Annotated in this window: 48 protein-coding genes, 1 tRNA gene and 1 pseudogene (1 of these 50 running past the window's edge); 30 read left to right on the top strand and 20 right to left on the bottom strand. The window is 75.5% G+C overall.

Going from position 1 to position 57,101, the window contains the following annotated elements; all coding sequences use genetic code 11:
- Positions 1-138 precede the first annotated feature (138 nt).
- On the top strand, positions 139-285 hold the full coding sequence (locus ACFVXN_RS10465; RefSeq protein WP_389231418.1) for a hypothetical protein: 147 nt from the start codon (positions 139-141) through the stop codon (positions 283-285).
- A complete protein-coding gene (locus tag ACFVXN_RS10460; RefSeq protein ID WP_389231415.1) occupies positions 282-653 on the top strand; it encodes a hypothetical protein in 372 nt (123 codons plus the stop codon). The genes ACFVXN_RS10465 and ACFVXN_RS10460 overlap by 4 nt, the downstream gene beginning before the upstream one ends.
- A 70-nt stretch (positions 654-723) precedes the next feature.
- Here ACFVXN_RS10460 and ACFVXN_RS10455 read toward each other — a convergent pair whose 3' ends face one another.
- On the bottom strand, positions 724-2,961 hold the full coding sequence (locus tag ACFVXN_RS10455) for a DEAD/DEAH box helicase (protein WP_389231412.1): 2,238 nt from the start codon (positions 2,959-2,961) through the stop codon (positions 724-726).
- Positions 2,962-3,049: 88 nt separating this feature from the next.
- Here ACFVXN_RS10455 and ACFVXN_RS10450 point away from each other — a divergent pair, with 88 nt between their 5' ends.
- The 6 genes from ACFVXN_RS10450 to ACFVXN_RS10425 all read left to right on the top strand — a co-directional run bounded on the left by ACFVXN_RS10450 (position 3,050) and on the right by ACFVXN_RS10425 (position 15,138).
- Positions 3,050-4,198, top strand: a complete 1,149-nt coding sequence (locus tag ACFVXN_RS10450; protein ID WP_389231409.1) for a zinc-dependent alcohol dehydrogenase — start codon at positions 3,050-3,052, stop codon at positions 4,196-4,198.
- 13 nt (positions 4,199-4,211) lie between these two features.
- A complete protein-coding gene (locus ACFVXN_RS10445; RefSeq protein WP_389231406.1) occupies positions 4,212-4,772 on the top strand; it encodes a hypothetical protein in 561 nt (186 codons plus the stop codon).
- An 81-nt stretch (positions 4,773-4,853) separates the two neighbouring features.
- Positions 4,854-6,068, top strand: coding sequence for a Fic family protein (locus tag ACFVXN_RS10440; RefSeq protein WP_389231403.1), 1,215 nt, complete (start codon positions 4,854-4,856; stop codon positions 6,066-6,068).
- A gap of 91 nt (positions 6,069-6,159) precedes the next feature.
- The gene (locus ACFVXN_RS10435) at positions 6,160-7,149 is read left to right on the top strand and encodes a pirin family protein (protein WP_389231400.1); all 990 of its coding nucleotides are present in this window, start codon (positions 6,160-6,162) and stop codon (positions 7,147-7,149) included.
- A 217-nt stretch (positions 7,150-7,366) separates the two neighbouring features.
- Positions 7,367-9,892: a LuxR C-terminal-related transcriptional regulator gene (locus tag ACFVXN_RS10430; protein ID WP_389231397.1), complete on the top strand. Its 2,526-nt coding sequence runs from the start codon at positions 7,367-7,369 to the stop codon at positions 9,890-9,892.
- 527 nt (positions 9,893-10,419) lie between these two features.
- Positions 10,420-15,138 carry a hypothetical protein gene (locus ACFVXN_RS10425; RefSeq protein ID WP_389231394.1) on the top strand — a complete coding sequence of 1,573 codons (4,719 nt, stop codon included), beginning with the start codon at positions 10,420-10,422 and terminating at the stop codon, positions 15,136-15,138.
- A gap of 459 nt (positions 15,139-15,597) precedes the next feature.
- Here ACFVXN_RS10425 and ACFVXN_RS10420 read toward each other — a convergent pair whose 3' ends face one another.
- Genes ACFVXN_RS10420 through ACFVXN_RS10410 form a run of 3 tightly spaced genes read right to left on the bottom strand, consistent with a single transcriptional unit; the run spans position 15,598 to position 17,117 of the window.
- On the bottom strand, positions 15,598-15,786 hold the full coding sequence (locus ACFVXN_RS10420) for a hypothetical protein (protein WP_389231391.1): 189 nt from the start codon (positions 15,784-15,786) through the stop codon (positions 15,598-15,600).
- Between the two features lie 46 nt (positions 15,787-15,832).
- On the bottom strand, positions 15,833-16,375 hold the full coding sequence (gene mscL, locus ACFVXN_RS10415; RefSeq protein ID WP_389231388.1) for a large conductance mechanosensitive channel protein MscL: 543 nt from the start codon (positions 16,373-16,375) through the stop codon (positions 15,833-15,835).
- 37 nt (positions 16,376-16,412) lie between these two features.
- Positions 16,413-17,117 carry an SAF domain-containing protein gene (locus ACFVXN_RS10410; RefSeq protein WP_389231385.1) on the bottom strand — a complete coding sequence of 235 codons (705 nt, stop codon included), beginning with the start codon at positions 17,115-17,117 and terminating at the stop codon, positions 16,413-16,415.
- A 99-nt stretch (positions 17,118-17,216) separates the two neighbouring features.
- Here ACFVXN_RS10410 and ACFVXN_RS10405 point away from each other — a divergent pair, with 99 nt between their 5' ends.
- Positions 17,217-17,435 carry a hypothetical protein gene (locus ACFVXN_RS10405; RefSeq protein WP_389232637.1) on the top strand — a complete coding sequence of 73 codons (219 nt, stop codon included), beginning with the start codon at positions 17,217-17,219 and terminating at the stop codon, positions 17,433-17,435.
- Between the two features lie 62 nt (positions 17,436-17,497).
- Here ACFVXN_RS10405 and ACFVXN_RS10400 read toward each other — a convergent pair.
- Positions 17,498-17,590 (bottom strand): annotated as a pseudogene (locus ACFVXN_RS10400) (FmdB family zinc ribbon protein); the annotation flags it as partial.
- A 145-nt stretch (positions 17,591-17,735) separates the two neighbouring features.
- The gene (locus tag ACFVXN_RS10395; RefSeq protein WP_389231382.1) at positions 17,736-18,374 is read right to left on the bottom strand and encodes a 5-formyltetrahydrofolate cyclo-ligase; all 639 of its coding nucleotides are present in this window, start codon (positions 18,372-18,374) and stop codon (positions 17,736-17,738) included.
- Positions 18,375-18,524: 150 nt separating this feature from the next.
- On the opposite strand from ACFVXN_RS10395, the gene glp reads away from it, so the two are divergent.
- From glp to ACFVXN_RS10360, 7 genes are all read left to right on the top strand, one after another.
- Entirely contained in the window at positions 18,525-19,748 is a 1,224-nt protein-coding gene (glp, locus tag ACFVXN_RS10390; RefSeq protein WP_389231379.1) for a gephyrin-like molybdotransferase Glp, read from the top strand.
- Positions 19,748-20,353, top strand: a complete 606-nt coding sequence (locus tag ACFVXN_RS10385; protein WP_389231376.1) for a GNAT family N-acetyltransferase — start codon at positions 19,748-19,750, stop codon at positions 20,351-20,353. The genes glp and ACFVXN_RS10385 overlap by 1 nt, the downstream gene beginning before the upstream one ends.
- 169 nt (positions 20,354-20,522) lie before the next feature.
- Complete coding sequence (locus ACFVXN_RS10380) at positions 20,523-21,653, top strand: hypothetical protein (protein WP_389231372.1); 1,131 nt, start codon at positions 20,523-20,525, stop codon at positions 21,651-21,653.
- A gap of 60 nt (positions 21,654-21,713) precedes the next feature.
- Positions 21,714-21,786 (top strand) — tRNA-Ala (locus ACFVXN_RS10375).
- A 102-nt stretch (positions 21,787-21,888) separates the two neighbouring features.
- Complete coding sequence (locus tag ACFVXN_RS10370) at positions 21,889-22,446, top strand: dihydrofolate reductase family protein (RefSeq protein WP_389232586.1); 558 nt, start codon at positions 21,889-21,891, stop codon at positions 22,444-22,446.
- Positions 22,447-22,488: 42 nt separating this feature from the next.
- Entirely contained in the window at positions 22,489-23,517 is a 1,029-nt protein-coding gene (locus ACFVXN_RS10365) for a bile acid:sodium symporter family protein (RefSeq protein WP_389231369.1), read from the top strand.
- 167 nt (positions 23,518-23,684) lie between these two features.
- The gene (locus ACFVXN_RS10360) at positions 23,685-25,169 is read left to right on the top strand and encodes a family 20 glycosylhydrolase (protein ID WP_389231366.1); all 1,485 of its coding nucleotides are present in this window, start codon (positions 23,685-23,687) and stop codon (positions 25,167-25,169) included.
- Positions 25,170-25,185: 16 nt separating this feature from the next.
- On the opposite strand, the gene ACFVXN_RS10355 is transcribed toward ACFVXN_RS10360, so the two are convergent.
- Positions 25,186-26,922, bottom strand: coding sequence for a dolichyl-phosphate-mannose--protein mannosyltransferase (locus ACFVXN_RS10355; protein WP_389231363.1), 1,737 nt, complete (start codon positions 26,920-26,922; stop codon positions 25,186-25,188).
- Positions 26,923-27,101: 179 nt separating this feature from the next.
- On the opposite strand from ACFVXN_RS10355, the gene rsmI reads away from it, so the two are divergent.
- Entirely contained in the window at positions 27,102-27,962 is an 861-nt protein-coding gene (gene rsmI / locus ACFVXN_RS10350) for a 16S rRNA (cytidine(1402)-2'-O)-methyltransferase (protein ID WP_389231360.1), read from the top strand.
- Positions 27,963-28,026: 64 nt separating this feature from the next.
- On the opposite strand, the gene aroD is transcribed toward rsmI, so the two are convergent.
- From aroD to ACFVXN_RS10335, 3 genes are all read right to left on the bottom strand, one after another.
- Positions 28,027-28,809 carry a type I 3-dehydroquinate dehydratase gene (aroD, locus tag ACFVXN_RS10345; protein WP_389231357.1) on the bottom strand — a complete coding sequence of 261 codons (783 nt, stop codon included), beginning with the start codon at positions 28,807-28,809 and terminating at the stop codon, positions 28,027-28,029.
- A gap of 14 nt (positions 28,810-28,823) precedes the next feature.
- Positions 28,824-29,633, bottom strand: coding sequence for an MFS transporter (locus ACFVXN_RS10340; RefSeq protein ID WP_389231354.1), 810 nt, complete (start codon positions 29,631-29,633; stop codon positions 28,824-28,826).
- A gap of 123 nt (positions 29,634-29,756) precedes the next feature.
- A complete protein-coding gene (locus ACFVXN_RS10335; RefSeq protein WP_389231351.1) occupies positions 29,757-30,437 on the bottom strand; it encodes a TetR/AcrR family transcriptional regulator in 681 nt (226 codons plus the stop codon).
- Between the two features lie 158 nt (positions 30,438-30,595).
- Here ACFVXN_RS10335 and ACFVXN_RS10330 point away from each other — a divergent pair, with 158 nt between their 5' ends.
- The 3 genes from ACFVXN_RS10330 to ACFVXN_RS10320 all read left to right on the top strand — a co-directional run bounded on the left by ACFVXN_RS10330 (position 30,596) and on the right by ACFVXN_RS10320 (position 33,273).
- On the top strand, positions 30,596-31,213 hold the full coding sequence (locus ACFVXN_RS10330; protein ID WP_389231348.1) for a shikimate kinase: 618 nt from the start codon (positions 30,596-30,598) through the stop codon (positions 31,211-31,213).
- Positions 31,214-31,222: 9 nt separating this feature from the next.
- A complete protein-coding gene (locus ACFVXN_RS10325) occupies positions 31,223-32,407 on the top strand; it encodes an aminotransferase class I/II-fold pyridoxal phosphate-dependent enzyme (protein ID WP_389231345.1) in 1,185 nt (394 codons plus the stop codon).
- 140 nt (positions 32,408-32,547) lie between these two features.
- Positions 32,548-33,273, top strand: coding sequence for a head GIN domain-containing protein (locus ACFVXN_RS10320; protein WP_389231342.1), 726 nt, complete (start codon positions 32,548-32,550; stop codon positions 33,271-33,273).
- A gap of 4 nt (positions 33,274-33,277) precedes the next feature.
- Here ACFVXN_RS10320 and ACFVXN_RS10315 read toward each other — a convergent pair whose 3' ends face one another.
- The 9 genes from ACFVXN_RS10315 to ACFVXN_RS10275 all read right to left on the bottom strand — a co-directional run bounded on the left by ACFVXN_RS10315 (position 33,278) and on the right by ACFVXN_RS10275 (position 45,175).
- A complete protein-coding gene (locus tag ACFVXN_RS10315; protein WP_389231338.1) occupies positions 33,278-34,222 on the bottom strand; it encodes a 4-(cytidine 5'-diphospho)-2-C-methyl-D-erythritol kinase in 945 nt (314 codons plus the stop codon).
- 100 nt (positions 34,223-34,322) lie between these two features.
- On the bottom strand, positions 34,323-35,273 hold the full coding sequence (gene rsmA, locus ACFVXN_RS10310; protein WP_389231336.1) for a 16S rRNA (adenine(1518)-N(6)/adenine(1519)-N(6))-dimethyltransferase RsmA: 951 nt from the start codon (positions 35,271-35,273) through the stop codon (positions 34,323-34,325).
- A 39-nt stretch (positions 35,274-35,312) separates the two neighbouring features.
- Positions 35,313-36,587 carry a ubiquitin-like domain-containing protein gene (locus ACFVXN_RS10305; RefSeq protein ID WP_389231333.1) on the bottom strand — a complete coding sequence of 425 codons (1,275 nt, stop codon included), beginning with the start codon at positions 36,585-36,587 and terminating at the stop codon, positions 35,313-35,315.
- A gap of 259 nt (positions 36,588-36,846) precedes the next feature.
- Entirely contained in the window at positions 36,847-38,064 is a 1,218-nt protein-coding gene (locus ACFVXN_RS10300; RefSeq protein ID WP_389231330.1) for a ubiquitin-like domain-containing protein, read from the bottom strand.
- A 208-nt stretch (positions 38,065-38,272) separates the two neighbouring features.
- On the bottom strand, positions 38,273-39,259 hold the full coding sequence (locus tag ACFVXN_RS10295) for a TatD family hydrolase (RefSeq protein WP_389231326.1): 987 nt from the start codon (positions 39,257-39,259) through the stop codon (positions 38,273-38,275).
- Positions 39,260-41,053, bottom strand: coding sequence for a methionine--tRNA ligase (metG, locus tag ACFVXN_RS10290; protein WP_389231323.1), 1,794 nt, complete (start codon positions 41,051-41,053; stop codon positions 39,260-39,262). It lies immediately after the preceding gene.
- Positions 41,054-41,074: 21 nt separating this feature from the next.
- Complete coding sequence (locus ACFVXN_RS10285) at positions 41,075-41,266, bottom strand: hypothetical protein (protein ID WP_389231319.1); 192 nt, start codon at positions 41,264-41,266, stop codon at positions 41,075-41,077.
- 461 nt (positions 41,267-41,727) lie between these two features.
- Entirely contained in the window at positions 41,728-43,221 is a 1,494-nt protein-coding gene (cycA, locus tag ACFVXN_RS10280) for a D-serine/D-alanine/glycine transporter (RefSeq protein WP_389231316.1), read from the bottom strand.
- A gap of 145 nt (positions 43,222-43,366) precedes the next feature.
- Positions 43,367-45,175, bottom strand: a complete 1,809-nt coding sequence (locus ACFVXN_RS10275) for an ABC-F family ATP-binding cassette domain-containing protein (protein ID WP_389231313.1) — start codon at positions 45,173-45,175, stop codon at positions 43,367-43,369.
- A 152-nt stretch (positions 45,176-45,327) separates the two neighbouring features.
- Between ACFVXN_RS10275 and ACFVXN_RS10270 the strand changes: the two genes are divergently transcribed.
- From ACFVXN_RS10270 to ACFVXN_RS10225, 10 genes are all read left to right on the top strand, one after another.
- A complete protein-coding gene (locus ACFVXN_RS10270; protein WP_389231310.1) occupies positions 45,328-46,371 on the top strand; it encodes a LacI family DNA-binding transcriptional regulator in 1,044 nt (347 codons plus the stop codon).
- 18 nt (positions 46,372-46,389) lie between these two features.
- Positions 46,390-47,685 (top strand): extracellular solute-binding protein, encoded by a 1,296-nt coding sequence (locus ACFVXN_RS10265; protein ID WP_389231307.1) that lies wholly within the window; start codon positions 46,390-46,392, stop codon positions 47,683-47,685.
- A gap of 10 nt (positions 47,686-47,695) precedes the next feature.
- On the top strand, positions 47,696-48,625 hold the full coding sequence (locus ACFVXN_RS10260) for a carbohydrate ABC transporter permease (protein ID WP_389232583.1): 930 nt from the start codon (positions 47,696-47,698) through the stop codon (positions 48,623-48,625).
- A gap of 29 nt (positions 48,626-48,654) precedes the next feature.
- Entirely contained in the window at positions 48,655-49,464 is an 810-nt protein-coding gene (locus tag ACFVXN_RS10255; RefSeq protein WP_389232580.1) for a carbohydrate ABC transporter permease, read from the top strand.
- Positions 49,465-49,468: 4 nt separating this feature from the next.
- On the top strand, positions 49,469-50,455 hold the full coding sequence (locus ACFVXN_RS10250; protein WP_389231304.1) for a glycoside hydrolase family 130 protein: 987 nt from the start codon (positions 49,469-49,471) through the stop codon (positions 50,453-50,455).
- 68 nt (positions 50,456-50,523) lie between these two features.
- A complete protein-coding gene (locus ACFVXN_RS10245) occupies positions 50,524-52,548 on the top strand; it encodes a hypothetical protein (protein ID WP_389231301.1) in 2,025 nt (674 codons plus the stop codon).
- A gap of 51 nt (positions 52,549-52,599) precedes the next feature.
- On the top strand, positions 52,600-53,961 hold the full coding sequence (locus ACFVXN_RS10240; protein ID WP_389231298.1) for a sensor histidine kinase: 1,362 nt from the start codon (positions 52,600-52,602) through the stop codon (positions 53,959-53,961).
- A complete protein-coding gene (locus tag ACFVXN_RS10235) occupies positions 53,958-54,698 on the top strand; it encodes a response regulator (RefSeq protein ID WP_389231295.1) in 741 nt (246 codons plus the stop codon). The genes ACFVXN_RS10240 and ACFVXN_RS10235 overlap by 4 nt, the downstream gene beginning before the upstream one ends.
- A gap of 137 nt (positions 54,699-54,835) precedes the next feature.
- The gene (locus ACFVXN_RS10230) at positions 54,836-55,774 is read left to right on the top strand and encodes an ABC transporter ATP-binding protein (RefSeq protein WP_389231292.1); all 939 of its coding nucleotides are present in this window, start codon (positions 54,836-54,838) and stop codon (positions 55,772-55,774) included.
- Positions 55,771-56,898, top strand: a complete 1,128-nt coding sequence (locus ACFVXN_RS10225; RefSeq protein WP_389231289.1) for an ABC transporter permease — start codon at positions 55,771-55,773, stop codon at positions 56,896-56,898. The genes ACFVXN_RS10230 and ACFVXN_RS10225 overlap by 4 nt, the downstream gene beginning before the upstream one ends.
- Before the next feature lie 109 nt (positions 56,899-57,007).
- On the opposite strand, the gene ACFVXN_RS10220 is transcribed toward ACFVXN_RS10225, so the two are convergent.
- Positions 57,008-57,101, bottom strand: partial view of a MarR family winged helix-turn-helix transcriptional regulator gene (locus ACFVXN_RS10220; protein WP_389231286.1) — the final stretch only. It continues 437 nt past the right edge of the window; only the last 94 of its 531 coding nucleotides appear in the window; the start codon falls outside the window, past its right edge; the stop codon is at positions 57,008-57,010.

Genomic DNA, 57,101 nt, shown 5'->3' with positions numbered 1-57,101 from the left:
TTAGCATTACTCGGGCCAGCGGGCAACCCTCACATGAGGAGCGTGCTGTGCAGGGCCCTCAGGGCGGTGGGGTCTGTGCGCCCTGGGTACGCTGGCCCGCGGCTGAGGGACGGCCGGGAGCAGAGCAGAGGTGACGTCGTGACGGAGACCGGTCGACCGGACGAGGACGAGCGGGAGCAGGGCGCGGCCTGGCAGGTCGAGGGTCCCTCGGGGTCGCCGCACCTGCTCGGGGCGGCGCTCGCCCGGCTGGTCCGGCGCCTGCGGGGGCGGTCGGTCCGCGGGTGAGGAGGGCGACCGGACTCGCCGTGGTGGCGCTGCTCGCGGCGGGGTGCGCACCCGTCGGGGTCGAGGTCCGAGGAGAGCTGCCGCCGTGCCCCGAGGTGCGGCAGATCGCGGTCGAGGAGCTCGCGGCGCACACGGACTGCTCCCTCACGGGGTCGACGCTCGTGTTCCCGGACGGTCGCAGGTTCGAGGTCGGGCCGGCCAACGGATCCAGCAGCACCACGGACGAACCCGGGCTGGAGTGGGGGGCGACCAGCTGGGGTCGTGACGGGACGGCCGCCTGGCGGCGCACCGACGAGGGTGTGACGTTCTGGGGACCGCGGGCCGCCGTGGACCAGGAGATCCTGCTGTGGTCGCGTGACCTCGACTGAGCGGTCGCCGAACGCGCGGCGTCCGGGTCGGTGACGCCGGCCTCGCGGCGCCGCGCCGGTCGACGCCGGGTCACGGCTGCGGCGGCGTGACCCCGGCCTCGTCGGCCAGCTCGTCCCACACCGGCCCGTAGCCGAGCCGCGCCTGCTCCATCGCGACGACCTCGCGCGCCAGCCCCGCCTCGGTGACGTCCACCGCCTCGACGGCCGCCGCGGCCACCGACGACTCCCGCACGTACGCGTCGAACACCCGCTGCTTGCCGGACAGCAGCTCGACGATCCGCTCGTCCACACCGTCCTCGGCGAGCAGCCGGTGCGCGACGACGGTGCGGACCTGGCCCATCCGGTGCAGCCGCGCGACCGCCTGCGCCTCCGCCGACGGCACCAGCTGCGGCTCGCAGAGCACGACGACGGACGCGGCCTGGAGGTTCAGCCCGACCCCGCCCACGCTGATCTGCGCGACCAGCACCCCGTCCCGCGGCCCGGCGCCGAACGCGTCGATCGCCGCCTGCCGGTCGTCCGGCGCGACGTCCCCGGTGAGCGGCCCGACCACCGGGGCCCCCGCCGCCACGAGCGCGCGCGTCACCACGTCCAGGACGTCCCGGAAGTAGGAGAACACGACGGTCCGGTGCCCGTTCGCGCCCGCGTCCGCGACGATCTCCACCAGGCGCGCGAGCTTCGTGGAGTCCGCCGGGTCGGGGGTCAGGTACGCCGCGCGGCGCATCGCCATGAAGCTCCCCGACGCGACCGCCGCGCGGTAGACGGCCTCCCCGGCGGGCGACAGGTCCTCCCACTCGTCCACGGCGATCAGGTCGGGCAGCTCGACGAGGACGTCCCGCTGGTTGCGCCGCAGGTACACCGGCGCGACCTCCCGGCGGAACGCGTCCGCGCCCACGAGGCCCAGGTGCCGGGGCAGCCCGGCGGCCAGGTCCGCGTCGAGCAGCCGGACCAGGGCGACGAAGTCCTCCAGCCGGTTGTCCATCGGCGTGCCGGTGAGCAGCAGCACCCGCCAGACCGCGGACGTCCACGCGGCGACCGCGCGCGTCCGGCGGGCCGCCGGGTTCTTGACGTAGTGCGCCTCGTCGACCACGAGCAGCCCGACACCGTCGCCGTCGACGGGGACGTGCCCCAGGCCCTCGAACGTCGTGACGCCGATCCCGCCCTCCGCCCGCCAGCGCGCGATCGCCGCGTCCCGGTCCGGGCCGTGCAGGCGGTGGCCGGTCAGGGTCGTGCGCGCGTCGACCTCCCGCAGCCATCCGGCGAGCACGCCCGCGGGGCACACGACCAGGAACCGGCGTTCGCCCGCGCCGGCCAGGTCGGACATCACCGCGAGCGACTGCATCGTCTTGCCCAGGCCCATCTCGTCGCCGAGGAGCACCCGGCCCTGGTGCAGGGCGAACCGCGCCCCGAACTCCTGGTACCCGCGCAGCGGCACCCGCATCCGCGACAGGTCCAGCGGCCGGGCGGCGACGCGCTCCGCGAGCTCGGCGGTGAGCATCCCGCGGGCCGCGAGGACGTCGCGGGCGAGCGGGACGATGCTCCCGAGCACGGTGTAGAACTCGGCGCTGCGCCGCTCGAACGCGTCCCACAGCGCGCCGGAGCCGGCGTCGGGCCGGGCGCACGCCGCCGCCAGGTCGTCGATCGTCGCTCCCAGACCGGTCGTCGCCAGGGTGGCGTCCCAGGTGTCGAGCGCCGCGAGGGCCCGACGCGCACGATCCCTCGTCGCGCGGCGGGACAGGGCGAGCCGCAGCCGGTTCGTGGCCGGTGCCGCCGCGACCGCGTGCACCGCGACCGACGTCGCGTAGTCGGTCAGGGCCTCGCGGTGCGGCTCGACGAGCGGGCGCAGCCGCAGCAGCCGGTCGAGCAGCCGCAGCAGCGTGACCGTGGCGGTCGAGTCGGGTCGCCCGGAGCGGTCGATCTCCAGCCGCAGCGGCACGCCGTCCCGCACGGCCCCGGCCAGCTGCTCGACCGCGGCGACGACGCTGCGCGCGGTCTGCTCCCCGACGCCGGGCACCGCGTCCAGGGTCGCGGCGGGCACCCCCAGCAGGTCCGCGGCGGTGGCGTACCCGGCGTCCACGAGCGCCCGCAGCCGCAGGTTCCGGTCGGTCATCGCCCCGAGCTGCTCGACGGGCACGACGCCGAGCTCCGCCCGGACCCGGGTCTCGCGGTCCTGCTCGACGACCGCGGCGACCTCGACGGTCGTGGCGTCCACCCGGTCGAGGACGGCGCGGGCGGCGGCGGCGAGCGCACGGTGCCGGTCCAGCAGGGCGCGCGCGCCGGCCCCGGGCTCGGTCGCGGGGGTGGTGCTCATCGCCCGCGATGCTACGGGTGCCGCCCCGGGATGCGGGATCGCCCCGAGGTCCCCACGCTGGAGGGACCGACAGGGACGAGGGAGTCGCATGCGCGCGATGGTGTACCGCGGGCCGTACAAGGTCCGCGTCGAGGAGAAGGACATCCCCCGGATCGAGCACCCGAACGACGCCGTGGTGCGGGTGGTGCGCGCCGCGATCTGCGGCTCCGACCTGCATCTCTACCACGGGATGATGCCGGACACCCGGGTCGGGCACACGTTCGGGCACGAGTTCATCGGCGTCGTCGAGCAGGTCGGCTCGTCGGTGCAGAACCTGCGGGTCGGCGACCGCGTGATGGTGCCGTTCAACATCTTCTGCGGCACGTGCTTCTTCTGCGCGCGCGGCCTGTACTCCAACTGCCACAACGTCAACCCGAACGCCACCGCGGTCGGCGGCATCTACGGGTACTCGCACACCACCGGTGGCTACGACGGCGGGCAGGCCGAGTACGTGCGGGTGCCGTTCGCCGACGTCGGCCCTTCGGTCATCCCGGACTGGCTGGACGACGACGACGCCGTGCTGATGACCGACGCGCTCGCGACCGGGTACTTCGGCGCGCAGCTCGCGGACATCGCCGAGGGGGACACGGTCGCGGTCCTCGGTGCGGGGCCCGTCGGGCAGTTCGCCGCCCGGTCGGCGTGGCTGATGGGCGCCGGACGCGTCGTGGTGATCGACCAGCTCGAGTACCGGCTCGAGAAGGCACGCACCTTCGCGCTCGCCGAGACCCGGAACTACACCGAGCACGACGACATCGTCGTCGAGATGAAGAAGGCCACCGACGGGCTCGGGTTCGACCGCGTGATCGAGGCGGTCGGCGCCGAGGCCGACGGCAACCTGGTCCAGCACGTCACCGCCGCGAAGCTCAAGCTCCAGGGCGGCTCACCCGTCGCGCTGAACTGGGCGATCGACGGTGTCCGCAAGGGCGGCACCGTCTCCGTGATGGGTGCCTACGGGCCGATGTTCTCCGCGGTGAAGTTCGGCGACGCCATGAACAAGGGCCTCACCCTGCGGATGAACCAGGCACCCGTGAAGCGCCAGTGGCCCCGGCTGCTCGAGCACCTGCGGGCCGGCTACTTCACGCCCAGCGACGTGATCACGCACCGCATCCCGCTGGAGCACATCGCCGAGGGGTACCACATGATGTCCGCCAAGCTCGACGGCATCATCAAGCCGCTGATCGTCCCGGACGAGGCCTGAGGAGGAGCCGGACATGCCGTACACCGCCCAGAAGCCGCCGCTGCCGGAGACGCCCGACCAGCTCCGCGCCCGCATCCCCGGGTGGGGTGCCGACCTCGACCCCGCCGACCGCCCGTCGACCCCGCGCGAGCGCGACGACCTCCCACCGACCGGCGCGCACTGGGTGCTGCCGGAGCGCCAGGAGGAGACCGTCCCGCGCGAGCGGTCCGTGGAGCACACGATGCTGCCGCCCGTGTTCGGCACGGCGCAGCCGCTGCACGGGCCCGCGGGGGCGATCCGTCGCTACGCCTACGAACGGTTCAGCGAGGGTCGCGCGGCGCACTGGCTGCTGCTCATCGCCGCGGACCGGGTCGACGCGACGACCGCGCACCTGCGCTCCTTCGCGACCCTGCGGCCCGACAACCCGGTCACCGAGACGGGGATCAGCGCGGAGCTGCACGCCCACCCGGTCGCGTCCCGCCGTGGACGGGTCGACGTCCGGCACCAGCCGCTCGACGTGCTGCTCGTCGCGGGTCCGTGGGTGCTCGGCGGGGTGGCGGTGGCGGCGGTGCTGCGCCGGGCGCTGCGGCGCTGAGCCGGCGGGGAGACGCGGGGATCTGTCGGGACGCGAGGGCGTTACTTACAGTTTGGGCGAAACTGTAAGTAAGGTGGTCCGATGGTGGACGCCCTCCCGATCGCCCCGCTCACGCGGACGGAGCACGTCTGGCTCGCGGAGACGGACGGGATGTCGACCCGCGCCCAGGTCGCGGCGGGCTCCGGCCCGTACCTGTCGAGCGTCCCGGCGACGATCGCGGACTACCGGCCGTCCGTGCCGGCGGACCTCGCGGCGGACGTCGAAGAGGCCGCGACCGCACTGGCCGGGCTCGACAGCTACGCCGCGGCGACCCTGGGTCTCGATGACGCCGTGCTCGGCCCGATGTCCTCGATCCTGCTGCGGACCGAGTCGACGTCGTCCTCGCAGATCGAGAGCCTCACGGTGGGTGCGCGCCAGCTCGCGCTCGCGGAGCTCGAGCAGTCGACCAGCACGAACGCCACGGTCGTGGTGGGCAACGTCCGGGCGATGGAGGCCGCGCTCGACCTCGCCGACCGGCTGGACGAGCGAGCCGTGCTCACGATGCAGGGTGTGCTGCTGTCGGCGCAGCCCGGGTGGGACGCCCACGCGGGTCGGTACCGGGAGGGCCTGGTCTGGGTCGGCACGAGCGGCATCAGCCCGCGCGGCGCCGCCTACGTCGCGCCGCAGGCCGCGCTCGTGCCAGCGGCGATGGCGGACCTGGTGCAGTTCATCGCCCGGGACGACCTCCCGGTGCTGCTCCAGTCGGCCGTGGCGCACGCGCAGTTCGAGACCATCCACCCGTTCGCCGACGGCAACGGACGCACGGGACGGGCGCTCGTCCACGCCATCCTGCGGGCGAAGCGCGTGATGACGCGGACCACCGCGCCCGTGTCCGCCGGGCTGCTCACCGACACCGAGGCCTACGTCGGTGCCCTCACCGCGTACCGCGCGGGCGACGCGCGTCCGATCGTGGAGCAGTTCACGCGTGCCAGCCGGTACGCCGCCGCGACGGGGCGGCGGCTCGTGGACGACCTGGCGGCGCAGGTCGACGCGGCGCGCGAGGCGCTCGGAGCGCTGCGACCGCAGGCCGCGGCGTGGCGGGTGCTGCCGCAGCTGGTCGCGCAGCCGGTCGTGACGTCGCGGTTCCTGGGGGAGCGCCTCGGGATGAACGCGGTCACGGCGCAGCGGGCCCTGCAGCAGCTCGCCGACGCCGGCATCCTCGTGGAGCGCAGCGGGCGGCAGCGGGACCGGGTGTGGGTGCACGAGGGCGTGCTCGACGTGCTCGACGCGTACGCCGCGAGCATCCGACGCCACTGATCGGGCCCGGGGTCGGAGCTGCCCGCGGTGGGTACCCTGGCCGCCACGCCGGCGCACGCCGGTGCGGTCGCGCACCACCCGGGGAGACGCCATGACCAATCTGGAAGCGGTCGCGACCGAGCACGACTGCCGCCCCACCGCGCCGCCCGCCGCCGCGCCCGACGGCACCGAGCTGCTCGAGCCCCGCGACGTCCCGCTCGGCGGGATCCGGGCGATGTCGGTCCGCCGCACGCTGCCGCAGCGCGCCCGGTCGTTCGTCGGGGCGTGGTGCTTCCTCGACCACTACGGTCCCGACGACGTCGCGCTCACGGGCGGGATGCGGGTCCCGCCGCACCCGCACACCGGGCTGCAGACCGTCTCCTGGTTGTTCTCGGGGGAGATCGAGCACCGCGACAGCCTCGGCACGCACTGCCTGGTCCGCCCGGGCGAGCTCAACCTGATGACCGCGGGGCACGGGATCAGCCACTCCGAGGACTCCACGCCCACCACGACCGTCCTGCACGGCGTGCAGCTGTGGACGGTGCTGCCCGAGCGCGACCGGGACGCGGACCCGGCGTTCGACCACTACGTCCCGCCGGTGACGGCGCTCGACGGCGGCGAGGCGCGGGTGTTCCTCGGGTCGCTGGCCGGGTCGACGTCGCCGGTGCCGACGTTCTCCCCGCTGGTCGGCGCGGAGGTGCGGCTGCGGCCGGGTGCGGCGCACACGTTCGCGGTCGACCCGGCGTTCGAGCACGCGGTCCTGGTCGACGCGGGGGCGGTCGCGGTCGACGGGACGCCGGCGCCGGTGCACCACCTGCTCTACCGGGCGCCGGGTGCGACGACGCTGACGCTGACCGCCACGGGCGACGGCGAGGTGCGGGTGCTGCTCATCGGCGGGCTGCCGCTCGGCGAGCGCATCGTGATGTGGTGGAACTTCATCGGGCGCGACCACGAGGAGGTCGTCGCGGCCCGCACGCAGTGGCAGGCCGAGATCGCCGACGTCACCGGCCCGGCCCCGCGGTTCGGCCGGGTCACGGGGCACGCGGACGCGCCGCTGCCCGCGCCGGTGATCCCGGGGCTGCGGCTGACGCCCCGCGCGTAGCCGTCGAGCCGGCCCCGTCCGGGGCGACGGCGCGCGCGTCGAGGCCCGCCCGCTGCTGGGTAGGTGCCGGTAGGGGTGCGCCGGCGCCCCTCAATCGGCCGATCCACGGCGCGGCTCCGCGCGGGGGTGCGCCTGGGTAGGTGGTCGGCTGGCGCTCGGTGAGTGGTGCAGAACCCGCAGTGTGCGTGGGTTCGGACACCGACGAGAGGGCGCCGACATGGAGGCCGAAGGATTCGCGGCTGCGGCCGGTGCGGTGCAGCGCTGGGTGCCGCTGGGCCGGGACGTGCTGCTGCGGGGGGACCGCGGCTCGGGGAAGACGACCGTCCTCGAGTCCCTGCTCGCCGACGCGTCGCGCCGCGGGCTGCAGGGGATGCTGCTGCGGGCCGGCGGCACGGGGCCGCTGTCCGCGCTGCTCGACCACGCGTCGGCGCCGCCGCGTACCGCGGACGAGACCGTGCTCACCGCGTGGCTCGCCCAGGAGCTGGTCGGGCGGCGCGCGCTGCTGCTCGTCGACGACGTCGACCGGATGGACGCCCGCAGCCTCGCGGTGCTGCGCCGGGTCCTCGGCCGCACCAGCTGCGTCATGGTCGCGAGCTGCACGCTCGACCCGCTGCGCACCCCGACCGCGGCGATGCGCGAGGTGCTCGCCGAACGGGCGCCCGCCGAGGTCCGCCTCCCGCCGTTCGGGTTCCGCGCGGTGGCGGGTCTGCTGGCCTCCCTGCTCGGCGCGCCCGCGGACGCCGGGCTCACCTCGTCGGTGATGGCCCAGACCGGCGGCAACCCGCGCGCGGTCGTGGCGCTCGCCGACGCGGCCCGCGCGGCCGGTGCCCTGCGCCGGGTCGACGGGCTGTGGGCCGAGGACGGCACCCTGGTCGAGGTCCCGGCGGACCCGGTGGCGTACGTGTTCCTCTCCGACGCCCGCCCCGAGCTGGTCGAGTCGCTCGAGCTGCTGTCCGGCATCGGCCCGGTGCCGGCCTCGGTGGCCGAGCAGCTGGTCGACCCGGCGGTGCTCGCGGAGCTGCTCGAGTCCGGCCGGGTCGTCAGCCACGACGTGGCGGACTCCGGGGAGATGTACGGGGTGGCGCCGCCGGTGCTCGCCCGGGCGCTGCGCGAGCGCACGAGCCCGTACCGGCGCCGCCGGCTCGCCGACCGGGTCGGCGCGCGGACCGGCCCCGGCTTCGTCCCGCACCGACCGCACCAGGACGACCTGACCGCCGTCCTGCTCGGCGACGTGACCGCCGAGAGCGACGCGTACTGGCGGTGGACCGCCGAGCTCGCGGGTCTGGTCCACGAGCGAGCGACCGTCGAGGAGGCCGCCCGCCGCTCCGCCTGGCTGCTCGCGCCGTCGCTGCGCACCGCGAACGCGTACCTGGCCCAGCTGATGCGGCGACCGGCGACCGAACAGCTGCAGGCGGTGTTCGACGGCACCCGTCCGACGGACCGCGACGGCGAGGCCGAGCGCCTGACGTTCGCCTACTACCGCGCCCGGTGGCAGGGCTGGCGCGGCGACACCACCGAGGAGGTCGACGCCGCGCTGGAGGACTGCGCCCCCGACCCCGGGCCGCTGCTGCGGCTCCGGGACATGAAGAGGCAGGTGCTGCGCGAGCTGGGCGAGGGCCGCAGGGCCGACGAGATCGCCGACGAGCCCCACGCCGACGTGCCGGTCCGCCTGTTCCGCGGCTGGCCCGTCGTCGTGCGCGCCGCCGCGCTGCTGGAGGGCGGGTGGCCCGAGCAGGCGGTCCGGGTGTGCGTGACCGCGGACGTCGCCGACGCGGAGCCGGAGGTCCGGCACTACCTCGCCGCGCTGCGCGGGGAGGCGCTCGCGATGTGCGGGCGGCTCGCGGAGGCCGAGCGGTGGCAGCGGCGGATGCTCGACACCGCCTACGCGGAGGTCGACGCGCTCGGGATCCGGGTGCACGCGTGCGTCCTGGCGGAGGCGCTCTACCTGTCGGGTCAGCCGGCCGCCGCGTGGCGGGTCGTGAGCACCGCGCTGCGCCTGGGCCCCGCGGGCCCGATCGAGACGACGTTCCACCGGCGCGGGATGACCGTCGCGGCCGTGCTCCAGGCCCACGCCGGCAACGCCACGCTCGCCCGCGTCATGCTCCGTGAGCTCGACGCCACCCCGCGGACCTACCACCCGCTGGTCCGGTCGCTGCGCGTCCTGGCCCGGGTCGCGACCTCCGCGGCCGCGGGGGACCACGAGGACGCCGCCGAGACCGCCTGGGAGGCGGGGCTGCGCTACGCCGAGGCCGGGCTGCTGCAGCCGGCGCTGCTCACCTGGGTGGGCGGTCCCGCGTCCCTGCCGCCGTCGCGGGCCGCGGTCGTCCGGGACGTGCTCGACCGGTCGGACGTGCCGCTGCTCGAGCCGTACGTCCGGCTGATGCTCGGCATCGCCGCGTGCGACCGCGCCGCCGTCCTCGAGGCGGTGCCGCGCACGCACGCGCTCGTCGCGCCCGGGCTGGCGCAGCAGGCGGAGATGATCCTGGGCCTGGACGACGCGGCGCTCGCGGCCCGGGCCCGTCGGATCCCGGAGCCGACCGGCCGACGCGGGTCGCTCCGCGAGGAGCCGCTGTCCACCCGGGAGCGCGAGGTCGCGGTGCTCGCCCGGGACGGGCTCAGCAACCGGCAGATCGCGGACCGTCTCGGCCTCAGCGTGCGGACGGTGGAGAACCACATGAGCCGCGCGCTGCGGAAGCTGGGGCTCGGGAGCCGCGGCGCGCTGGGCGGCTGGCCCGAGGTGTGACCACTCAGCCGGACGCCGCCGGTCGTCCACCTAGTCCGCTGGCCGCGCCACCCAATCCGGGCCTGGGCCACTCAGTCCGGCCCGGCCTGAGCACTCAGGTGGACGACCGGTCCCGGGCGGCGTCTAGACAGGGTGCTGCCGGCGGGGCCTGCAGCGGCTGACAGGTCCCGCCAGGCCAGCACGGCCGGGCCGCCGCGGGTGATCTCGCCCACACCTCCGGACGCGCGACCTGGGGCGACGTCCTGGGCCTGTGACCAGTCTGTGTGAGCGTTCACCCGGGAGGACGCCAGGTTGTTGACCGCTGCACCACCCCGGGGCCATAGTTCATCCCGACGGTGCGCATCGCCTGCCCCCTGCGCGGTGCGCACCGTCGACTACGTCCCGGCCGAGCAGCACCGACGGCCGCCCCGACCGCCCGTCGAGCACCGCTCCGGCCGGTCGCCCGACACGGCAGGTTCCGCGTGATCACCCCGCTCGGCGGCGCGTCACGACGCACGCCCGGCCCCCGGGCGGTTAGCGTTCTACGGGTGAAGGTCCCCGCGCGCCGCCCCGCCCTCGGCAAGCCGGCCGCCTCCGCGGCGGCGGCCCCGGTCGCCCCGTCGACCCCGTCGACCACCCCGGTCCCGCCCGGGCCGGTCGACCCCGCGTCGAGCAGGCCGGACTCCGCCGCCGTGACCCCGGGCACCGGGACGGACGGGGCACGCCCTGACGCCGACCGGCGCCCCGGCCCGCAGGCCGACGACCCCGGTGCGGGGCAGGCCTCCGGCCCCGTGCTCGTCGAGCCGCCGTCCGCCGCCGAGCTCGTCGCCGGCGCCACCAGCACCTGGCGCGCCGCGCTGGTCGAGGCCGCCGGCGGGTCCACGCTCGCCGACGTCGAGCTGCTCGGGGACGCCGCCCTCGACCTGTCCGCCGCGCACCCGTCCGGGACCGCGCAGCTGTTCGCCGGCCGCGAGACCCGGCTGTCCAACCTCGTGCGCGAGGGCGCCGCGCTCGGCACCGCACGCCGCCGGGCCCGCGCCGTCGCCGCCCGCGCCGGGACCTACGCGCAGCAGTACGGCATCGCGCCGACCTACCTCGCGATCGGGGTGGCGTCCTGGACCGAGCCGAGCACCCCCGACGTCGCCACCGACGACGTCGCCGCCATCGCCACCGCCACCAGCGAGCACGCCGCCGGTGCAGGAGACGACGACCGGTCCGCGGAGGCCCCCGCGAGCACGCCGCGCCGCGTGCGCGCCCCCGTCCTGCTCCGACCGGTGTCGCTGCGCGCCCGCGGCACCGCCGAGAGCGACTACGAGCTCACCCTCGAGCCGTCCCTCGAGGTCAACCCGGTGCTCGCGCGGGCGCTGCGGGCGCGCGGTGCGCTGCTCGACCCGGGTGCCGTCGCCCGGAGCGCCTTCACCGGCTCGGGTTTCGACCCGCGGGACGCGATCACCCGGCTCACCTCGCTCGGCGCCGCCGTGCTCGACGACTTCCAGCTGGTCGACCGCATCGTCGTCGGCACGTTCGTGCACCCGGGGCAGGTGCTGGTCGACGACCTCGACCGGCTCGCCCCGGCGCTCGAGCGCCACGAGGTCGCCGCCGCGCTCGCCGGGGTCCCCGAGGCCGCCGAGCAGCTCGCCGTGACCCTGCCCGAGCCGGCCCGCGGCGACCGCGACCCCGGCACCGAGCGGGGCGTCGGCGACCTCGACCCCGCCCAGCAGCACGTCCTCGACGTGGTGGCCGGCGGGACGCACGTCTTCGTCGACGCCCCCGCGGACAGCGACGTCACCGGCACGCTCGCCGCGCTGGTCGCGGACGCCGCCGCCGCCGGCCGCACCGTGCTGTACGTCCCGGGCCACCGCCGTGCCGCCGTCGCGCTGCGCGAGCGGCTCGAGCAGCTCGGCGTCGACGAGGTGCTGCTGGACGTGGCGCCCGACGCCGCGTGGCGCCAGGCCTCCGCCCGGCGGCTGATGGGCGCGATGACGCTCGACGTCGACGCGGGCGACCCCGTCGCCGCGGGCGAGCTGCGCCGGTCCCTCGTCGAGCGGCGCGAGCGCCTGCGCGGCTACGTCGACGGCCTGCACCTCGTCCGGCAGCCCTGGGGCGCCTCCGCGTACGACGCGTTCCAGGCGCTCGCCACCCTCACCGCCCAGCGCCCCGCGCCCCGCACGACCGTCCGCCTGCCCGGCGAGGTCGCCCGGTCGCTCGACGCCGCCCGCCGCGCGACCGTGGGCGCCGAGCTCACCGAGGCCGCCCGCGCCGGCGCGTTCACGCTGCGCCCCGTCGACACCCCCTGGTACGGCGCCGCGCTGCTGTCCGACGCCGAGGCCGCCGACGCGCTGCGCCGGGCCGAGCGGCTCGCGGGGGAGTCCGGTCTGGCCGCGCTGGAGCGCCGCGTGGCCGAGGTCGCCGAGGTCACCGGGTTCACGCCCGCGACGACCCTCGCCGCCTGGGCCGAGCAGCTCGACGTCCTGCACGGCGTCCGCGGCGTCCTCGACGTGTTCCAGCCGCTGGTCTTCGAGCGCAACCCCGCCGACATGGTCGCCGCGACCGCGAGCAAGGCCTGGCGCACCGAGCACGGCACCCCGATGGGCTACTGGCTGCGGCGCCGGCTGCGCAAGCAGGCCAAGGACCTGCTGCGCCCCGGCCGCCCCGTCGCCGACCTGCACGCCGCGCTGCTCGACGTGCAGCGGCAGCGCGGGATCTGGCAGGCGCACTGCCCCGCCGGCGGCTGGCCGCGGCTCCCCGAGGGGCTCGCCGAGATCGAGGCGGAGCACCACGAGGTCCGCGCCGACGTCGACGCGCTCGCGGCGGTCCTCGCCGGCACCCCCGAGGGCGGCGACCTGCTCGGCCGTCCCCTCGCGGAGGTCCGCGAGCGCGCCGGCCGCCTGGTCGCCGCGCGCGAGTCGCTGGCGGTGCTGCCCGAGCGCACCCGGCTCGTCCGGTCGCTGGTGGCCGCGGGCCTGGGCGACCTGCTCGACGACCTCGCCGACCGCCGGGTCGCCCCGGACCTGGTCGGCGCGGAGCTCGAGCTCGCCTGGTGGAGCACGGTCTTCGAGCAGATCCTCACCGCCGACCCCGCGCTCGCCGGGTACGACGGTCGCACCCTCGGCCGGCTGGCCGCGGAGTACCGCGAGCTCGACGTCGCCCACACCGCCGCCCTCGCCGGCCCGGTGCGCGCCCGTGCCGCCGCGCACGTCCGCAGCACGATGGCGCTGCACACCGAGCAGACCGAGGCGCTGTTCGCGGAGCTGGTCGAGGACCGCACCACCGGCCTGCGCGAGACCTTCGAGCGGTACCCCGACGTCGCCCGGCGGCTCCGGCCCGTGCTCGCCGCCGCGCCGATGCTCGTGCCGCAGGTGCTGCCCGCCGCCCGGACCGTGGACCTCGTCGTGATCGACGCCGCCGCGCACCTGCCGGTCGAGGTCGCGCTGCCCGCGCTGGCCCGCGGCCGGCAGGTCGTCGTCGTCGGCGACCGCCGGTGCGCGTCCGGCACCGCCGTGCGCGAGCTCGCCGACGTCCTGCCGACGGTCCACCTGCGCGCCGACGCGTCCCGCCGCGACCCGTACCTGACGGCGTTCCTCGCCGCGCACGGCTACGCCGACGTCCTGTCGCCGACACCGCTGCCGACCAGCGCCGCCGCCGTGGGCCACCACCTCGTGCCCGACGGGACCGGGATGCCCGACGGGACCGGGGCCGTGCAGAGCACCCGCGCCGACGTCGACCGCGTCGTCGAGCTCGTCATCGAGCACGCCCTGACCCACCCCGAGGAGTCGCTGGCGGTCGTCACCGCGTCGGCCCTGCACACCGCACAGGTCCGGGAGGCCGTCCTCGCGCAGGTCCGCGACTCGCCGTCGCTGGCCGCGGCGCTCGACGGCACCCGTCCGGAGCCGTTCGTCGTCACCGACCTCACCAACGTCGCCGGGCTGCGCCGGGACGCGCTGATCCTGTCGCTCGGGTTCGGCCGGACCCCGCACGGGCGGGTGCTGCACCGGTTCGGCCCGATCAGCGGACCCGGCGGCGACGCGCTGCTGCTCGCCGCGCTCGGCGTCACCCGGCACCGCCTGGACGTCGTGTCCTGCTTCGCGACCGCCGACATCGACCCCGAGCGGCTGCGCGGCCCCGGGCCCCGGCTGCTCGCCGACCTGCTGCGGTTCGCCGAGCGCCGCGCGGTGGGTGAGACCGACCGCGCCGTGGCCCCGTTCGTCGAGGACCCGGCGCCCGCGCCCGACCCGGCCCGCGAGCTCACCGACGACACCCACGAGGCCGAGCCCGTCACGGCGCCCCTCGCCGAGGAGCGGCCCGCGGACCACGCGCCCGACCGGCTCGTCGTCGACCTCGCGGAGCGCCTGTGGCGGCACGGCCTCGTCGTCGAGCTCGACCACGGTCTGCCCGGTGGGCTGCACCTCCCGCTCGCCGTCGGCCACCCCGAGCTGCCCGGCGAGCTCCTGGTCGCGGTCCTCACCGACGACGACGCGTACCTCACCGAGCCGTCGGTCCGCGTCCGCGACCGCCAGGTCGCCGAGCGCCTCGAGCGCCTCGGGTGGAGCGTGCTGCGGGTCTGGTCCGCCGCCGCGTTCCTCGACCCCGAGGCCGAGGTCGACCGCATCCGCCGCGCCCTGCACGCGGTCGCCGACGAGCGTCTGGCCCGCACGGCCGAGCAGCGTCGCCGCGGCCGCCTGCTGCTGCCCGAGGGGGCGCACCTCGACGGGGTCCTGCTCGACGACGACGGCACCGGGCCCGCGCCGACCCTCACCGGGTTCGCGGTGGTCCCCGGCGCCGACCTGCCCGCGGGTGGCGGCACCGGACCCGGGGAGCGCCGGGTGTCCGACGCTCCGGCGACCGGTGCGGTGCCCGTGGCCGGGGTCGAGCCGACGACCGGAGCCGTGCCGACGACCGGGGTCGTCCCGGGGGCGGCGGGGGCACCGGCCACCGGGGCCGTCCCGGTGACGGGTGCCGCGCCGGCGACCGCCGCGGACATCCCCGGCGTGATGGAGGCCGCGGCGCCGATGACCGGCGCGGTGCGCGTCGTCCAGCCGACGCTCGCCGTCCCGGGCGGGCCGCGTCCGGACGTGCGGCCCGGCCTGCCGGTCAGCGCGTACTCCGACGACCAGCTCGACGACCTCGTCGCGTGGCTCGTGTCCGACGGCACCGAGCGGACTCCCGACGAGCTCGCCGCCGCGCTGCGCCTCGAGCTCGGCATCACCCGCCGGGGCGCTCGCGTCGACTCGGTGGTCGGTGCCGCGGTCCAGCGCGCCACCCGCTGACCCCCTCCGGCCCGAGGCACGACGCCCCACGCCGCCCGACGACGCCGCGACAGGACCGCCGAGCCGAGCGGGGACGCCCCGCGGCGACCGACAGCGCCGAGACAGGACCGTCGCGCCGCAGTCGGACGCCCCGCGGCGACCGATGACGCCGAGATAGGACCGTCGCGCCGCGGTCGGACGCCCCGCGGCGACCGATGACGTCGAGATAGGACCGTCGCGCCGAGGTAGGGCGCCCCGCGGACCTGTCTCGGCGCAACGGTCCTATCTCGGCGTCCGTGGGGCGGGCAGGCGCGAGCGGCGCGGCGGGCAGACGAGGGCGGCGCGGGGCGGGCAGGCGAGGGCGGCGCGGGGTGGGCAGGCGGCGGCGCGGGGCGGGTCCGAGGGGCCGGCGGGGGGCCGGTGGGCGGGGTGGTCGGCGGCGGTCGACGCGGGGGTGGCCCGCGGCGCTCGGCGCCGGGGTCACCAGTGCGGGGGCACGTCCCGGAGCAGGCGGTCGTCGTTGGAGTCCGACCGGTCGTCGCCCCAGCCGGCGTCCGAGTCGTCCGCGCTGCGGCCGGGGATCAGCGGGGTGTCGTCCACCGGACGCGCGGCCGGGGCCGGTGCCGGGGCGGCGTCGCGGGGCTGCGGGGCGGGGGAGGGCGTGCTCACGGGCCCCATCCTCCCACCGTCCCCGCAGCCGAGGCGGGTGCGCGCGTCAGACGGCCGGCGGCGGCACGTCCGGGGTGCCGCCCGCACCGTGCCGGCCCGTGGTGGGCGTCTGTCCGGTGTCCTGGCGCAGCGCGGGGCTGGACTGGGAGGCGAGCAGGTCGCGGATCTCCTGGAGCAGCAGGATGTCCTCGGAGGGCCGCGCGGGCTCGGCCTCGATGCCGCGCTTGCGCCGCTCGGCCAGCTTGTTGAGCGGCAGGACGATGAAGAAGTAGACCGCCGCCGCGGTGATGAGGAACTGCAGCAGGGCGTTGAGGATGAGCCCGACGCTGATCTGCGCCTCGCCGGCGGGGCCGATCTGCCAGATCGTGCTGATGTCCGGCTTGCCGAAGATCATCGCGATCAGCGGGGCGATGAAGCCCGTCTGCAGGGCGGTGACGACGCCGGTGAACGCGGCGCCGATGACCACACCGACCGCCAGCTCGATCGCGTTCCCGCGCGAGATGAAGTCCTTGAACCCCTGGAACACCCCGGCGAGCCCGCGAGCCCGGTCGGTGGCGCCCCGCAGGCCCTTGTTCAGTGCGTCACTCATGTCCATGCCCCCGGTCTCGAGCTCCGAAATGTCCGCATCATCCCACGATGACCGGACCGAGCGCGCGGGAGGACGCCGACCCGCCGAGGAGGACGGCCTCGTCGGGCGTCACCGCCAGCAGCACGGGACCGGCGTCGGCCGTCGCCCCGGTGCCCAGCAGCCCGCCGCCGGACCCGGGTCCGCCGTCCGCTCCGCCGCCGCCCGCGCCGCCGTCGGCCGTCGGTGTCGGGAGGACGAGGGCGCCCCGGGCCAGCCGTTCCGGCGCGCCGCCGTCGACCAGCGCGGCGGCGACGACGTCGACGCGCGTCCCGGGCCGCAGGACCGCGGCGACCCCGGCGTCCGCGAACCGCACGGGGACCACGACGGTGCCGGCCGGCGGCGCCGAGCTGTCGTCCACCAGCAGCTCGGCCGCGAGGACCAGGCCCGCCGGGACGGCGACCACGAGCCGCCGCCCCTCGAGGTCCGTCGGGTCGAGCGGCGGGCCGGTGCCCGGGACGAGGGCGACGGGAACGGTCCGCACGGCGACGTCGGCGGCCGTCAGCGGCGTCCCGGGTGCGAGGTCGCGCGCGGCGACGGTCACCGTGCCCGACGGCGGGTCGGGCGGTCGCAGCCGCTCGGTCGCGAGGACGACCGCGAGCCCGGCGCAGACCGCGGCGAGCGGGTAGCGGGCGCGCCAGGCCAGGACCCGCAGCCGGCGCCGGGCCGGGCCTGCTGGTCGGGGACCGTGAGCGGGAAGGGGCATGGCCGCGACGCTAGGCCGACCGCGACGTCCGTGCCGCCGGCCGCCGTCCGTCCTGGGGACGACGCGCGGGCGTGGTGCCTGTGGAGGGCTCGCCGCCGCGTGATCGAGCGGCGGGCGGGGGGTCAGCCCGCGGCGGGCTTCGCTGCCGTGCTGCTCGGCGCGGCCGCGGGGGTCGAGGGCGTGCTGCTGCTCGACGTCGTGGCGGAGGAGCCGGACGAGGACGACCCGGTCGAGGAGGTCGTGCTCGAGCCCGCGCCGCTGGACGCCGGGGTGGCGCCGGTGGACGAGGTGGTCGTCGACCGGGAGTCGTTGCGGTAGAAGCCCGAGCCCTTGAAGACGACCCCGACGGAGGAGAACACCTTGCGCAGCCGGCCGCCGCAGGCGGGGCACTCGGTGAGCGCCGCGTCGCTGAACGACTGGTGGATGTCGAAGGCGTGGCCGCACTCGGTGCAGGTGTAGGCGTAGGTGGGCACTGCTGTCTCCCGCGGTGACGTGAGCTGCTGGTGGGTGGCGAGCCGGGCACCGCGGGGGCTCCGCGTCCCTGGCACTCTCCTCGTCCGAGTGCCAAGGATACGCGGCCTCCGGCTATTCCCGTCGCGCGCGTCCGCCGGGCGGGCGTCAGGACCCGAGGCGCAGCCACCGCTCGGGGGTCGCCACCAGGTCGACCGTGCGGTCGTGCGCCTCGCGCGGCAGCGGGTGCACGGCGGCGTCGTAGAGCTCCTCGGCGAACACCAGGGCGATCACCGGCGTCCCCGGCCGGGCGAAGCCGAGCGCGCGGTCGTACCAGCCGCCGCCCTGGCCGAGCCGCGTGCCGGCGGTGTCGACGGCGAGCGCGGGGGCGAGGATCACGTCGGCCTCGGCGAGCGCGTCGGCGCCGAGCGCGGGGGTGGACGGCTCGGGCGGCCGGCCGGGCGCGCGCTGCCGGAGGTCGTCCCGACCGGCGTACCGGGCCCACTCGCGCTGCAGCCCGGCGCCGAGCACCGGGAGCAGCACCTCGACCCCGCGCGCGGCGAGTGCGTCGAGCAGCGGTCCGGTGTCCGGCTCGGTGGGGCGCGCGCAGTAGGCGGCGACGCACGTCGCGCCGTCGAGCGCGGGGATCGTCCCCACCACGTCGACCAGGGCGGCCGCGGCCTCGGCGCGCCGGCGCGGGGAGCGGGCCTGGCGGGCGGCCCGCAGCAGCGCCCGGAACTCGTCCTTCACCTCGGTCGACTCGCTGCCGTCGGACACGTGCGGGTACGGCTGGGCAGCGGCGCTCATGACCCCCATCCTCCCCGATCCGCGCGGCCCCGGGTAGGACCACCGGTCCACGTCACACCTCCGGCGGTACCGCGGGCCCCGGACCTGCTGCGCGACCGACGCGCGGCGCTGCGTGCGCGCCGCTGAGCCGCCCGCGGGCAGAATGCCGCCATGAGATCCGTCCAGGACCAGCTCGCGGCGGTGCTGTCCGCGGTCGGCCCCGTCGCCCCGCTCGACGTCGTCCTCTCGGACGCCCCGGGCTGCATCCTCGCCGAGGACGTGACCGCACCGGTCGACGTGCCCCCGGCGCCGGTCGCGGCCCGGGACGGGTACGCGGTGGCGACCGGCGACCTGCGCGGCGGCGACCCGGCGCGGGCCCTGGTGCTGCCGGTGGCGCACGACGTGCAGGCGGGCGACCCGGTCGCGATCCGGCTCGCGCCCGGCCAGGCGGTGCGCATCGCCTCGGGCGGCCCGCTGCCGGCGGGTGCGGACGCGGTGGTCCCGGCCGAGGACACGGACCGGGGTGCCGTGCGTGTCGCGCTCCATCGGGTGCCGGCCCCGGGCGAGCACGTGCGGGCCGCCGGGTCCGACTCCCGGGCGGGGTCGGTGGTGCTGGCGGCGGGGACCCGGCTCGGGGCGCGGCAGCTCGCGGTGGCGGCGGCGACCGGCCGCGGTCGGCTGCGGGTGCACCCGGCGCCGCGGGTGGTGATCGTCTCGATCGGGTCGGAGCTCGCGGAGCCGGGCGCTCCCCGGCGCGACGGCGGGGTCTACGAGTCGGCGGGCCACGCGCTCGAGGCGGCCGTGCGGGACGCGGGCGCGACGGCGGTGCGGGTCGGCGTGGTCACCGACGACCGCGCGGTGCTGAGCGAGGCGCTCGAGGACCAGCTGGTCCGTGCGGACGTCGTCGTGACCACCGGCGGGCTGTCGGAGTCCCAGCACGACACGCTGTCCGACGTGCTCGCGCCGCTGGGCACGGTCCGGTTCGACCAGGTCGCGATGGCGCCCGGGTTCCGGCACGGGTTCGGCACGGTCGGCGGTGGCTCCGGGGCGGTGCCGTTCTTCGCGCTGCCCGGGCACCCGGTGGCGGCGCAGGTGGCGTTCGAGGTGTTCGTGCGGCCGGCCCTGCGGGCGATGGCCGGGCACACGGACCTCTTCCGGCCGTCGGTGGCCGCGCGCGCGGACGTCGGCTGGCCGTCCCCGGAGGGGGTGCGGCAGTTCGTGCCCGCGGCGGTCGTCGGCTCGCCGAGCGAGGGCTACCGGGTCACCCCGGTCGGCGACCCGTCCGCCTCGTCGATCGCGGGGCTCGCGCACGCGAACGCGCTGGCCGTGGTCGGCGAGCAGGACGGCGCGGTCGTGGCGGGGCAGGTCGTCCACTGCCTCGTGCTGGAGCGCTGATGCCGCGCGGGTGGCCGGTGACGCTGGTCGACGCGCCGGTGCGGCTGCGGCCGCTGCGGCGCGCGGACGAGGTCGCGTGGATGCGGCTGCGTGCGGTGAACGCCGCGTGGCTGGAGCCGTGGGACGCGACGGCGCCGGAGGCGGTGACGGGACGGCGGCCGACGTTCGGGCAGTTCGTGCGCACGCTGGACCGGCAGGCGCGGACGGGCACGTCGCTGCCGTTCGCGATCGAGGTCGACGGCGAGCTCGTCGGCCAGCTCACGGTCTCGGGCATCACGTACGGCTCGTTGTACTCGGCGTCGATCGGCTACTGGGTGTCCGAGCACGTCGCCGGCCGGGGGGTCACGCCCACCGCCGTGGCGCTGGCGACGGACCACTGCTTCGGGACCCTCGGGCTGCACCGGGTGGAGGTCAACATCCGGCCGGAGAACGGGCCGTCGCTGCGCGTCGTCGAGAAGCTCGGGTTCCGCGACGAGGGCCTGCGGGAGCGCTACCTGCACATCCAGGGCCGGTGGTGCGACCACCGCACGTTCGCGCTGACCGCCGAGGAGGTCCGCGGCGGGCTGCTGGACCGCTGGCACGCGGCGCGCTCCCGGGGCGTCTGAGGCGCTGTCGCGCAGGTCGAAGGGCTGCCTCGGTCCCGGCGCGCGGCGCCGTGTGGCACCCTGGGCGCGGCGCACCTGAATCACAACCGTGTGATTTCACTCCGGTGTGCCGCTCGACACGCCGCGACGGGTCCGGGAGCACCGGCCGCACCGCACCTACCGTCGTGGAGTGTACGAATTCGCCGGCCCGGCCACCCTCGTGGTGGTCGGCCTGTGGATCGCGTACCTGGTGCCGCACAAGCTGCGGCACCGGCAGCAGCTGCTCGAGTCGCGGACCGACGACAGGTTCTCCGACGCGTTGCGCGTGCTCGCCGTGACCGGCCCGGACGGGTCGCGACGGCGGAGGCGGGTCGACGTGAACCGGGGGATCCGGACGGACTGCGGCCCGGTGGACAAGCGGGTCGGGCTGCTCACCCCGGGAACCGGGAACCGGATCGCTCGAACGGACAGGGGGGCCACGGACGTGGACCGACCGCACGGGACCCAGGACAGGGTCGGCGCCGACGCCACCCGCCGCGCCGCGCAGCTGCACGCCGCGCACGCCGCCGCCTCGGCACGTCGCGGGGCCGCCGCGCGTCGCCGGGGCGCGCTCGCCGCCGGCCTCGCGGTGCTCTCCGTCGTCGGCTGGGTCGTCGTCGGCGTGACCGCGCTCGGGATCGTCGCCGGCGTCGTGCCGACCGTGCTGCTCGCGGGCGTGCTCGGCCTGGGCCGTCGCGCCGTGCTGCAGGGCCAGGCCGCCGAGGTCGAGTGGGAGCGCCGGATCGCCGAGGCGACCGCGCCGCTGCGCGAGCGGGCCGCGCGTCCGGGACGCCAGGGCGCCGCGGGTCGCGCCGTCCGGCCCTCGATCGACGACACGCAGGCGATCACGCGCGTCCGCGCGGACCTCCCGGCGCGCACGTCCGCCCGCCTGCGGGACGGTGGCCGCGAGGGCGACACCTGGTCGCCGGTCGCGGTGCCGGCCCCCACCTACACGACCAAGGCGCCCGCGCCCCGGCGCGACCCCGTGCCGCTCGGCGAGGTCGAGGGGTCGACGCTGGGCGCGCCCGCCCGGCGCTCCGTCGCGGACCGTGACGAGGCCGCCGCGACGACGGCCCCCGCGGCGTCGTCCGCGATCCCCGAGGACGCCCGGCCCACGACCGCCTCGGCTCCGACCCCGGCCGCCCCCGAGGCGGCCCCGGCGCCCGTCGCCGAGGCCACCGCGACCGCGACCGCGACCGCGACCGCGCCCGTCGCGCCGGAGACGACGGGGTCGATCGACCTCGACGCGGTGCTCGCCCGCCGTCGTGCCGCCGGCGAGTAGGGCCGCGCGGGCGGTGTCGTGACCACCCCTCGACGGGTGCTAGGCTGATCACCGCTTCAAGGGGCTGTGGCGCAGTTGGTAGCGCGTCTCGTTCGCAATGAGAAGGTCAGGGGTTCGATTCCCCTCAGCTCCACCCCGCACGTCGAAGGCCCGGGACCGGACGGTCCCGGGCCTTCGTCATGCACGCCGGAGGGCGTCCCGGGGCGGTGTCGGTGGTCGGGTGCACGATGACGTCATGCGGATGATCTACAACACGGCGACGTCGCTCAGCGGGTACATCGCGGACGAGGACAGCTCGCTCGCCTGGTTGTTCGCGGTCGACGCGCAGCAGGTGCCCGACCACGACGCCTTCCTCGCCGGCATCGGGGTGCTGATCTCCGGGTCGACGACCTACGAGTGGGTGCTGCGGGAGGAGGACCTCGTCGCGCACCCGGAGAAGTGGCCCGCGTACTACGGCGACCGCCCCTACTACGTCTTCACCACCCGGGACCTGCCGGTGCCCGCGGGCGCCGACGTGCGGTTCGTGCGGGGCGACGTCCGGGACGCGCTGCCGACCATCCGGGAGGCCGCGGGAGATCGCGACGCGTGGGTCGTCGGGGGCGGGGACCTCGCGGGGCAGCTGCTCGACGTGGGCGCCCTCGACGAGGTGCAGCTCAGCGTGGCGCCCGCTGCGCTGACCGGCGGGGCGCCCGTGCTGCCGCGCCGCGTCGGCCCCGACCGGCTGCGGCTCCGGGACGTGCAGCGCTACGGGCAGTTCGCGCACCTGGTGTACGACGTGCTGCCCGTGGGCTGAGCACCGGACGGGCCGCGCCGGCCCCGGTGGCAGAATGACCCGGTGCCTGACGCGTCCGCCTCCCGACCCGGCGGGTGGACCCGGGCCCGCACCGCCGTGACCACCTGGGTCGACCCGCTGGTCGTGATGATCGTCGCGGTGTTCGTGCTGGGGCTGCTCGTGCCGGCCGGTGGCGGGTTCGCCGCGGCGCTGGACCACGTGACCACCGCCGCGGTCGTCCTGCTGTTCTTCCTCTACGGGGCGCGGATGGCGACCCGGGAGATCTGGGACGGCCTGCGCAACCTCCGCCTCCAGGGCGGGATGCTCGCCTCCACGTACCTGGTGTTCCCCGTGCTCGGGCTCGCGGTGCAGCTGCTGCCCGGTTCGGTGCTGCCGGAGGACCTGCAGACCGGCCTGCTCTACCTGTCCCTGCTGCCCTCGACCATCCAGTCGTCGGTGGTCTTCACCTCGATCGCGCGCGGCAACGTCGCCGGGGCGATCACCGGGGCGACGGTGTCGAACGTGCTCGGCATCGTGCTCACCCCGCTGCTGGTCGGCGTGCTGATGTCCCGCGCGGGCGGGCCGGTGGGAGGCTCCGCCGGGGCGACGCTGCTGCAGCTGCTGCTGCCGTTCGTGCTCGGGCAGGTCGCCCAGCCGTTCATCGGCGACTGGGTCCGCTCCCGGAAGTGGCTCACCCGGACCACCGACCGCAGCACGATCCTGCTGGTCGCGTACACGTCCGTCTCCGAGGCGGCGCGCTCGGGGGTCTGGGACGGGTTGACCGTCGGCGTGCTCGCGGTGCTCGTCGGGGTCTGCGTGGTGCTGCTCGCCGCGATGCTGTCCCTCACCTGGTCCGGGGGGCGCCTGCTCCGGCTCAGCCGCGGCGACCGGATCGCGCTGCTGATGTGCGGGTCGAAGAAGAGCCTCGCCACGGGTCTGCCGATGGCGTCGGTGCTGTTCGGCCCCGTCGCGGCGGCCGGTGTCGCGCTGCCCGTGATCGTGTTCCACCAGCTGCAGCTCGCCGCGTGCGCGGTGCTCGCCCGCCGCCTCGCGGCCACCGACCCGGACGCCGTTCCCGCCCCGGTGCGCTGAGCACCGGCGGCTCCGGTCGGGCCGCCGCGGATCACGCCGGTCTCCGCCGAACCGGACGAATCGGATCCGCGAGTCGCTGCCACAGGCGCTGGTGACAGGGCACACTGAGCAGCGGGGGGCCGGAGCGTGCTGCGCCCCGGACGTGCCCCGCTGCCGGAAGGACCGTCGTGCCCGCTCCGTCCACCCCCCTGCGTCTCGTGCCGGCACCGCGGCTGGTCGAGGAGCGCGCGGGGGCCCCGTTCGTCGTCACGGCGTCCACCACGGTGACCGTGGGCACCAGCCCGGCGGAGGTCTCGCTCGGCGTGCTCGCCGCCGAGGCGCTCAGCCGGGTGTCCGGCACGACGGTGGAGGTCCGGTACCGCGACGTCGCCGAGCCGACGCAGCCCGGGGACGTCGCCCTGCGCGTCGACGGGTCGATGGCCGCGGAGGCGTACCGCCTGGACGTGGTGACCGACCTGGTCGAGGTCGTCGCCGGGTCGCCGGACGGGCTGATGTGCGGGCTGGCGACGCTGCACCAGGTGCTGCGCCCGCACGAGGGCACGTTCGCGGCGTGGCCGGTGCACGTGGACGACGAGCCCGTGCACGCGTGGCGGGGGCTGTCGGTCGACGTGGCGCGGCACTTCTTCGGGCCCGACGACCTGCGGGTGGTCGTGCAGCTGATGTCCGCGTACAAGATGAACGTGCTGCACCTGCACCTCTCGGACGACCAGGGCTGGCGCCTCGACCTGCCGTCGCGGCCCGAGCTGGCGGCGCGGTCCGGCGGCACCGCGGTCGACGGGGACCCGGGTGGCTGGTTCACGACCGAGGAGTTCTCGGCGCTGGTCGCGTACGCGCAGGCCCGCGGGGTGCGGGTGGTCCCCGAGATCGACGTGCCGGGCCACGTCAACGCGGCGCTGCACGCGTACGGCGAGCTCACCCCGTCGGGGGAGCCCACCGAGGCCTACACCGGCATCGAGGTCGGGTTCAGCCGGCTGCACGCGGACCTGCCGGCGACCGAGCCGTTCCTGCGCGACGTGTTCGGCGACGTGGCCGCGGTGACGCCCGGGGAGTACGTGCACATCGGCGGCGACGAGGTCCTGACGATGGAGCGCGAGGAGTATGCGCGCCTGGTCGCGATGGCGAGCGACGCGGTGCGGGCGGCCGGCAAGCAGGTCGTCGGCTGGCAGGAGATCGCCACGACCCCGCTCGAGCCCGGCACGGTCGTGCAGTACTGGGACACCCGGATGGACCCGGCGCCGCTGGTCGCGGCGGCGAAGGCGGGCGCCCGGCTGCTGATGTCCCCGGGCTCGCGGGCGTACCTCGACATGAAGTACGACGCGGACACCGCGCTCGGCCTCGAGTGGGCCGGGCACATCGAGCTGCGGGACGCCTACGAGTGGGAGCCCACGACGCTGGTGCCCGGGCTGCCGGAGGGCTCGGTGATCGGGGTCGAGGCGACCGTGTGGACCGAGACCCTGCGCAGCATCGACGACCTGATGACGATGCTGCTGCCGCGCCTCGCGGCGGTCGCCGAGGTCGCGTGGACCCCGAAGGAGCGGCGGGACTGGGACGACTTCGCCGCGCGCGTCGCGGGGCACGGGCCCTACTGGGACGCCGAGGGCCTCGCCTGGTACCCCAGCCCGCAGGTCGACTGGCACGTCGACCTCGGCTGACGCCCCCGTCCGGGGGTCAGATCCAGGACGGCGACCACATGTGCAGGTGCCAGACGTCGTAGGGCACGACCCACGCGGTCCAGATCGGGTAGAAGAACGCGCTCACGGCCACGACGACCACCACGACCGCGGTCGCGACGACGATGCCCCGGCGGCGCTGCACCGGGTCGCGGCTCTGCACGAGGAGCGCGAGCACCAGCACCAGCGCGAGCACGACCCACGGCGTGAACGCGATCGAGTAGAACGTGAAGATCGTCCGGTGGGCGTACGCGAACCAGGGCAGCCAGCCGGCGACGACGCCCGACAGCACCGCCCCCGCGCGCCAGTCGCGCCGCACCAGGAGCCACACCACCGCGAACAGCAGCGACGCGGCCCCGAGCCACCACAGCACCGGGTTGCCGAGCGAGGTGATCGCCTGGGAGCAGGCGTCCGACCCGCACGCCTGCTGGGCGGCCTCGCCGGTCAGCGTCGAGACCGACTTCGGGTAGTAGAACGACGTGGGCCGCCACTGCACGATCCAGCCGAGCGGGTGCGCCTGGTAGGCGTGCTCGGAGGTGAGCGTCGTGTGGAAGTGCCACATCTGCTGGTGGTAGTGCCACAGCGACCGCAGGGCCGGCGGCAGCCACCCGACGCCCTCGCCCGGGTGCTCGACCGCCCACTGACGCTGGTACGCCCCCGGGTGCGTGAACCACGACCACCACGACGCGAGGTAGGTGAGCGCGGCCGTCCCGACGACGACGACGCCCGCCGGGACCGCGTCCTTCACCAGCGCGGCCAGCGCCCAGGACCGCACGCCGACGGACCGTCGGGCCGTCGCGTCCCAGGCCACGGACAGCAGCCCGAACACCGCGATGAAGTACAGCCCCGACCACTTGGTCCCGACGCACAGCCCGAGCAGCACCGCCGCCGCGAACCGCCACCACCGCCAGCCCAGTCCGGGCCCGAGGTCGAGCGCCGCTCCGGAGTCCAGCACCGCGGCGGTCCGGGACGCCAGGCGTCGACGCGCCTGGTCGCGGTCCAGCAGCAGGGCGCCGAACGCGGCGAGGGCGAACACCATGACGAAGTTGTCCAGCAGGCCCGTGCGCGAGTGCACGATCGCCTCGCCGTCGACGGCCATCAGCAGGCCAGCGACCGTGCCCAGCGCCGTCGAGGCGAACAGCCGCCGCCCGATCCGCGCCACCATCAGCACCGCGAGCGTGCCCGCGACCGCCGAGGCGAGCCGCCAGGCCGTCGACGACTCGAACCCCCCGCCGAGCTGCATGCCCAGCGCGATCAGCAGCTTCCCGACCGGCGGGTGCACCACGTACTCGGGGGCCAGGCGCAGCGCGGAGTCGTCGCCGGCGACGAACAGGTCGTTCGCGCCCTCGGCCCACTGGCCCTCGTACCCCTGCACGAGCAGCGAGTACGCCTGCTTGACGTAGTAGGTCTCGTCGAACACGAGCTCGTGGGGGCGGCCGAGCTGCCAGAACCGCAGCACGCCGCCCAGCAGCGTCACGGCGAGCGGCCACAGCCAGCCCGTGACCCGCGCACGGCGGGTGGCGCCGAGCAGCAGGGTGCGCGCACCGAGGAGGTGGACCAGCAGGCGGTCGTGGGTGGACAGGCCGGGGTCGTCCGCGCGGTCCGGGTCGGGGGAGTCGGGGACGGTCAGCGCGGCAGCCTCGGCCGGGGCGTGCGCCGCGTGCGCGCCGCTGCCGGTGCCGACGTCGCGCGCCTCGGGCTCGGCGGTCGGATCGGGCTGCGGCACGCCCGCCATCGTAGGCGCGCCGCCTGCGCTTCCCCTCCCACCCGCCCCTCCCGGAGCACGAGGGGTCACGACACGCTGGACGCGAGAGGCGCGCGCTCGCGTGTCGTGACCGCTCGTCGGCGCGGGGCAGGTGGGACGGGGGAGGGGGTTGCGCGGGGCAGGGGGCGGGGAGGTGGCAGGGTGGGCGCGTGAACTCCTCCTCTCCTTCCGGCAGCGGGCGGCTCGTCCTGGCGGCGACCCCGATCGGCGACGTCGAGGACGCCTCGCCGCGGCTGCGGCGGCTGATCGCCGAGGCGGACGTGGTCGCGGCGGAGGACACGCGGCGGCTGCGGGCGCTGGCGGCCCGGATGGGCGTCACGATCGGCGGGCGCGTCATCAGCCACCACGAGCACAACGAGGCGGCGAGCACGCCGGAGCTGCTGGCGGTCGTCGCGGGCGGCGGCACGGTGCTGGTCGTGACGGACGCGGGGATGCCCGCGGTGTCCGACCCGGGGTTCCGGGTGGTGTCCGCGGCGGTCGAGGCGGGGCTGGACGTCACCGCGGCCCCCGGTCCGAGCGCGGTGCTGACCGCGCTCGCCCTGTCCGGGCTGCCGACGGACCGGTTCTGCTTCGAGGGCTTCCCGCCCCGCAAGCCCGGCGAGCGGCTGCGCAGCCTGACCGCGCTGGACCGCGAGCCCCGGACGATGGTGTTCTTCGAGGCGCCGCACCGGCTGGCGCAGACGCTCGCGGACATGGCGACCGCGTTCGGCGCGGACCGGCCGGCGGCGGTCTGCCGCGAGCTCACGAAGACCTACGAGGAGGTCGTGCGCGACGGCCTCGGGGCGCTCGCCGCGTGGGCCGCGGCGGGGGAGGTCCGCGGGGAGATCGCCGTGGTGGTCGCCGGGGCGCCCGCGCGGGAGGTCGCGTCGACGGCCGAGCTGGTCGCCGAGGTGCTGGCCCGGGTCGACGCCGGGGAGCGGCTCAAGGAGGCTGTCGCGGAGATCGCGCAGGTCGCGGGGGTCCCGAAGCGGGAGCTCTACGCCGCGGCGCTGGCGGCCCGCGCCCGCTGAGCAGCCGGCGGCGCGGCGGGCCCGCCCCCGCGGACCCGCCGCACCTCGTGGGGGTGCGGCGCGCTCAGGCCCCGTGCACCAGGTCCAGCGCCGCGCGCAGCGCCTCGACCTCGACCTGCCCGGGGGCGGACGCGCGCCCGACCATGCCGAACGTCGCCGCCGACCCGAACACCCCGCCGGCGATCCGCGAGGCCACGCCCGTGCCGGCCATCGACATGGTGATGAGCGGGCGACCGGTGCGCTGCGACGTCTCCCAGGTGGCGGCGAGCAGGGTGAGCACGTCGCCCGGGTCCTGCGGCATGACGGCGATCTTCAGCACGTCCGCGCCGCGGTCGGCCATGAGCAGCAGCCGGCGGACGATCTCCTCGCGCGCGGGGGTCGCGTCGAAGTCGTGGTTCGACGCGACGACCGCGACGCCGGCCTCGTGCGCGAGGTCGACCAGCGCGCGCACGCACGCCTCGCCGCGCATCACCTCGACGTCCAGCAGGTCCACGGCACCCGTCGCCAGGACGGCGCGGTACCCGGCCGCATAGGCGTCGTCGGTGACGTCGGCGAGCCCGCCCTCGGCGGTGGTGCGGGTGGTGGCGAGCAGCGGCAGGTCGCCGAGCGCGGTGCGCAGGGCCCGCGCGGCGGTCGCGGCGGCCTCGGGTGTCGCCGAGCCGGCGTCCAGGTGGTCGATCCGCCACTCGACGACGTCGGGGCCGGCCGCGACGACCGCCGCGGCCTGGGTGCGGAGCTCGTCGACGGTCGCGCCCGTGAGCGGGACGATCACCTTGGGTCGGCCGGAGCCGATCGTGGTGCCGCGGACGACGACGGGCTGCGGCGCGGGTGCGGTGGTGCTGGTCATGGGGGTGGTCCTCCTCAGCCGAACAGCTCGGCGCGCACGTGGTCGACGGGCATGGGCTGCCCCGTCCAGAGCTCGAACGCGGCCGCGCCCTGGTGGAGCATCATGCCCAGTCCGTTCATGGTGCGGCAGCCCGCGGCCTCCGCCTGCTCGAGGAACGCGGTGCGCGCGGGGCTGTACACGACGTCCGAGACGAACAGGTCGGGTCCGTCCGCCGACGGCACCGCCGCGGACGCGCGCGGCGGGCCGTCCCGGTCCGGGACCGGGCGGTCCGGGAACCGCGCCCGCAGCTGCACGGCGACCAGCACCGCGACGACCGCCAGCAGCACCGCGAACGGCGTGCCCCACGCCAGACCCGCCGCGGCGGTGGCCGTCACCGCGAGCGGCAGCACCAGCTGGCCGACGGCGATCGCCGCCTTCGCCAGGACGTTCGCGGTCCCGGCCCGCGCCGGGAACGCCTCCATCAGCGTCGGGTAGCTGCCGGTGTCCCCCACGGCGTTGGCGAGCCCGAACAGCACCGCGAGGGCGAACCCGGCCTGCCACGTCGGGCTGACCAGCAGCGCGCCGAGGAACGCGCCCACCAGCACCAGGCCCGTCACCACCGAGGGCCGACGGCCGAACCGGTCGGACAGGAACCCGGCGAACAGGGGCCCGACGACCTTGCCGACGCCCACGCCCGCGACGGCCTGCAGGACCTGGCCCTCGGTCGCGCCCCACTGCTGCTGGAGGTGGGCGGAGCTCTGCGAGATCGCGATGACGGCCGAGCCGTAGACGGCGAAGTACACGTAGATCGCGCCGGTGGTGGCCAGGTGCGGGCTGCGCTTCACGGGGGCCTCTTCCGGGGCGGCGCGGGGACGGCGGCGGCGGGCTCACCGGCCGCACCCATCGTCCCGTCCGCCCGGGGGCGTCCCCGGGGACCAAGGGCCCCGCGTCGGTCCGGCGGCCCCGCGTCAGTCCGGCGGCGCCGCCAGCACGAACCGCAGCACCACGTCCTCGATCATCCGCCGCACGTGCGGGGACTCCTGCTCGCCGAGCATGTCCCGACCGAAGAGCTCCCGGAACGTCGCCCGGTTCGACACCCGCTGGAACGCCAGACCCGAGACGACCTCCTGCACGTCGAGCGCCGTCGGGGCGTCCGGCCCCGCGCGGAACACCCCCTGCTCCCGCCCGCGCCGCAGGATGTCGTCGATGATGTCCAGCGCGGACCGGTTCGCGGCCCGCACCTCGGCGGACATCAGGTGCACGGCGCCCGCGGGCAGCAGGTTCTCGAACACGACCAGCCGCACGAACGCCGGGTTCTGCTCGTGGTGCGCCACGTTGGACCGGACCAGCAGGCGCAGCGCCGTCTCGGGGTCGTGCTCGTCCAGGTGCAGCGCGGACTCGGTGTCCCGGATGCGCCGGTAGGACTCGACGAGCGCCGCGGCGTAGAGCTCCTCCTTGCTGCGGAAGTAGTAGTAGATCATCCGCTTGGTGGTGCGGGTCCGCTCCGCGATCGCGTCGACGCGGCCGCCCGCCAGCCCGTGGGCGGAGAACTCGTCGACCGCGGCCTCGAGGATGCTGCGGCGGGTCCCCTCGGGGTCGCGGCGGGTGCCGGGGCGGGTCCGGTCGTCGGCGGTGGGCGGCTGCGGCATGGCGGGCCTTCTGGTCGGGCCGCGCGGGCGCGCGGGCGTCGGGGTGCCCGGGCGGTGGCCGTCCGCGGTGCGGTGCGCGGGCCCGGACAGTATGAACCACTTGGTACGCTCCGGCGCGGAACCGCGTCCGCCCGCCCGCCCCGCCCTGGAGGACCCCGATGTCGACCCGCCCCGCACCCGCCTCCTCCGGCGCACCCGGACGTCCGCCCGCGCCGGAGCGCGGCCCGCTCGCCGTCCTGTGCGGCCCGATGGGCGCGGGCAAGACCTCGGTGGGGCACGCGCTCGGCCGGCGCTGGGGCGTCGAGCTGCGGGACACCGACCAGGACGTGGAGCAGCGCGCGGGCGCCCCGATCCCCGACATCTTCCGGAACCAGGGCGAGGACGCGTTCCGCCGGCTGGAGCACGAGGCCGTCGCCGCGGCGCTCGCCGAGCACCGCGGGGTCCTCGCGCTCGGCGGGGGCGCCGTGCTGCGGGCCGACACCCAGGCCGAGCTGGCCGACTACGTCGCCGGGGGCGGCGTCGTGGTGTTCCTGGACGTGAGCATCGCGTACGCCGCGCCGCGCGTGGGCCTGGACGAGTCGCGCCCCCTGCTGATGGGCGACCCGCGGCAGCGGTGGATCGACATCATGCGCGAGCGGCGCGAGACCTACGAGTCCGTGGCGACGATGCGCACGCTCACCGACGGCATGACCGCGGGCGAGGTCGCCCGCGAGATCGAGCGGCGCCTGCGCGTCGCCGCGCGCGGCGAGCGGCACCCGCACCGGCACGCGCACTAGCGTGTCGACATGGAGTTCCGCCGCATCCCCGGCCTGCCGCCGTACGTGTTCACGATCATCGACACGCTCAAGGTCGAGGCGCGCCGCGCCGGCCGCGACGTCGTCGACCTCGGGTTCGGGAATCCCGACCTGCCGAGCCCGCAGATCGCCGTCGACAAGCTCGCCGAGGCGGCGCAGAACACCCGCAACCACCGGTACTCCGCGTCGCGGGGCATCCCCAAGCTCCGGCAGGCGGTCGCCGACCACTACCTGCGCCGGTTCGGGGTGACGCTGGACCCCGAGACGCAGGTCATCTCGACCATCGGCGCCAAGGAGGGGTTCAGCCACCTCATGTGGGTGCTGCTCCAGCCCGGTGACGCGGCGATCGTGCCGACGCCGTCGTACCCGATCCACATCTGGGGCCCGTACTTCGCGGGGGCGGACGCGCGGCAGGTGCCGATCGGCGACGGCACCGACGGCGCCGGGTACGTGGACCGGGTGATGGAGGCGTGGGACCTGGGCTGGCCGAAGCCCCGGGTCGTGGTGCTGTCGTTCCCGCACAACCCGACGACCACGACCATCGAGCTGCACGACCTGCAGCGGCTCGTGGACTGGGCCCGGGAGCGGGACGTGGTGCTCGTGCACGACCTGGCCTACGCGGACATGTGCTTCGACGGGTGGACGCCGCCGTCGATCATGCAGTGCACCGGGGCGACGGAGGTCGCGGTCGAGCTGTACTCGATGACCAAGTCGTACTCGATGGCGGGCTGGCGGGTGGCGTTCCTGGTCGGCCGCCCGGACGTGGTCGGCGCGCTCGCCAAGCTCAAGTCCTACCTGGACTACGGGACGTTCCAGCCGATCCAGATCGCCGCGACGGTGACGCTGAACGAGGCCCAGGACTACCCCGCCGAGCTCAGCGCCGTCTACGAGAGCCGGCGCAACGCGCTCGTCGACGGCCTCGCCCGGATCGGGTGGGACATCCTGCGCCCGCGCGGCACGATGTTCGCCTGGGCGCGGATCCCCGAGCCCTACCGCGAGATGGGCTCGATCGAGTTCGCCGAGATGCTGGTGCGGGACTGCGACGTCGCGGTCTCGCCGGGCGTCGGGTTCGGGCCCGGGGGCGACGGCCACGTGCGGTTCGCGCTCATCGAGAACGAGCAGCGGATCGCCCAGGCCGTGCGGGGGCTGCGCAAGGGGCTGACCCGGCTCGCCTGAGCGGGGCCGGGGCCACGCGGGACCGGGGGTCGTCCTCAGGGTCGGCTCAGGGGGGTGCCGGATGCCCCCGCACCCCCGCGGCCTGGGAGCCTGGGTGCAGACGCGGGGACGGCCCTGCGCCCGGGACGAGGAGAACGACGATGGCACGGCGCGCGACGACGGCGGCAGCAGCGGGGGCGCTCGGCGTCGGTCTGGCGCTCGGTCTCACCGGGTGCTCCATGCACGACTCGGGTCCGGTGGTCACCCGGGACGTGGAGATCGAGGACGTCACCGCGGTGGACCTCGCGACGTCGGGCGACCTCGTGGTGCGGCGCGGCGACACCCCGTCGCTGACGGTCACCGCCCCGGAGGGCACCCAGGACCGCCTGACCACCCGGGTCCGCGACGGGGTCCTGGAGCTCGACTCCCGGTCGACGTTCGGCTTCAGCAGGATGGGCGACGTGCGGTACGAGCTGGTCGTCAGCGAGCTCACCCGGGTCGTCGTGTCCGGCTCGGGCGACGTCGAGGGTGCGGACGTCACCGGCTCGACGCTCACCGTGCTGCTGGAGGGCTCGGGCGACATCGACCTCGACGGGGTCGACGCCGACGAGGTCGACGCGGTGATCGAGGGTTCGGGCGGGATCACGCTCAGCGGCCGGTCCGGCACCGCGCGGCTCGCGATCGAGGGCTCGGGGGACGTCGACGCCGACCGGCTGCGCGTCGAGGACGCCGAGGTGTCCATCGAGGGCTCGGGCGACATCGGCGTCGACGCCACCCGCCGGCTGGACGTGCGGATCGGCGGCTCCGGCTCGGTGACCTACCCGGGCGATCCCGACGTCACCAGCGACGTCGACGGGTCGGGCTCGGTCACCCGCGACCGCGGCTGACCGCTCAGAGGATGTCGGACCCGGCGACGACCCGCGCGCCGGGCACCGGCCCGGAGGCGGTCAGCACCGAGTCCGCGACGCCCGCGGCGGTCATCGCGGCGGCGATCACCAGGGCGTGCTGCCGGCTGCGGGCGAGCGCGGCGACGGTCGGGCCCGAGCCCGACACGACCACGCCCAGCGCGCCGGCGTCCTCCGCGACGGCCAGCGTCTCCACGAGGCCGGGCGCGAGCTCCAGGGCGGCGGCCTGCAGGTCGTTGTGCAGCAGCGCGCCGACGGCGGGGGCGTCCCCGGCCCGCAGCGCGTGCAGCAGCGGGACGTCGTCGTCGGTGTCGACGGGCTCCCGGGTCGCGCCCAGGGCGTCCAGCTCCGAGTACACCTCGGGGGTCGACAGGCCGTGGTCCCGGACGCCGAACGCCCAGTGGTACTCGCCGCGGCTCAGCGCGGCCGTCAGCAGGTCGCCCCGCCCGGACCCGACCGCGGTCTGGCCCATCAGCAGGAACGGGACGTCGGAGCCGAGCTCGGCGGCGATCTCGTGCAGCTCCTCGCGCGGCAGCCCGGTGCCCCAGAACGCGTCGCACGCCAGCAGCGCGGCCGCGGCGTCCGCCGAGCCGCCCGCCATGCCCCCGGCGACCGGGACGCCCTTGTGCAGCTCCAGGTGCACGCCGTCGTCCACGCCGGTGCGGGCGGCCAGTGCGCGGGCGGCGCGCAGGGCGAGGTTCGAGCCGTCGGTGGGCACCAGGTGGGCCTGCGGTCCCGTGACGGTGACGCGCAGGTCGTCCGACGCGCGGGCGACGACGTCCTCGTAGACCGACACGGCCTGGAACACGGTGGCGACGGGGTGGTAGCCGTCAGGGCGGCGGGCGCCGACACGCAGCGACAGGTTCACCTTGCCCGGGGCCCGGACGCGGACCTCACGGCCGGTACGGGGGGCGAGGCGCAGGTCGGTCACGGCACCCACTGTGCCAGGTCCGGGCGCGGGCGTCGCGAGGTCGGCGGGCCGGTGCGTGCCGCGGGGTACGGGCGGGGCTCGGTCGGGGTGCGCGCGGGGTTCAGGCGGGAGCGCGCAGCTGCTCGGCCACCCGCGCCAGCGCGGTCACGTCGAGCGCCTCCCCGCGGGCCTGCGGGTCGACGCCGGCCGCGGCGATCGCCCGGACCGCCGCCTCGGAGCCGCCCGCGAGCGACGCCAGCGCGGAGCGCAGCATCTTGCGCCGCTGGGAGAATGCCGCGTCGACCACGGCGAACACCTCCTCGCGGGTCGCGGACGTCACGGGTGCGGGTCGGCGGTCCATCCGGACCAGCGCGGAGTCGACGTTCGGCGCGGGCCAGAACACGTTCCGGCCGACGGTGGCGGTGCGCCGGGCCGACGCGTACCAGGCGACCTTCGCGGACGGCACCCCGTAGGTGCGGCTCCCGGGCGGGGCAGCCAGCCGGTCGGCGACCTCGGCCTGCACCATCACGAGCACCCGCTCCAGCGTCGGGAACCGCTCCAGGAACGTCAGCAGCACCGGGACGGACACGTTGTACGGGAGGTTCGCGACCAGGGCGGTCGGTGCGCGGCCGGGCAGCGCGCGCACGTCGAGGGCGTCGCCGCGGACGACGGTCAGCGACGGGTGCTCCGGTGCACCGGCGCCGGTGTCCGGGCCGGGGACCACGTCGGGCAGGTCGACGACGTCCACGACCGCGCCGGGCACGTGCCGGCGGACGGTCTCGGGGAGCAGGGTGCCCAGCACCGGGTCGATCTCGACCGCCACGACGTCCGCGCCGGCCTCGAGCAGCCCGAGGGTCAGCGACCCCAGGCCGGGTCCGACCTCGACCACGCGCTCGCCGCGCACCACGTCGGCCTGCCGCACGATCTTGCGCACGGTGCCGCCGTCGAGCACGAAGTTCTGCCCGAGCGTCTTGGTCGGGCGGATGCCGGCGCGCTCGGCGAGCGCGCGGATCTCGGCCGGACCGAGCAACGGCCCCGCCGCGGGTGCGACGGGGCCGGTGCTGGAGGACATGCGGGCGAGCCTACCGGCCCGCCGCGGCGTCCTCGCGCCTCAGCTGAACAGCTTCGGGCCGCAGTGCGGCCACTGGCCGGCGCCGGAGCGGTTGTACAGCGCCTGCGCGCGGGCGGTCTGCTCCTCGGCGGACGCCTCCGAGGGGAGGCCGGCGCCGCCGACCGCCGCCCACGTGCTCACCGAGAACTGGTACAGGCCGTGGTACTTGCCGGACGCGGAGACCGCGTTCGCCCGGCCGCCGGACTCGCAGGCCGCGAGGGCGGCCCAGTTCAGGCCCGCCGCGTCGCCGCCGCCGACCGCGGGGGTGGACGTGCCGGAGGTCGCCGGGGCGGACTGCGCGACCGGCTTCTTCTTGGTGCCGACGTTCGTCACCTGGTCGACCGGGCCCTGGGTGACCGCGTCGGACACGGCCTCGCGGGCGGTCTCGACGCCGTCGACGGTGGTGACCCGCTCGACGACGGTGCGCACGCCGGGGACGCCCGCGGTGGTGACCTTGGAGGTGCCGACGTAGATCGACGCGTCCTCCTGCTCGACGGCGTTGAACGGCACCTCGTGCGTGGTGGTCACGTCCTGGACCAGGACGCGGTTCACGACGACGGTGACCTGCGAGCCGGCGTTCTGCACGCTCACGCGGTCGAGGGCGCCGAGCTCGATGCCGAGGGCGTCGAGCGCGTCGGCGACCGTGGTGCTGCCGTCCGGGACGGTCAGCGTCTGGCCGTCGACCTGCACGGCCGCGGGGCCGTCGAGGGTCAGGTCCAGCGCGAGGTCGGGACGGCCGCCGGCGGCGGACCGCGAGGCGACCAGGCGGACGTCGTCGCCCCGGGTGGCGAGCATCTCGAGCGCCTCGTCGGCGGTGAGGGCGGTCGTCCAGACCGTCTCCTGCGCGCCGTCGGCCTCGATGGTCACCTGGTGCGCGTACCGCACGACCACGTCGACGCCGTCCTGCAGCGCGCCCGCGGGGGACACGGTGTCGCGCGCGCCCAGCTCGAGGTCCTGCTCGGCGAGGAGGCCCTCGACGCTGCCGGAGAACGTGGAGACGGTGGTCTGCACGCCGTCGACGTCGAGCGTCACGGTCTTGTGGGCGTCGGCGACGGCGACGCCGCCGCTGGCCAGCACGACGACGGCGGTGGCGGCCGCGATCAGGCGGACCCGGCCACGGCGGGACCGGCGGGGACGGGAGTCCTCGGTCGCGGGGGCGTCGGAGGTGTTGCGGACGATGCGGGTGCGCAGGGAGGCGGGCACGGCGGCGAGGCGCGCACGGGCGCCACGGAAGGAGGAGGTCACGTGGTTCCAGACGACGACGGTCCCGGGCACGGGGTGCGGGTCGCGCTGCCGTGGCGGCGCCCGTCGGTGCCGGGCCGCGAACGGCCCCGCGCGGCGCTCGCACCCGGAGGGAGGTGCGGTGCCCGACGGTCCCGGATCCCCGATCCGGCGGTCATGCCCCCGCGCGGTGCGCGGGTGTCGGCCCGGTCGAGGCGGAGGGACTCCGGTCTGTCACGGACGACACGCGACCGTAACCTATTCGTGACCCTCTGCCAAGCGGTCCGGTGTCGGCCCTGGTGAGGGCTCCGGCTCAGTACCAGCCCTTGGCCTGCGAGGCCGACCAGGCGCCGCAGGGGTTCGTGTACCGCCCGGCGATGTAGTTCATGCCCCAGGTGATCTGGGTCGCGGGGTTGGTGCGCCAGTCCGCGGCGACGCTCGCCATCTTCGAGCCCGGGAGCGACTGCGGGATGCCGTAGGCGCCGGAGGACGTGTTCTCGGCGTCCACGCGCCAGCCGCTCTCCTTGTTCCAGAGCTGCAGCAGGCAGGCGAACTGGTCGTCGCCCCAGCCGCGCTCGGCGGCCATCTGCTTGCCGAGCTCCTGGGCGCTGCCGGGGGACACGGTGATGTCCACGCCCGCGGCGACCTCCTTGGTGCCGACCTTGATGATCTGCGTCACCGGCTCGACGGTCACGGCCGAGGCGACGACCTGCCGGTCGACCACCGCGCCGCCGACGGTCGCGGTGCTGTACGTCGTGGTGCGGACACCCGCCCGGCCCTTGGTGCCGACGACCCGGGTGCCGGTGACGAGCGTGGGGTCCTCGACCTCCTGCTCCTCGAACGGCACGACCTCGGTGACCGTCTCGCCGGCGGTCGCGGCGCGGGTCACCAGCACCACCAGCCCGTCGGTGGTGGTGGCGTCGAGCGGGACCGACACGCGGTCGCCCTCGTTGAGCACGAGCCCGATCTCCCGCAGGGCGTCGCGGACCGTCGCGGCGCTGGTCAGCCCGTCGATCACCTGCCCGTCGACGGCGAGGTGCAGGGTCTTCTGGGTCGAGACGCGGAGCACGTCGTCGCGGGTGAGGGAGGCGGACCGGGACGCGGACAGCAGGGTCTCGTCGTCCCGGAGCCCCAGACCCTCGACGGCCTCGCCGACCGTGAGCGCCGTCGTCCAGACCGTCCGCTCCTCGCCGTCGACCTCGACGGCGAGCTCCCGGCCGTGCCGCACGACGATCTGACCGCCGTCGCCGACCGTCTCGGTGAGCCCCGGGGCCACCAGGTCGTCCTGGCCGACCTCGATGTCACCCGCCGCCAGCACCTGCCCGACGGTCCGCCCGAACGCGGTCACCTGCACCGGGGACCCGTCGACCTCGACCGTCACGGTCTTGTGCAGCCCGGCGAACGCGGTGGTCGCACCGGCCACGAGCACGAGCGCCAGGCCCTGGGCGCCGAGCTTCGTCAGGCGCCGTCGACGGGTCGCCGCGGCGGGGCGGGGGTCGAGGTCACCGGGCGAGGGCTCGGGGGCAGGCACGCGGGGGCTCCAGCGGGGTCGGGTCGGCGCAGGGGAGGGGTCCGCACCGGACAACCCCCCGACCGTAACCGATTCGTGACCCCGCCCGGAACCGCCCCCGAGGGAAACCACCCGCCCGCGACCGAGCGGGTGCACGAGAGGTCACGACACGCCGGTCCCGCGCCCGTCGCGCCAGCGAGTCGTGACCACTCGTCCGGCACCGGGGGAGTCACCAGGCGCCGTAGACGCGGGTGGTGGTCGTGGACAGGGTGGTGCACAGGTCCGCGAGGTCGAGGTCGCGCTCCGCGGCCAGGGCCCGGACGGTGTGCGGGAGCAGGTACGGGGCGTTCGGGCGGCCGCGCAGGGGGTGCGGGGTCAGGTACGGCGCGTCGGTCTCGACGAGCACCTGGTCCAGCGGCAGCACGCGCAGGGCGGCGCGCAGGTCGGCGTTCGCGGGGTAGCCCACCGGGCCGGCGAACGACGCGAACCAGCCCTCGCGCGCGCACACCTCCGCGAGCGCGGCCCCGCCGGAGAAGCAGTGGAACACCGTGCGCTCGGGGGCCCCGTCGCGCAGCAGCACGTCCACCACGTCGTCGTGCGCGTCGCGGTCGTGGATCTGCAGGGCGAGCCCGAGCTCCTTGGCGAGCGCGACGTGCGCGCGGAACGCCTCGCGCTGCACCGCGCGACCCCGTGGGCCGGCGCGGAAGAAGTCGAGCCCGGTCTCGCCGACGGCCCGGACCCGGTCGTTGGCCCGCGCGACGGCGGCGACCCGGGCCAGGGCGTCATCCAGGGACACGTCGTGCCGCGGCTGCGGGTCCGGCTCGAGCCCGTCGGCTGCGACCTCGTGCACGCCGGCGTGCAGCACGGCCTCGTTCGGGTGGATCGCGACGGCACCGAGCAGCGCGCGCCGCCCGCGACGCAGGGGCACCGGCGCGACGGCGTCGGGCTCCCCGGCGTCGACGCGCAGCACCGCGTCGGTCCACGCCACGGCGTCCAGGTCGCAGCCGACCTGCACCATCCGCGGCACGCCGACCGCGGCGGCCCGGTCCAGGTGGTCGTCGAGCGTGACCGGCGCGGGCTCGTCGCCGGCGTCCGTGCCGGCCTCGGCGGTGACGGCCAGCACGGACTCGAGGTGCGTGTGGTCGTCGACCACCGGGACCGGCAGCGGCTCCGGCGACGGGGCCCAGCCGCGCGGGCGGTTGCGGGACCGGCCCACTCAGCCCTGCCGCAGGCGCTCGAGCTCGGTCTCGACCATGTCGTCGTCGAGCTTGGTGAACACGGGCGTCGGCTTCTCGACCGGCGTGCCCGGGACGACCGCGCGGGGCTGCCACACCGGCAGCGTCTCCCCGCGGCGGTAGTCGCCGGTGATGACCGGGTAGCGCCGCGACGGGTCGTCGAGGTCGGTGACCTCGTCGATCCGGGGCAGCGGCGAGAACGTGCCGGTGCCGCCGAACGCCTCGTGCACGGCCTGCGCGGAGTGCGGCAGGAACGGCGACAGCATCGTGTTGCAGTCGCTCACGGCCTGCGCCGCGGTGTGCAGGACGGTGCCCAGGCGCTCCGGGTCGGTCTTGAGCTTCCACGGCTCGGTCTCGGAGATGTACCGGTTGGCCTCGCCGACGACGCGCATCGCCTCGCCGATCGCGGCGCGGTGCCGGTGCTTGCCGATCAGCTCGCCGACCCGGCCGAACGCGGTGGTGGTCTGCGCGAGCAGCGCCTCGTCCACGGGGAACCGCTGCCCGGCCTCGGGGATCGCGCCCACGTTCTTGTGGATCATGCTCGCGGTGCGGTTGACCAGGTTGCCCCAGCCCGCGACGAGCTCGTCGTTGGTGCGGCGCTTGAAGTCCGCCCAGGTGAAGTCGGCGTCCTGCGCCTCCGGCCCGGCGGTGGAGATGTAGTACCGCAGCGCGTCCGGCTGGTAGCGGCTCAGCATGTCGCGGACGTAGATCACGACGCCGCGCGAGGACGAGAACTGCTTGCCCTCCATCGTGAGGAACTCGGACGACACGACCTCGGTCGGCAGGTTCAGCCGCCCGAACGCGCCCGGCTCGCCGCCCTTCGACCCGCCGCCGGCGTAGCCGAGGAGCTCGGCCGGCCAGATCTGCGAGTGGAAGGTGATGTTGTCCTTGCCCATGAAGTAGTAGGACAGCGACTCGGGATCCGTCCAGAACTGCCGCCACGCCTCCGGGTCGCCCGAGCGGCGCGCCCACTCGATCGACGCGGACAGGTAGCCGATCACGGCGTCGAACCACACGTAGAGCCGCTTGGACGGGTTGTCCTCCCAGCCCTCGAGCGGGATCGGGATGCCCCAGTCGATGTCGCGGGACATGGCGCGCGGGCGCACGTCGTCCAGCAGGTTGAGCGAGAACTTCAGGACGTTCGGCCGCCACTCGGTCCGGGTGCGCAGCCAGTCGCCGAGCGCGTCGACGAACGCCGGCAGGTCCAGGAAGAAGTGGTTCGACTCGACGAACTTCGGGGTCTCGCCGTTGATCCGCGAGCGGGGGTTCTTGAGGTCGATCGCGTCGAGCTGGTTGCCGCAGTTGTCGCACTGGTCGCCGCGCGCGCCGTCGTAGCCGCAGATCGGGCAGGTGCCCTCGATGTAGCGGTCGGGCAGCGTGCGGCCCGTCGACGGGCTGATGGCGTTCATGGTCGTCCGCTCGACCATGTAGCCGTTCTTGTGCACCGTGCGGAACATCTCCTGCACCACGGCGTAGTGGTTGCGGGTGGTGGTCCGGGTGAACAGGTCGTAGCTCAGACCCAGCTGCGCGAGGTCCTCGACGATGACCCGGTTGTACCGGTCGGCGAGCTCCTGCGGGCTGACGCCCTCCTGCTCGGCCTGCACGAGGATCGGCGTCCCGTGCTCGTCGGTGCCGGACACCATGAGCACGTCGTGGCCCGCCATCCGCATGTAGCGGCTGAAGACGTCGGAGGGGACGCCGAAGCCGGCGACGTGACCGATGTGGCGCGGGCCGTTGGCGTAGGGCCAGGCGACGGCGCTGAGGATGCGGGACATGGCGTCGATCCTAGTGAGGGCTCAGGGGTAGGTGTCGTCGTCGTACGCCGGACCCGACTCAGCGAGGTCCCTGACCCACTGGGGGGTCCGGATGCCGAGCCCCGCGTCCGCGGTGACCATGAACCGCGCCACCGCCTGCTGCACCATCGGGTCCCTCTGGACCAGCTCCCGTCGGCGGCGGTTGTCCTCGAACTCCTGCTCGATCCGGTCCACCGGGCACCTCTCTCTCGTCGTCTCGCTGCCCGCCCCGGTCATCGTGGCTGGGGCGGCGGGCGCGCATCAACCCCAGCTTCCCGACCGCGCGGAGCAGCTCGCGCTCGTCCTCGGAGGCGAGGGCGCTCACGTACAGGTGGTCCAGGACGGCCCACCCGCGCGCGGCCACGACGAAGTCGGTGGACGCGGTGAGGTCCAGCGCCCACCGCGCCCGCGCCCACCACTGGTCGCGCTGGTCGGCCCGGTCCCGCTGCCGCACCGTCGCGATGCCCACGGCCAGCGCGACGAGGGCCGCGACGCCCGTGGCGGCGGGGCCCAGCCGGGCCAGCGCGTCCAGCCAGTCCGTCTCCGTCATGCGAGGACGCTAGGCACGAGGGGTCCGGACGCCCCACGGGATCGGGCCGTTCCTGGGGACGACGCGCGCCGCGGGTGCCTGTGGAGGGTTCGGCGCCTGCCCGTGGTCAGGGCGCGACGGTCACCGGCTCCCGCTCGTCCGCCTCGCCCGTGGGGTCCGACGCGCCGGCCGGAGCGGCGCTGCTGGTGGGCGCACCGCCGGGGACCGCACCTGCGGGGCCCGCGCCGCCGTGCCGCCGCAGCACCAGCCACGCCACGGCGAGCGCCCCGAACCACACCGGCGTGACGAGCAGCGCCGCCCGGGTGTCGGGCTCGAGCGCGAGCACCACCACCATCGAGGCGAAGAACGTCAGCACCACCCAGCACATGACCCGCCCGCCGGGCATGCCGAACCGGGTCGCCGCGTGCCGCTCGGGGTACTTCCGGCGGTACGCCAGGTAGGACAGCAGGATCATCGTCCAGACCACCAGGTAGAGCAGGGTCGCGACGCTCGTGACCAGCGTGAACGCCTCGATCACGGACCGCCCTGCGTACAGCAGCGCGACGGCGGGCACGAGGCACGCGCAGGAGAACAGCAGCCCGCGGGCGGGGACGTGGTGCTTCGACAGCAGCCGGAAGGACCGCGGGGCGACGCCGTCGTGCGCGAGCCCGTAGAGCATCCGCGAGGTGGAGAAGATGCCGCTGTTCGCCGACGACGCCGCCGAGGTCAGCACGACGAGGTTGATGACGCCCGCCGCGGCGGGCAGGCCGACCAGCGCGAACATCTCGACGAACGGGCTGACCTCCGGGCTGATCTGCCGCCAGGGGGTGACCGCCATGATGACGAGCAGCGCGCCGATGTAGAACAGGCCGACCCGCAGCGGGATCGCGTTGATCGCCCGGGGGAGGGTCGTCTCGGGGTCGCGGGTCTCGGCGGCGGCGGTGCCGACGAGCTCCATGCCGGCGAACCCGAAGATCGCGATCTGGAACCCGGCGAGGAACCCGGTGAAGCCGTGCGGGAACAGGCCGCCGTCGGCGTAGAGGTGGGTGAGCGACGCCTGGACGCCGTCGGCCCCGCGGTACGCCGTCGCGATGAGCACGACGCCGGTGACGACCAGCGCCACGATCGCGACGATCTTGATGATCGCGAACCAGAACTCGAGCTCCCCGAACAGCCGGACGGCGACGAGGTTGAGCGTGAGCAGCAGCGCGACGAGCCCGAGCGCGGGCACCCACTGCGGCAGGTCGGGCGCGAAGTAGTCGACGTACCCGGCGACGGCCACGACGTCGGCGATGCCGGTGACGATCCAGGAGAACCAGTACGTCCAGCCGGTGACGAACCCGGCCCACGGCCCGAGGACGTCGCCGGCCATGTCGCGGAACGACTTGTACTCGAGGTTCGACAGGAGCATCTCGCCCATCGCCCGCATGACGAAGAACAGCATGAAGCCGATGACCGCGTAGACCAGCAGCACCGACGGGCCGGCGAGCGAGATCGTCCGCCCGGAGCCCAGGAACAGGCCGGTGCCGATGGCGCCGCCGATCGCGATGAGCTGGATGTGGCGGTTCGTCAGGCCGCGCTGGAGCTGGTCGTCCTCGGTCGGTGCGGTGGTTCCGGGCACGGGTCGTCCTGTCTGGCGGGGGTCGGATCGAGCGGGACCATACCCCCGGACGGGTGAATCGCGAGAATGCGTCCACCGCTCGACCCGTGACCCACGAGGACATTCTCGGACAAGCGCCGTGAATGCCGCACGACATTCGCCGAGGTCAGCCCTCCAGGACCTCCGCCAGCGCCATCCACCGCTCCTCGACCTCGGCGACCTCCGCCTCGCGGGCGCGCTTCTCCTCGCCGAGCGCCGTCAGGCCGCCGTAGTCGGCGGGGTCGTGCTCGGTCATCTTCTTGTCGAGCGTCTCGATCTGGCCGGTGATCTTCGCGATCCGCCGCTCGAGGGCGCCGAGCTCCTTCTTGGCGGCGCGCAGCTCCGCGCCGTCGAGACCGGTGGTCGCGGACGCGCCCGCGCCGCCGGTGGCCTCCGTCGGGGCGCCCGTGGTCGTCGCCCCCGCGCCGGCCCGGGACCGCTCCAGCAGCCGCAGGTACTCGTCGACGCCGCCGGGCACGTGCCGCAGGTGCCCGTCGAGCACCGCGTACTGCTGGTCGGTGACCCGCTCCAGCAGGTAGCGGTCGTGCGACACGACCAGCAGCGTGCCGGGCCAGGTGTCGAGCAGGTCCTCCATCGCCGCGAGCATGTCGGTGTCGAGGTCGTTGGACGGCTCGTCCAGCACCAGCACGTTCGGCTCGTCGAGCAGGATCAGCAGCAGCTGCAGCCGGCGCCGCTGCCCGCCGGACAGGTCCTTGACGGGGGTCTGCAGCTGCACGGCCGTGAAGCCGAGGCGCTCCAGCAGCTGGCCGGGGGTCATCTCCTTGCCGCCGGCCACGTACGAGGTGCGGTAGCGGGCGACGACGTCGTTGACCCGGTCGTCGGCGATCTCGACGAGCTCCGCGAGCTCCTGGGTGAGGGTCGCGACCTTGATCGTCTTGCCGCGCTTCACCCGGCCCGAGGTGGCGGTGACCGCCCCGGTGACCAGGCCGAGCAGCGTCGACTTGCCGGCGCCGTTGGTCCCGAGCACGCCGGTCCGCTCGCCCGGGGCGATCCGCCAGGTCACGTCGCGCAGCACCTGGTGGTCGCCGTACGACACGGAGACGTCCTCGATGTCGACGACGTCCTTGCCGAGGCGCGCGGTGGCCATCCGGGACAGCTCGACGGGGTTGCGCACCGGGGGCTCGTCCTCGATGAGCTGGTTCGCGGCGTCGATCCGGAACTTCGGCTTGGACGTGCGGGCGGGGGCGCCGCGGCGCAGCCAGGCGAGCTCCTTGCGCATGAGGTTCTGCCGCTTGGCCTCCGAGGCGGCGGCCATCCGGTCCCGCTCGACGCGCTGGAGCACGTACGCGGCGTACCCGCCCTCGAACGGCTCGACGATCCCGTCGTGCACCTCCCAGGTGGCGGTGCAGACCTCGTCGAGGAACCACCGGTCGTGGGTGACGACCAGCAGCCCGCCGGCGTTCGACGACCAGCGGCGGTTCAGGTGCCGGGCGAGCCAGGTCACGGCCTCGACGTCGAGGTGGTTGGTGGGCTCGTCGAGCATGAGCACGTCGTCGTCCCCGGCGAGCAGCGCGGCCAGCGCGACGCGGCGCCGCTGGCCGCCCGACAGGTCGCCGACGAGCTTGTCCCACGGCAGGTCGCCGACCAGGCCGGACACCACGTCGCGGACCTTCGGGTCGCCGGCCCACTCGTGCTCGGCGCGGTCGCCCACGACGGCGGCGCCGACGGTGAGCGCCGGGTCGAGGGTGTCGGTCTGGTCGAGCACGCCGATCCGCACGCCGCCGCGGACGGTCACGCGGCCGGTGTCCGGGGTGAGGCGCCCGGCGAGCAGTGCCAGCAGCGAGGACTTGCCGTCGCCGTTGCGGCCGACCACGCCCACGCGGTCGCCCTCGTTGAGGCCCACGGTCACCGAGTCGAAGACGTTCTTGGTGGGGAAGGACAGGTGCAGCGCTTCGCCGCCGAGCAGGTGGGCCATCGGGCCAGCGTAGGCGCCGGGCGGTCGTCCAGCCGCCGTCGCACCGTCGTCCGGCCGTCGTCCAGCCGTCGTCCACAGCCCGCGTCAAACCGGTTGGCGCCATCGTCAAACCGCTTTTACGGTCGCAGCACGTCCATCACGAGGGAGTGATGATGTCCCGTCCGACGATCTCCGACGTGGCCCGCGCCGCCGGGGTCACGAAGGCCACGGTGTCCCACGCGTACAGCGGGAAGCGGCCGATCAGCGCCCCCACCAAGGCCCGGGTCTTCGCCGCCGCGCGCGAGCTGCACTGGGTGCCGAGCTCCAGCGCCCGCGCGCTCGCGATCCGCCGGGCCAACGCGATCGGCGTCGTCCTGCGCCGCGACCCGGCGATCCTCGCCTCGGACACGTTCTTCCCCGCGTTCATCGCCGGCGTCGAGCAGGCGCTCGCGGAGCGGGAGGTCGCCCTCGTGCTCCAGGTGGTCGGCAACCGCGCCGCGGAGGAGCGGGCCTACCGGGCGATGGTCGCGGGCCGCGCCGACGGCGTGATCGTGCTGGACCTGCACCGCGAGGACTGGCGGGTGCCGTTCCTCGAGCAGCTGGGCCTGCCTGCGGTGCTGCTCGGCGCGTACGACGGACCGACCACGATGTCGTGCGTCCGCACGGACGACGCGGCGCCCGTGCGGCAGCTCGTCGCGCACCTGCAGGCCCGCGGCCACACCCGGATCGCGCACGTCGCCGGCCCGCTCGGCTACGTGCACTCCTGGGCCCGCGCCCGGGCGTACGTGCAGACGGTCGGCTCCCGCGCGCTGCTGCGCGAGGCCGACTTCACCGCGGGCAGCGGCCGCGCGGCCACCGCCGAGCTGCTCGAGCTGCCCGACCGGCCCACCGCGATCCTCTACGCGAACGACACGATGGCGATCGCCGGGGCGTCCTACGCGCAGAGCCGGGGGATCGCGGTCCCCGACGCGCTCGCGGTCGCGGGGTTCGACGACGACCACCTGGCCGCGCACCTCAGCCCGGCCCTGACCAGCGTGTCCACCGACCCCGCCCGGCGCGGCCGGGTCGCCACCACCCGGCTCCTGGCGGACGTCGCGGGGGACCCGCCCACGTCCGTCACGGTCGACTGCACCGTCCTGCGGCTGCGCGCGAGCACCGACGCCCCCGCCCCGCGCACCACCCACGACCACCCCGCCCCCACCAGCACCGCCCCCTGAGCTCGAGGAGGAGTTCCCATGAGGACCACCCGCACCGCGAGGACCACCCGCACCACCGCCCTGGTGGCCGCCGTCGCCCTGTCCGCCGCCGCCTGCTCCGGCGGGGGCGACGACGGCGGCTCCGGCGACGCGACCACCGCCACCGGCCCGATCACCGTCTGGCTGTCCAACAACGAGCAGGAGGTCGGCTGGGGCCAGGACGTCGTGGACGCCTGGAACGCCGACCACCCCGACGAGCAGGTCACCGCCCAGGAGATCCCGGCGGGCGCGTCCTCGGAGGAGGCCATCACCGCCGCGATCACCGCGGGGACCGCGCCCTGCCTCGTCTACAACATCTCCAGCGCCGCGGTGCCGGGCTGGGTGCGGCAGGGCGGCCTCGTCGACCTCGCGACGTTCGACGGCGGCGCCGACTACCTCACCGAGCGCGGCGGGGACGCGGTCACCCAGTACGAGACCGACGGCGGCTACTACCAGCTGCCGTGGAAGTCGAACCCCGTGATGGTCATGTACAACAAGGCGCTGTTCGCCCAGGCGGGCCTCGACCCGGAGGACCCGCAGATGGCGTCGTTCGACGCGTTCCTCGCCGGGGCGCAGCAGATCGTCGACTCGGGCGCCGCGCCCAGCGCGATCTGGCCGTCGCCGACCAACGACTTCTACCAGCCGTGGTTCGACTTCTACCCGGTGTACCTGGCCGAGACGGACGGCACGCTGCTCGTCGAGGACGGCGCCGCGACCTTCGACAGCGAGGCGGGCCAGGCGGTCGGCGACTTCTGGGCGTCGGTCTACGCCGCGGGCCTCGCGCCCCAGGAGGAGTCGACCGACGACGCGATGGTCACCGGGCAGACCGCCATGCAGATGGCCGGCCCGTGGGCGATCGCCTCGTACGCCGACAGCGTCGACGTGGGCTTCATGCCGGTGCCGACCTCGGACGGCCGCGACGACGTCACCACGTTCGCCGACTCGAAGAACGTCTCGATGTTCACGTCCTGCGAGAACCAGGGCACCGCGTGGGAGTTCCTGCAGTTCTCGACCAGCGAGGACAACGACGGCGCGCTGCTCGAGGCCACCGGCCAGATGCCGCTGCGGCAGGACCTCGCGGCGACGTACCCGGACTACTTCGCCGCGAACCCCGAGTACGAGGTGTTCGCCGACCAGGCCGCCCGCACCGGCGACGTGCCCAGCATCCCGAGCTCCATCGAGGTGTGGCAGACGTTCCGTGAGGCGTACTCGTCCGCGGTGATCTTCGCGAGCACCGACGTGGAGGAGTTCCTCAGCTCCGCGGCGGCGAAGATCGACGACCTCGTGCAGGGCTGACGTGACCGCCGTGACGGCCGGGCCGGACGCGCGACGCCGCGCGCCCGCCCCGGCCCGGCGGGGTCGCCGCCGCTGGTGGGGCGGGCAGCCGGTCGGCACGCTGCTCGCCGCGCCGTACCTGGTGTTCGTGCTCGTCGTGTTCGCCTACCCGCTCGGGTTCGCGGGGTACATGTCGGTGCACGACTACTTCTTCACCGCCCCCGGCGTCGAGGTGCCGAAGCCGTTCGTCGGGCTGGACAACTTCGTCGCCGTGCTGACCGACCCGCAGGTGCTGCGGTCGTTCCGGAACACCGCGGTGTTCCTGGTCATCAACGTGCCGCTGACGGTGGTGCTCGCGCTGGTGCTGGCGTCGGCGCTGAACGCCGGGGTGCGGTGGGCGGCGGCGTACCGCGTCGCGTACTACGTGCCGTACCTGACGGCGAGCGTGTCGCTGGTCGGCGTGTGGCTGCTGCTGTTCTCGTCGAACGGGCTGGTCAACGCCGTGCTCGGGCCGCTGGCCCCGGACCCGTCGTGGCTGGTGAACAAGGGGCTCGCGATGCCGACGATCGCGCTGTTCGTGACCTGGAAGCAGCTCGGGTTCTACGTGCTGCTGTACCTCGCGGCGCTGCAGAACGTCCCCCGGGAGCTGCACGAGTCGGCCGAGACCGACGGCGCGAGCGGGTTCCAGCGGTTCCTCAACGTGACGGTGCCGGGGGTGCGGACGACCACGACGCTCGTCCTGATCCTGGCGATCATCACCGGCACCAACCTGTTCACCGAGCCGTACCTGCTGACCAGCGGCGGCGGCCCCGACGGCGCGTCCGTCACCCCCGTGCTGCTCATCTACCAGCGCGGCATCCAGCAGCAGAACCCGGACACCGCGGCGGCCATCGGCATGCTGCTGGTCGTCGTCGTCGGGCTGCTGTCCCTGACCGCCAACCGCCTGAACCGGGAGAGGTGACCGTGCGCACCCGACGTGCTCCGGGGATCGTGCGCCACGTGCTGCTCGCCGCAGCGGCGCTGGTGTTCGCGTTCCCCTTCTACTTCATGGTGGTCGGCGCGTTCCAGGAGAACCCGACCAACACCCCCGACCGGCTGGTGCCGACCTCGGGGTGGACAGGCGACAACTTCGCGCAGATCGACTCGCGGATCGACCTGGTCGGCTCCCTGGTCAACTCGCTGGTCATGACGACCGGCGTGCTGCTCGGCACCGTCGTGCTCGGGACCCTCGCGGGGTACGCGGTCGCCCGGCTGCAGTTCCCCGGCCGGCGGCTGACCTGGGTGCTCATGCTGCTGGTGCAGATGGTGCCGTTCCAGCTGCTGATGATCCCGCTGTACGTGCAGGTCACCCGCGGCTACGGCCTCGGGGACACCTACCTCGGCATGATCCTGCCGTTCGCGATCAACACCACGGCGGTGTTCATCTTCGCCCAGTTCTTCCGGGCGCTGCCGCGGGAGATGTTCGAGGCGGCGCGGATCGACGGCGCGGGGGAGCTGCGGATCCTGCGCTCGGTCGCGCTGCCGCTGGTCCGGCCCGCGCTGGCGACCGTCGTGCTGGTCACGTTCATCGGGCCGTGGAACGAGTTCCTCTGGCCGTTCCTCATCACCAAGGACGCGGCGCTCCAGCCGCTCGCGGTGTCGCTCGCGAACTACATCTCCAACGTCGCGCAGACCGCGGCCAACCCCAACGGCGCGATCCTCGCCGGTGCCTGCGCGCTGGCGTTCCCGGTCGTCGTCCTGTTCTGCCTGTTCCAGCGGTACTTCCGCGCCACCGACCTCGGCTCCGCCGTGAAGGGCTGACCCCATGACCACCACCCCCTGGTTCACCGGCGCGGCGTTCCCGCTCGGCCCGTTCGTGCCCTACGAGGGCAACCCCGTGCTGCGTCCGCGCGGCGGCTCCTGGGAGTCCGCGAACCTCTACAACCCCGCGGCGCTCGTCGTCGACGACGAGGTCGTGCTGCTCTACCGGGCGCACGCGGACGACATCGTGTCCCACATCGGCCTCGCGCGGAGCCGGGACGGCTACCACTTCGAGCGCGAGGACGAGCCGGTGCTGTCCCCGCAGGAGGACTACGAGCGGTACGGCTGCGAGGACCCGCGCGTCGCGTTCGTCGACGGCACGTACTACCTGACCTACACCGGCTGGGACCGGCACGCGGCGCGGCTGTGCCTCGCGACGTCGACCGACCTGCGCACCTGGACCCGGCACGGCCCGCTGTTCCCCGGGTTCGACACCTTCGCCACCGTCGACCCGCGCGGGCACGACTGGTCCAAGGCCGGCGTCATCGTGCCCGTCCCGATGCACGGGAAGTGGTGGATGTACTTCGGCGAGGGGGCGATCTACTGGGCCACCAGCGACGACCTGATCCACTGGACCCCCGGCACGCCCGACACCGAGCCGATGTACGAGCCCACCCCGGGGTCGTTCGACGCCGACCTGGTCGAGATCGGCACCTCGCCGGTGCTCACCGACAACGGGCTGCTCGTGATGCTGACCAACGGCGCCACCCGCACCGTGCACGACGACGGCACCGTGGACGTCGACTACCGGTGCGGGCAGATCGCCATCGACCCCGACGACCCCACCCGGGTGCTCGCCCGCCTCCAGGACCCCTGGCTGCGGCCGCAGACCTTCGAGGACCGGCACGGGCTGGTGTCCAACGTGACGTTCGTCGAGGGCCTGGTCCAGCACCGCGGGCAGTGGTTCGCCTACTACGGGCAGTCCGACACGACGCTCGCCGTCGCCGTGCACGACCCCGCCCGGCCGTGGGGGGCGTCGCTGCGCGCCTGACCCGCCGACCACCCGCCGGCCGCCCGCCGACCACCACCCGCCGACCGAACCGACGCAGGAGCCCGACGATGACGACCCGACGCACCTTCCTCACGGCCTGCGCGGTGGTCCCCGTGGCGGTCGCCACCGCGGGCCCCGCCGCCTCGACCACCACCCCGCGGCTCCGCCCCGCGGGCCGGCCGGCGCCCCCGGCGACCCCGCTGACCAACCTCGCCCACCTGCGGTTCCTGCTCGACACCGTGCCGCTGGTCGCCGCCGGGGTGCACACGACGTACCGGATCGCGGAGGAGTCCGCCGCCCTCGCCCCGTGGACCTACGCCGACGCGCTCGGCGACGGCACCGGGTTCCGGCGGGTCGGCGGCGGCACGCTCGACCCGGCCACCGGGGCCTGGTCCCAGGGCGCGTACAACGCCGACGACATCGCCCGCTGCGCCGTCGTGCTGCTGCGGCACTGGCGGTCCACGGGCGACGCCACGAGCCGGGACCAGGCGTACCAGGTGCTCCGCGCCCTGACGTACCTGCAGAACGACGCCGGCCGCGTCGTGCTCTGGCAGCAGGCCGACGGCACGCTCAACCCGAGCGCGGAGCCCGTCGAGCTGCCCGACCCGTCCGACTCCGCCGAGTCGTACTGGCTCGCCCGCACGGTGTGGGCGCTCGGCGAGGGGTACGCCGCCTTCGCCGCCGACGACCCCGCGTTCGCGCAGTTCCTCCTGGAGCGGCTGCACCGGTGCCTCGACGCCCTCGAGCAGGAGTCGCTGTCCCGGTACGGGCAGCGGGTGCCCAGCGACGGCGTCCGGCTGCCCGCGTGGCTGATCGCGGGCGGCGCCGACGCGACCGCCGAGGCCCTGCTCGGCCTGGTCGCCGCGGTCCGTGCGCTGCCCGCGGACGGCCGCCTGGCGCGGGCGCTCGACCGGTACGCCGAGGGCGTCGCCGTGATGCGCACCGACACCCGGGGATGGCCGTTCGGCGCCGTGCTCCCGTGGACCGGGTCGACCGGGTTCTGGCACGCGTGGGGTGCTGTCGCGCCCGAGGCGCTCGCCGCCGCGGGCGCGCTGCGGGGCCGCCGGGAGTGGACCCGGGCGGCGCTCGCGGACGCCGGCACGTTCACGCCCCTGCTGCTCGCCACCGGCGGACCGGCCAACGCGTGGGCGCCGACCCCCGCGGAGGCGCAGATCGCCTACGGCGCGCACGGCCGGGTGGCCGCGGCGCTCGCGGCCGCCGACGCCGGGGGCGGGCCGGGGCTGCGGGTGCTCGGCGGCCTGGCGGCGGGCTGGTTCTTCGGCGCGAACACCGCCGGCGTGCCCGTCTACGACCCCGCCACCGGGGTCGCGGCCGACGGGGTCGAGACCGACGGCCGGGTCAACCGGAACGCCGGCGCCGAGTCGACGATCCACGCCCTGCTCGCCATGCAGCTGCTCGACGCCCGGCCGGACGTCGCGGAGATCGCCCGGGGCGTCACGGGCCTCGCCGCGCACGACGGGCTGCGCGTCCTGGACGCCGAGTCCGCGCGGCTCGGCCCGGGGTGCACCGTCGTGCGGCCCGCGGAGGGCGCCTGGACCGGGGAGGGCAACCTGGTCGGCGCCGGGTACGTCCGCGTGCCCGCCGGGCAGTGGGTGGAGTTCGACGTCGGCGCCGCACCCGGGGCGTGGGCGCTGCCGCTGGTGTGGCGCACCGCCGCGGACTCCGGTCGTGCACGGTGGGAGGTGGTCGGCGGTCCGCGGCTCGGCCGGACGCAGAACGGGGGCACCGGCCCGGCCGGGCTCACGGAGGCGGACGGCAGCCTGGTGCCGCAGCTGCTGGACCGGCCGCTCCCCGACCGCGGGCCTGTCACCGTGCGGTGCACCGCCGAGAGCGGGGAGCTGCGGCTCGACGCGCTGCTGCTGCGCCCCGCGGTCGCCACCGCCCGGTGGACCACCACCGGCGGGGACGCCGTGCTGTACGCCGGCGCTACCGCGCGGGGCACGGACGTCGCCGCCCTGGCGGACGGGTCGGGTGCGGCCTACGAGCCGGACGGCCGGTTCGCGCGGCGGGTCGCCGTCCGGGCGGGCGGTCCGGTGCGGGTCGCGGCGGGCGGGTTCACCGTGACGCGCTGACGCGCTGCCGACCGGCTCGGTACGTCACCTTCGTCCCGATACGGTGGGTGCGTGCTCCGCCCCGACAGCGACCCCGCTGCCCCCGACGCTCCGGCCGCCCCCGACCTGGCGACCGCCCCCGAGGTCGTCGACGACCCCGACGCCCCGGGCTGGCACCGGGCGCCGATCACGGGGGACCAGCGCCGCGCCGACGTGCTGCTCGCCGCGGGCATGCTCGTGGGCGGGGTGCTCAGCCTGGCGCTGGGCCGGACCGCGGGCATGTACGACGAGCCCGCGGCCGGGTGGGTGTCGGTCCTGGTGCTGCTCGGGCTCAGCGCGCCGCTCGCCGTGCGCCGCCGGTGGCCGTCCGCGGTCGCGGTCGTCGTGGCGGTCGCGTTCGTGGTGCTGGCCGAGACGCGCGTGCCGGAGACGCTGTTCGCCAACATCGCCCTGTTCATGGCGCTGTACTCCGTGGGTGCCTGGGAGCCGCGGCGCACCCGCGCGGTGTGGGTGCGCGCCGTGGTGGTCGTCGGGATGTTCGTCTGGCTGCTGATCGCCATGTTCCAGGCCGTCACCGACCCGGAGGGCATCGAGGGGTTCTCGAACGCCGGCGCGTTCTCACCGCTGGTCGCGTTCCTGCTGATCCAGCTGCTCACCAACATCCTGTACTTCGCCGGGGCGTGGTGGTTCGGCGAGCACGCCTGGGGCGCCGCGCGCGAGCGCGCCCGCACCGAGTGGCGCGGCAGGCAGCTGGTCGGCGAGCGGCGTCGCGTGGAGGAGCAGGCCGTCGCCATCGAGCGGCTCCGCCTCGCCCGCGAGCTGCACGACGCCGTCGCCCACCACGTGTCGATGATGGGCGTGCAGGCCGCCGCCGCGCGGATGGTGCTCGGCGCAGACCCGCAGCAGGCCGCCGCCGCCCTCGAGCAGGTCGAGGACTCCGCGCGGGAGGCCGTCGACGAGCTGCACGGGCTGCTGAGCACGCTGCGGCACACCGGCGCCGAGACCGAGGCCGGCAACGCCGTCGGGTCGCTCAGCGTCGAACGGCTGCCGGAGCTCGTGCAGCAGGCCTCCGACGCCGGCCTCGTCGCGCAGTTCCAGGTCGTCGGCGACCCGCTGCGGGTCCCGCCGCTGACCTCGCTGAACCTGTACCGGATCTGCCAGGAGGCCCTGACGAACGTGCGCAAGCACGCGGGCACCGGAGCCCGGGTCGACGTCCGGCTGCGGTACGCCCCGGACGCCGTCGAGCTGGAGGTCGCGAACGACGCCGCAGCGGGCCGGCGCGTGCGGATGGCGTCCGGCGGCCTCGGGCTGGTCGGGATGCGGGAGCGGGTCGCCGCCGACGGCGGCACGCTCGAGACGGGCGCCCGCGGGCGCGGGGGGTACCTGGTGCGGGCGCGGGTGCCGCTCGCACCGCGAGCTGGAGGAGCACGATGACCGAGATCGTCGACGACGCGGCGGAGCCCGTGGCGTTCGGACCCGACCGACCGGTGCGGGTGCTGCTCGCCGACGACCAGGCGCTGCTGCGCGCCGGGCTGGCGACCATCCTCGGCGCGTCGCCGGACATCGAGGTCGTCGGGCAGGCGAGCAACGGGCGCGAGGCCGTCGAGCTCGCGCGCGCCCTGCGGCCCGACGTGATCTGCATGGACGTGCAGATGCCCGAGGTCGACGGCCTGGAGGCGACCCGGCGGCTCACCGCCGACCCCGATGTCACCGCCGGCGTGCTCGTGCTGACCACGTTCAACCGCGACGACTACCTGCTGGAGTCCCTGCAGGCCGGCGCCGCGGGGTTCCTGCTGAAGAACTCCCGGCCCGAGCAGCTGGCCGACGCGGTGCGGGCCGTGGCCGCCGGCGACGCGCTGCTGTCCCCCGAGGTGACCCGGGCCGTGATCGCCCGCGCGGTCGTCGGCGGCTCCGCCGCAGGGGGGAGCGCCGCGGCCGGCGTGCTGCCCCCGCGCGACCCCGCGGCCGCCTCCGCCTCCGGGCTGACCGAGCGCGAGCTCGAGGTGCTGCGCCTCGTCGCGCGGGGCCTGAGCAACGACGAGATCGCCGCCGAGCTCGTCCTGGGCAGGGCCACCGTCAAGACCCACGTGTCCAACGTCCTGACCAAGCTGGGCCTGCGGGACCGGGTGCAGGCCGTCGTCTACGCGTTCGAGCACGGCCTCACCGACTGACCCCCTCCCCCTCGGGGCGGAGGCCCCCGGCCCGGCGAAGTTCCGTCCGGCGGCCGAGGTGCCGGTGGGGGCGGGGCTCCTAGCGTTGACCCCGTCGGACGGACCACCGCCGACGACGAGACGACACGGGAGACGACATGCTGCAGCTCGACGGCATCCACCGGTCCTTCGGGGACCGCCTGGTGCTGGACGACGTGGGCTTCTCGGTGGAGCGGGGCAAGCTCACCGGGTTCGTCGGCGGCAACGGCGCCGGCAAGACCACGACGATGCGCATCCTGCTCGGCGTGCTCACGCCGGACTCCGGGACGGTCACCATCGACGGCCGGCCCCTCGGCCACGACGAGCGCCGGGCGTTCGGCTACATGCCGGAGGAGCGCGGCCTCTACCCCAAGATGCACGTGCTCGACCAGATCACCTACCTCGCGCGGCTGCACGGCTACGACCGCCGCGCCGCCGCCGAGCGGGCCCGCGACATCCTCGAGCGCCTCGGCCTCGGCGAGCGCCTGACCAGCCCGGTCGACGACCTGTCCCTCGGCAACCAGCAGCGCGCGCAGATCGCCGCCGCGCTGGTCCACGAGCCCGAGGTGCTGATCCTCGACGAGCCGTTCTCCGGCCTCGACCCGATGGCCGTCGACGTCGTGCTGGGCGTCCTGTCCGAGCACGCCGCCCGCGGGGTGCCCGTGCTGTTCTCGTCCCACCAGCTCGACGTGGTGGAGCGGCTCTGCGACGACGTCGTCGTCATCGCCGGCGGGAAGATCCGCGCGGCGGGGGAGAAGGAGGCGCTGCGCCGGCGGTACGCCGAGCCCCGCTACGAGATCACCTCGTCCGGGGACATGGGCTGGCTGCGCACCGAGCCCGGCGTGCAGGTCGTCGAGTTCGACGGCGGCTACGCCCTGTTCGACGCCGACGAGGCCACCGCCCAGCGCGTGCTGCGCGCCGCCCTGGACGCCGCGCCCGTGCAGCAGTTCGCCCCGGTGCAGCCGCGGCTCGCGGAGATCTTCCGCGACATCGTCCGCGACGAGCAGCGCCACGACGAGGAGCCCGCCGCCGCGCGGACGAAGGAGACGGTCCGATGAGCACGCCCACCCCGCGCCCGCGCCCCGCCGCCCCCGGCGGCGTGCAGAGCACCCTCATGGTCGCCGAGCGCGAGATCATGACGCAGGCCCGCAGCAAGTCGTTCCTCATCTCGACGGCCGTGCTGCTGGTCCTCGTCCTCGCCGGCATCGTGCTGACCTCCGTGCTGGGCGACCGGCTCCGCGGCGGCGACACCAAGGTCGCGGTCGTCCCCGCCACCGCGTCGGTGATCGCCGACGTCGACGGGCTCGAGGCGGTCGACGCCGCCGACGACGCCGCCGCCCGCGCCCTCGTCGAGTCGGAGGAGGTCACCGCCGCGGTCCTGCCCGACGACGACGCGGACAACCCGCTCGGCGTCGTGGTCGTCTGCCTCGACTCCGCCCCCGACGGCGTGCTGCAGGCGCTCGCGGTGACCCCGCCCGTCGAGCTGCTCGACGACACCGGCACCTCGGCCGGCCTGCGCTACATCGTGTCGTTCGTGTTCGGCATCGCGTTCTTCATGGCTGCGATGACGTTCGGCAGCACCATCGCCCAGAACACCGTGCAGGAGAAGCAGTCCCGCATCGTCGAGATCCTGCTGTCCACGGTGTCCCCGCGGGCGCTGCTCGGCGGCAAGATCCTCGGCAACACGGTGCTCGCCGTCGGCCAGATCGCGGCCATCGCCGCGGTCGCCGTCATCGGCCTCGTGGTCACCGGCCAGGACGACCTGCTGGGCCTCGTGGGGGCGCCGGTGGCCTGGTTCGTGCTGTTCTTCCTCGTCGGTTTCGTGCTGCTGGCGGCGCTGTTCGCCTCCGCCGCGTCGCTCGTGTCCCGCGTCGAGGACACCGGTCCGGTGCTGACCCCCGTGATGATGCTCGTGATGATCCCGTACTTCGGCGTCATCTTCTTCAACGACAACAGCCTGGTGCTGACGATCATGTCGTACGTGCCGTTCAGCGCCCCGGTCGGGATGCCGGTACGGCTGTTCCTCGGCGAGGCGTCCTGGTGGGAGCCGCTGGTGTCCCTGGTGATCCTCGGCGCGACGGCCGTCGGCGTCACCGCGGTCGGCGCGCGCATCTACTCCCGGTCGGTGCTGCGCACCGGCCGCCGGGTCAAGCTCTCCGAGGCCCTGGCCAAGGCGGCCTGACCCGCACCACGCACCCGCGCCCACTCCGCGCCCACCGCGCTGACGAGAGGTCACGACACGCGGCCCGGACCCGCTCCGGTCCGGCGTGTCGTGACCTCTCGTCGTCGGGTCAGGGGGTGTCGAAGGGGGCGACGAGGGTGCGCAGGAGGTCCGCCAGGCGGGTGCGGTCCGGGGCGGGCAGAGACCCGAGCAGGGCGCGCTCG

The sequence above is a fragment of the Cellulomonas sp. NPDC058312 genome (assembly GCF_042880135.1).
Taxonomy (GTDB): Bacteria; Actinomycetota; Actinomycetes; order Actinomycetales; family Cellulomonadaceae; genus Cellulomonas.
This window is presented reverse-complemented; position numbering and strand designations above follow the sequence as displayed.

Excerpts from the sequence above, each read along its gene's own strand:
- ACFVXN_RS10455 (WP_389231412.1), bottom strand. The coding sequence starts at position 2,961 with ATGAGCACCACCCCCGCGACCGAGCCCGGGGCCGGCGCGCGCGCCCTG.
- ACFVXN_RS10450 (WP_389231409.1), top strand. The coding sequence starts at position 3,050 with ATGCGCGCGATGGTGTACCGCGGGCCGTACAAGGTCCGCGTCGAGGAG.
- ACFVXN_RS10445 (WP_389231406.1), top strand. The coding sequence starts at position 4,212 with ATGCCGTACACCGCCCAGAAGCCGCCGCTGCCGGAGACGCCCGACCAG.
- ACFVXN_RS10440 (WP_389231403.1), top strand. The coding sequence starts at position 4,854 with ATGGTGGACGCCCTCCCGATCGCCCCGCTCACGCGGACGGAGCACGTC.
- ACFVXN_RS10435 (WP_389231400.1), top strand. The coding sequence starts at position 6,160 with ATGACCAATCTGGAAGCGGTCGCGACCGAGCACGACTGCCGCCCCACC.
- ACFVXN_RS10430 (WP_389231397.1), top strand. The coding sequence starts at position 7,367 with ATGGAGGCCGAAGGATTCGCGGCTGCGGCCGGTGCGGTGCAGCGCTGG.
- mscL (WP_389231388.1), bottom strand. The coding sequence starts at position 16,375 with ATGAGTGACGCACTGAACAAGGGCCTGCGGGGCGCCACCGACCGGGCT.
- ACFVXN_RS10410 (WP_389231385.1), bottom strand. The coding sequence starts at position 17,117 with ATGCCCCTTCCCGCTCACGGTCCCCGACCAGCAGGCCCGGCCCGGCGC.
- ACFVXN_RS10395 (WP_389231382.1), bottom strand. The coding sequence starts at position 18,374 with ATGAGCGCCGCTGCCCAGCCGTACCCGCACGTGTCCGACGGCAGCGAG.
- glp (WP_389231379.1), top strand. The coding sequence starts at position 18,525 with ATGAGATCCGTCCAGGACCAGCTCGCGGCGGTGCTGTCCGCGGTCGGC.
- ACFVXN_RS10385 (WP_389231376.1), top strand. The coding sequence starts at position 19,748 with ATGCCGCGCGGGTGGCCGGTGACGCTGGTCGACGCGCCGGTGCGGCTG.
- ACFVXN_RS10370 (WP_389232586.1), top strand. The coding sequence starts at position 21,889 with ATGCGGATGATCTACAACACGGCGACGTCGCTCAGCGGGTACATCGCG.
- ACFVXN_RS10355 (WP_389231363.1), bottom strand. The coding sequence starts at position 26,922 with ATGGCGGGCGTGCCGCAGCCCGATCCGACCGCCGAGCCCGAGGCGCGC.
- aroD (WP_389231357.1), bottom strand. The coding sequence starts at position 28,809 with ATGACCAGCACCACCGCACCCGCGCCGCAGCCCGTCGTCGTCCGCGGC.
- ACFVXN_RS10335 (WP_389231351.1), bottom strand. The coding sequence starts at position 30,437 with ATGCCGCAGCCGCCCACCGCCGACGACCGGACCCGCCCCGGCACCCGC.
- ACFVXN_RS10330 (WP_389231348.1), top strand. The coding sequence starts at position 30,596 with ATGTCGACCCGCCCCGCACCCGCCTCCTCCGGCGCACCCGGACGTCCG.
- ACFVXN_RS10325 (WP_389231345.1), top strand. The coding sequence starts at position 31,223 with ATGGAGTTCCGCCGCATCCCCGGCCTGCCGCCGTACGTGTTCACGATC.
- ACFVXN_RS10320 (WP_389231342.1), top strand. The coding sequence starts at position 32,548 with ATGGCACGGCGCGCGACGACGGCGGCAGCAGCGGGGGCGCTCGGCGTC.
- rsmA (WP_389231336.1), bottom strand. The coding sequence starts at position 35,273 with ATGTCCTCCAGCACCGGCCCCGTCGCACCCGCGGCGGGGCCGTTGCTC.
- metG (WP_389231323.1), bottom strand. The coding sequence starts at position 41,053 with ATGTCCCGCATCCTCAGCGCCGTCGCCTGGCCCTACGCCAACGGCCCG.
- ACFVXN_RS10275 (WP_389231313.1), bottom strand. The coding sequence starts at position 45,175 with ATGGCCCACCTGCTCGGCGGCGAAGCGCTGCACCTGTCCTTCCCCACC.
- ACFVXN_RS10270 (WP_389231310.1), top strand. The coding sequence starts at position 45,328 with ATGTCCCGTCCGACGATCTCCGACGTGGCCCGCGCCGCCGGGGTCACG.
- ACFVXN_RS10265 (WP_389231307.1), top strand. The coding sequence starts at position 46,390 with ATGAGGACCACCCGCACCGCGAGGACCACCCGCACCACCGCCCTGGTG.
- ACFVXN_RS10250 (WP_389231304.1), top strand. The coding sequence starts at position 49,469 with ATGACCACCACCCCCTGGTTCACCGGCGCGGCGTTCCCGCTCGGCCCG.
- ACFVXN_RS10245 (WP_389231301.1), top strand. The coding sequence starts at position 50,524 with ATGACGACCCGACGCACCTTCCTCACGGCCTGCGCGGTGGTCCCCGTG.
- ACFVXN_RS10235 (WP_389231295.1), top strand. The coding sequence starts at position 53,958 with ATGACCGAGATCGTCGACGACGCGGCGGAGCCCGTGGCGTTCGGACCC.
- ACFVXN_RS10230 (WP_389231292.1), top strand. The coding sequence starts at position 54,836 with ATGCTGCAGCTCGACGGCATCCACCGGTCCTTCGGGGACCGCCTGGTG.
- ACFVXN_RS10225 (WP_389231289.1), top strand. The coding sequence starts at position 55,771 with ATGAGCACGCCCACCCCGCGCCCGCGCCCCGCCGCCCCCGGCGGCGTG.